The organism is Dendrosporobacter sp. 1207_IL3150 (assembly GCF_036763085.1).
GTDB lineage: Bacteria > Bacillota > Negativicutes > DSM-1736 > Dendrosporobacteraceae > JBAIYU01.
In genome coordinates, this window is sequence record NZ_JBAIYU010000030.1 from 57,672 (window position 1) to 115,342 (window position 57,671).

At 38.9% G+C, this 57,671-nt stretch carries 50 protein-coding genes, 1 pseudogene, 1 riboswitch and 2 other annotated features (2 of these 54 cut by a window edge); of the genes and pseudogenes, 39 read left to right on the forward strand and 12 right to left on the reverse strand.

All coding sequences use genetic code 11. The annotated features are described in order from the left end of the window. The 5 genes from V6C17_RS13510 to purB all read right to left on the reverse strand — a co-directional run. Window positions 1–2,785, reverse strand: the 5' portion of a protein-coding gene (locus tag V6C17_RS13510) for an acyl-CoA dehydratase activase-related protein (RefSeq protein ID WP_333523094.1). 1,466 nt of this gene lie to the left of the window's left edge; the window shows 2,785 of its 4,251 coding nt (coding positions 1–2,785); it begins with the start codon at window positions 2,783–2,785; its stop codon lies beyond the left edge, outside the window. 388 nt (window positions 2,786–3,173) lie between these two features. Then, window positions 3,174–4,574 (reverse strand): vWA domain-containing protein, encoded by a 1,401-nt coding sequence (locus tag V6C17_RS13515; protein ID WP_333523095.1) that lies wholly within the window; start codon window positions 4,572–4,574, stop codon window positions 3,174–3,176. Window positions 4,575–4,579: 5 nt separating this feature from the next. Continuing rightward, window positions 4,580–5,707, reverse strand: a complete 1,128-nt coding sequence (locus V6C17_RS13520; protein WP_333523096.1) for an ATP-binding protein — start codon at window positions 5,705–5,707, stop codon at window positions 4,580–4,582. A gap of 12 nt (window positions 5,708–5,719) precedes the next feature. Then, window positions 5,720–6,529 (reverse strand): hypothetical protein, encoded by an 810-nt coding sequence (locus V6C17_RS13525; RefSeq protein ID WP_333523097.1) that lies wholly within the window; start codon window positions 6,527–6,529, stop codon window positions 5,720–5,722. 215 nt (window positions 6,530–6,744) lie between these two features. Beyond that, window positions 6,745–8,103 (reverse strand): adenylosuccinate lyase, encoded by a 1,359-nt coding sequence (purB, locus tag V6C17_RS13530; protein WP_333523098.1) that lies wholly within the window; start codon window positions 8,101–8,103, stop codon window positions 6,745–6,747. Window positions 8,104–8,455: 352 nt separating this feature from the next. On the opposite strand from purB, the gene V6C17_RS13535 reads away from it, so the two are divergent. Continuing rightward, window positions 8,456–8,764 (forward strand): zinc-ribbon domain containing protein, encoded by a 309-nt coding sequence (locus tag V6C17_RS13535; RefSeq protein WP_333523099.1) that lies wholly within the window; start codon window positions 8,456–8,458, stop codon window positions 8,762–8,764. Between the two features lie 149 nt (window positions 8,765–8,913). On the opposite strand, the gene V6C17_RS13540 is transcribed toward V6C17_RS13535, so the two are convergent. After that, window positions 8,914–9,930 carry an alpha-hydroxy-acid oxidizing protein gene (locus V6C17_RS13540; RefSeq protein WP_333523100.1) on the reverse strand — a complete coding sequence of 339 codons (1,017 nt, stop codon included), beginning with the start codon at window positions 9,928–9,930 and terminating at the stop codon, window positions 8,914–8,916. A 397-nt stretch (window positions 9,931–10,327) separates the two neighbouring features. On the opposite strand from V6C17_RS13540, the gene V6C17_RS13545 reads away from it, so the two are divergent. Next, a complete protein-coding gene (locus V6C17_RS13545; RefSeq protein WP_333523101.1) occupies window positions 10,328–11,260 on the forward strand; it encodes a cation diffusion facilitator family transporter in 933 nt (310 codons plus the stop codon). Window positions 11,261–11,437: 177 nt separating this feature from the next. Further along, window positions 11,438–11,647 carry a hypothetical protein gene (locus V6C17_RS13550; protein ID WP_333523102.1) on the forward strand — a complete coding sequence of 70 codons (210 nt, stop codon included), beginning with the start codon at window positions 11,438–11,440 and terminating at the stop codon, window positions 11,645–11,647. Between the two features lie 262 nt (window positions 11,648–11,909). Here the strand turns inward: V6C17_RS13550 and V6C17_RS13555 are convergent, their stop codons facing one another. Further along, window positions 11,910–12,908, reverse strand: a complete 999-nt coding sequence (locus tag V6C17_RS13555) for an N-acetylglucosamine kinase (RefSeq protein WP_333523103.1) — start codon at window positions 12,906–12,908, stop codon at window positions 11,910–11,912. A 121-nt stretch (window positions 12,909–13,029) separates the two neighbouring features. Between V6C17_RS13555 and V6C17_RS13560 the strand changes: the two genes are divergently transcribed. Genes V6C17_RS13560 through nagA form a run of 5 tightly spaced genes read left to right on the forward strand, consistent with a single transcriptional unit; the run spans window position 13,030 to window position 18,160 of the window. Then, window positions 13,030–14,391 (forward strand): PTS transporter subunit EIIC, encoded by a 1,362-nt coding sequence (locus tag V6C17_RS13560; protein WP_333523104.1) that lies wholly within the window; start codon window positions 13,030–13,032, stop codon window positions 14,389–14,391. A gap of 1 nt (window position 14,392) precedes the next feature. Beyond that, complete coding sequence (locus V6C17_RS13565) at window positions 14,393–15,484, forward strand: DUF871 domain-containing protein (RefSeq protein WP_333523105.1); 1,092 nt, start codon at window positions 14,393–14,395, stop codon at window positions 15,482–15,484. Then, window positions 15,474–16,385: an N-acetylmuramic acid 6-phosphate etherase gene (gene murQ, locus V6C17_RS13570; RefSeq protein WP_333523106.1), complete on the forward strand. Its 912-nt coding sequence runs from the start codon at window positions 15,474–15,476 to the stop codon at window positions 16,383–16,385. Before V6C17_RS13565 ends, murQ begins: the two co-directional genes overlap by 11 nt. A 26-nt stretch (window positions 16,386–16,411) precedes the next feature. Further along, window positions 16,412–16,939 carry a PTS sugar transporter subunit IIA gene (locus V6C17_RS13575; protein ID WP_333523107.1) on the forward strand — a complete coding sequence of 176 codons (528 nt, stop codon included), beginning with the start codon at window positions 16,412–16,414 and terminating at the stop codon, window positions 16,937–16,939. A 42-nt stretch (window positions 16,940–16,981) separates the two neighbouring features. Further along, complete coding sequence (nagA, locus tag V6C17_RS13580) at window positions 16,982–18,160, forward strand: N-acetylglucosamine-6-phosphate deacetylase (protein ID WP_333523108.1); 1,179 nt, start codon at window positions 16,982–16,984, stop codon at window positions 18,158–18,160. A 219-nt stretch (window positions 18,161–18,379) separates the two neighbouring features. Here the strand turns inward: nagA and V6C17_RS13585 are convergent, their stop codons facing one another. After that, a complete protein-coding gene (locus tag V6C17_RS13585) occupies window positions 18,380–18,742 on the reverse strand; it encodes a hypothetical protein (RefSeq protein WP_333523109.1) in 363 nt (120 codons plus the stop codon). 259 nt (window positions 18,743–19,001) lie between these two features. On the opposite strand from V6C17_RS13585, the gene V6C17_RS13590 reads away from it, so the two are divergent. From V6C17_RS13590 to V6C17_RS13605, 4 genes and pseudogenes are all read left to right on the forward strand, one after another. After that, complete coding sequence (locus V6C17_RS13590; protein ID WP_333523110.1) at window positions 19,002–19,760, forward strand: HpcH/HpaI aldolase family protein; 759 nt, start codon at window positions 19,002–19,004, stop codon at window positions 19,758–19,760. Window positions 19,761–20,018: 258 nt separating this feature from the next. Beyond that, window positions 20,019–20,243, forward strand: a binding site (T-box leader). Between the two features lie 64 nt (window positions 20,244–20,307). Continuing rightward, window positions 20,308–21,954: pseudogene (locus V6C17_RS13595) on the forward strand (2-isopropylmalate synthase); the annotation flags it as partial. 108 nt (window positions 21,955–22,062) lie between these two features. Further along, window positions 22,063–22,302 (forward strand): helix-turn-helix domain-containing protein, encoded by a 240-nt coding sequence (locus V6C17_RS13600; protein WP_333523207.1) that lies wholly within the window; start codon window positions 22,063–22,065, stop codon window positions 22,300–22,302. A gap of 241 nt (window positions 22,303–22,543) precedes the next feature. Next, window positions 22,544–22,849 carry a hypothetical protein gene (locus V6C17_RS13605; protein ID WP_333523111.1) on the forward strand — a complete coding sequence of 102 codons (306 nt, stop codon included), beginning with the start codon at window positions 22,544–22,546 and terminating at the stop codon, window positions 22,847–22,849. Between the two features lie 189 nt (window positions 22,850–23,038). On the opposite strand, the gene V6C17_RS13610 is transcribed toward V6C17_RS13605, so the two are convergent. Further along, window positions 23,039–23,617, reverse strand: coding sequence for a DUF6143 family protein (locus V6C17_RS13610; protein WP_333523112.1), 579 nt, complete (start codon window positions 23,615–23,617; stop codon window positions 23,039–23,041). Between the two features lie 188 nt (window positions 23,618–23,805). Further along, entirely contained in the window at window positions 23,806–25,440 is a 1,635-nt protein-coding gene (locus V6C17_RS13615; protein ID WP_333523113.1) for a hypothetical protein, read from the reverse strand. A gap of 372 nt (window positions 25,441–25,812) precedes the next feature. Here V6C17_RS13615 and V6C17_RS13620 point away from each other — a divergent pair, with 372 nt between their 5' ends. From V6C17_RS13620 to V6C17_RS13645, 6 genes are all read left to right on the forward strand, one after another. Next, complete coding sequence (locus V6C17_RS13620) at window positions 25,813–26,715, forward strand: hypothetical protein (protein ID WP_333523114.1); 903 nt, start codon at window positions 25,813–25,815, stop codon at window positions 26,713–26,715. 156 nt (window positions 26,716–26,871) lie between these two features. After that, entirely contained in the window at window positions 26,872–27,213 is a 342-nt protein-coding gene (locus tag V6C17_RS13625) for a hypothetical protein (RefSeq protein ID WP_333523115.1), read from the forward strand. 165 nt (window positions 27,214–27,378) lie between these two features. Beyond that, window positions 27,379–27,648, forward strand: a binding site (T-box leader). A gap of 60 nt (window positions 27,649–27,708) precedes the next feature. After that, window positions 27,709–28,284 (forward strand): tryptophan transporter, encoded by a 576-nt coding sequence (locus tag V6C17_RS13630; RefSeq protein WP_333523116.1) that lies wholly within the window; start codon window positions 27,709–27,711, stop codon window positions 28,282–28,284. Next, window positions 28,265–29,131, forward strand: coding sequence for an energy-coupling factor ABC transporter ATP-binding protein (locus V6C17_RS13635; protein ID WP_333523117.1), 867 nt, complete (start codon window positions 28,265–28,267; stop codon window positions 29,129–29,131). The genes V6C17_RS13630 and V6C17_RS13635 overlap by 20 nt, the downstream gene beginning before the upstream one ends. Beyond that, a complete protein-coding gene (locus tag V6C17_RS13640; protein WP_333523118.1) occupies window positions 29,124–29,945 on the forward strand; it encodes an energy-coupling factor ABC transporter ATP-binding protein in 822 nt (273 codons plus the stop codon). Before V6C17_RS13635 ends, V6C17_RS13640 begins: the two co-directional genes overlap by 8 nt. Next, window positions 29,938–30,600, forward strand: a complete 663-nt coding sequence (locus V6C17_RS13645) for an energy-coupling factor transporter transmembrane component T family protein (protein ID WP_333523119.1) — start codon at window positions 29,938–29,940, stop codon at window positions 30,598–30,600. The genes V6C17_RS13640 and V6C17_RS13645 overlap by 8 nt, the downstream gene beginning before the upstream one ends. Window positions 30,601–30,842: 242 nt before the next feature. Here V6C17_RS13645 and V6C17_RS13650 read toward each other — a convergent pair whose 3' ends face one another. Beyond that, complete coding sequence (locus V6C17_RS13650; protein ID WP_333523120.1) at window positions 30,843–31,358, reverse strand: hypothetical protein; 516 nt, start codon at window positions 31,356–31,358, stop codon at window positions 30,843–30,845. A 322-nt stretch (window positions 31,359–31,680) separates the two neighbouring features. Between V6C17_RS13650 and V6C17_RS13655 the strand changes: the two genes are divergently transcribed. The 18 genes from V6C17_RS13655 (at window position 31,681) to V6C17_RS13740 (ending at window position 54,020) form a co-directional block, all read left to right on the forward strand. Beyond that, window positions 31,681–32,022 (forward strand): zinc ribbon domain-containing protein YjdM, encoded by a 342-nt coding sequence (locus V6C17_RS13655; protein ID WP_333523121.1) that lies wholly within the window; start codon window positions 31,681–31,683, stop codon window positions 32,020–32,022. 373 nt (window positions 32,023–32,395) lie between these two features. Continuing rightward, window positions 32,396–33,877 carry an S-layer protein gene (locus V6C17_RS13660; RefSeq protein WP_333523122.1) on the forward strand — a complete coding sequence of 494 codons (1,482 nt, stop codon included), beginning with the start codon at window positions 32,396–32,398 and terminating at the stop codon, window positions 33,875–33,877. 20 nt (window positions 33,878–33,897) lie between these two features. Then, window positions 33,898–35,220, forward strand: coding sequence for a nucleotide sugar dehydrogenase (locus tag V6C17_RS13665; protein ID WP_333523208.1), 1,323 nt, complete (start codon window positions 33,898–33,900; stop codon window positions 35,218–35,220). Between the two features lie 19 nt (window positions 35,221–35,239). Beyond that, window positions 35,240–37,876, forward strand: a complete 2,637-nt coding sequence (locus V6C17_RS13670; protein WP_333523123.1) for a polysaccharide deacetylase family protein — start codon at window positions 35,240–35,242, stop codon at window positions 37,874–37,876. A 95-nt stretch (window positions 37,877–37,971) separates the two neighbouring features. Further along, window positions 37,972–39,810 carry a glycosyltransferase family 2 protein gene (locus tag V6C17_RS13675; protein ID WP_442891505.1) on the forward strand — a complete coding sequence of 613 codons (1,839 nt, stop codon included), beginning with the start codon at window positions 37,972–37,974 and terminating at the stop codon, window positions 39,808–39,810. Window positions 39,811–39,813: 3 nt separating this feature from the next. Beyond that, window positions 39,814–41,682: a glycoside hydrolase gene (locus V6C17_RS13680; RefSeq protein ID WP_333523124.1), complete on the forward strand. Its 1,869-nt coding sequence runs from the start codon at window positions 39,814–39,816 to the stop codon at window positions 41,680–41,682. 15 nt (window positions 41,683–41,697) lie between these two features. After that, on the forward strand, window positions 41,698–42,735 hold the full coding sequence (locus tag V6C17_RS13685; RefSeq protein ID WP_333523125.1) for a hypothetical protein: 1,038 nt from the start codon (window positions 41,698–41,700) through the stop codon (window positions 42,733–42,735). A gap of 166 nt (window positions 42,736–42,901) precedes the next feature. After that, window positions 42,902–43,480 carry a hypothetical protein gene (locus V6C17_RS13690; RefSeq protein WP_333523126.1) on the forward strand — a complete coding sequence of 193 codons (579 nt, stop codon included), beginning with the start codon at window positions 42,902–42,904 and terminating at the stop codon, window positions 43,478–43,480. Window positions 43,481–43,715: 235 nt separating this feature from the next. After that, the gene (locus V6C17_RS13695; RefSeq protein ID WP_333523127.1) at window positions 43,716–44,276 is read left to right on the forward strand and encodes a hypothetical protein; all 561 of its coding nucleotides are present in this window, start codon (window positions 43,716–43,718) and stop codon (window positions 44,274–44,276) included. A 202-nt stretch (window positions 44,277–44,478) separates the two neighbouring features. After that, complete coding sequence (locus V6C17_RS13700) at window positions 44,479–45,558, forward strand: FUSC family protein (RefSeq protein WP_333523128.1); 1,080 nt, start codon at window positions 44,479–44,481, stop codon at window positions 45,556–45,558. Between the two features lie 214 nt (window positions 45,559–45,772). Then, a riboswitch (purine riboswitch) is annotated at window positions 45,773–45,874 on the forward strand. Between the two features lie 202 nt (window positions 45,875–46,076). Further along, window positions 46,077–47,192 (forward strand): BMP family ABC transporter substrate-binding protein, encoded by a 1,116-nt coding sequence (locus tag V6C17_RS13705; RefSeq protein ID WP_333523129.1) that lies wholly within the window; start codon window positions 46,077–46,079, stop codon window positions 47,190–47,192. Window positions 47,193–47,324: 132 nt separating this feature from the next. After that, the gene (locus tag V6C17_RS13710) at window positions 47,325–48,842 is read left to right on the forward strand and encodes an ABC transporter ATP-binding protein (protein WP_333523130.1); all 1,518 of its coding nucleotides are present in this window, start codon (window positions 47,325–47,327) and stop codon (window positions 48,840–48,842) included. After that, window positions 48,832–49,914, forward strand: a complete 1,083-nt coding sequence (locus tag V6C17_RS13715; RefSeq protein ID WP_333523131.1) for an ABC transporter permease — start codon at window positions 48,832–48,834, stop codon at window positions 49,912–49,914. Before V6C17_RS13710 ends, V6C17_RS13715 begins: the two co-directional genes overlap by 11 nt. After that, window positions 49,914–50,846: an ABC transporter permease gene (locus tag V6C17_RS13720; protein ID WP_333523132.1), complete on the forward strand. Its 933-nt coding sequence runs from the start codon at window positions 49,914–49,916 to the stop codon at window positions 50,844–50,846. The genes V6C17_RS13715 and V6C17_RS13720 overlap by 1 nt, the downstream gene beginning before the upstream one ends. A 195-nt stretch (window positions 50,847–51,041) precedes the next feature. Next, on the forward strand, window positions 51,042–51,581 hold the full coding sequence (locus tag V6C17_RS13725) for a hypothetical protein (protein ID WP_333523133.1): 540 nt from the start codon (window positions 51,042–51,044) through the stop codon (window positions 51,579–51,581). A 39-nt stretch (window positions 51,582–51,620) separates the two neighbouring features. Continuing rightward, window positions 51,621–51,935 (forward strand): DMT family transporter, encoded by a 315-nt coding sequence (locus V6C17_RS13730; protein ID WP_333523134.1) that lies wholly within the window; start codon window positions 51,621–51,623, stop codon window positions 51,933–51,935. A gap of 94 nt (window positions 51,936–52,029) precedes the next feature. Then, window positions 52,030–53,490: an aminotransferase class I/II-fold pyridoxal phosphate-dependent enzyme gene (locus V6C17_RS13735; RefSeq protein ID WP_333523135.1), complete on the forward strand. Its 1,461-nt coding sequence runs from the start codon at window positions 52,030–52,032 to the stop codon at window positions 53,488–53,490. Between the two features lie 110 nt (window positions 53,491–53,600). Next, window positions 53,601–54,020: an EamA family transporter gene (locus tag V6C17_RS13740; protein WP_333523136.1), complete on the forward strand. Its 420-nt coding sequence runs from the start codon at window positions 53,601–53,603 to the stop codon at window positions 54,018–54,020. 23 nt (window positions 54,021–54,043) lie between these two features. On the opposite strand, the gene V6C17_RS13745 is transcribed toward V6C17_RS13740, so the two are convergent. Then, window positions 54,044–55,045, reverse strand: a complete 1,002-nt coding sequence (locus tag V6C17_RS13745; protein ID WP_333523137.1) for a methyl-accepting chemotaxis protein — start codon at window positions 55,043–55,045, stop codon at window positions 54,044–54,046. Window positions 55,046–55,358: 313 nt separating this feature from the next. Between V6C17_RS13745 and dapA the strand changes: the two genes are divergently transcribed. The 3 genes from dapA to V6C17_RS13760 all read left to right on the forward strand — a co-directional run. Next, complete coding sequence (gene dapA / locus V6C17_RS13750) at window positions 55,359–56,237, forward strand: 4-hydroxy-tetrahydrodipicolinate synthase (protein ID WP_333523138.1); 879 nt, start codon at window positions 55,359–55,361, stop codon at window positions 56,235–56,237. A 180-nt stretch (window positions 56,238–56,417) separates the two neighbouring features. Continuing rightward, window positions 56,418–57,245: a 4-hydroxy-tetrahydrodipicolinate reductase gene (gene dapB / locus V6C17_RS13755; protein WP_333523139.1), complete on the forward strand. Its 828-nt coding sequence runs from the start codon at window positions 56,418–56,420 to the stop codon at window positions 57,243–57,245. Window positions 57,246–57,563: 318 nt separating this feature from the next. Beyond that, window positions 57,564–57,671: the 5' end (the start) of a citrate/2-methylcitrate synthase gene (locus tag V6C17_RS13760; RefSeq protein WP_333523140.1), read on the forward strand. 1,002 nt of this gene lie beyond the right edge of the window; 108 of the gene's 1,110 nt are visible here — the first part of the coding sequence; its start codon is at window positions 57,564–57,566; its stop codon lies beyond the right edge, outside the window.

Below are 57,671 nucleotides of genomic sequence, written 5' to 3' on the forward strand. Positions count from 1 at the left end.
GAATTAATTCCACATTAGGATGATGAGTAACGAATTCGGCCGCCGCATACAGTCTGGAGTGATAAGTCCACTGATTAACAACCCGCAGTGGACTGCTTGTTTTGCTTAAATGGCGTACTCCATCTTCTGATAATACTGCTAATCCATAGGATTGAATTAGTTCAGGCAGCCCGTGATTAATCTCAGGATCAATATGATATGGCCTGCCAGCAAGGACTACACCTTTTATGTTGTGGTCAGCAATATAGTTAAGTGCCTCTTGGCTTTCAGCTTGTACGTCAGCTTTGTAACGCTCTAGTTCGGCATAAGCTTCATCGACAGCTGATATAACCTCTCTTCGGGAAATGTTTTCTGACCCTAGTTCCTGGGTAAGACGCTTAATCAAGCGATCGCGATTATTTAACGGCAAGAAGGGGTGAAGGAATAATATTTCTTTATCACGCAGCATGTCCATATTAGCTTTGATATTTTGTGGGTAAGAGGTGACAATTGGGCAGTTATAACAGTTATCAGCCATAACATCTTCTTGCAGGGTATTAGGAATACAGGGGTAGAAAATTTTCTTTACTCCCTTTTTTATTAAATCTCTGATGTGGCCATGCACAAGTTTAGCAGGATAGCAAATTGACTCAGAAGGTATAGTTTCCATGCCTTGTTCATAAAGCTGGCGAGAAGAACGTCCTGACAAAACGACTTGATAGTTGAGTTTGGTGAAAAAGGTGAACCAGAAAGGGTAATCCTCGTACATGTTTAGTACTCTCGGAATACCAATCACGCCCCTGTGGGCGAGTGCATCCGGCAACGGATGATATTGAAACAAGCGCTTGTATTTATAAGCATAAAGATTGGGAAGCTTACTGATATGCGTTGTTTTGCCAATACCCTGTTCGCAGCGATTACCAAAATGATGCTGCTGGCTATTAGAAAAGTGTTGTGTGGTAATTAAGCACTTATTACCGCACAATTGACAACGAGCGCTTGTTGTGTGGCTAGAAAAATTATCCAGATCAGTCAGTGATAACAGGGTTGTTGTTATGCCCGTTGTCGTGTAGCTTTCTTTTGCGATAAGAGCGGCACCGAAAGCACCCATAAGGCCGGCAATATCAGGACGCACAACTTCTCGACCAATAATTTGTTCAAGAACCCGCAAGACAGCATCATTATAAAAGGTACCGCCTTGGACAACAACTTGGTCGCCTAACTCATTGGTATTTTTCACACGAATTACCTTAAACAGAGCATTTTTTACGATAGAAACCGAGATTCCGGCTGAGATGTCACTAAGCTCAGCACCTTCTTTTTGTACTTGTTTTACTTTTGAGTTCATAAAAACAGTACAACGGCTGCCTAGATCGGCTGGCTTTTGGGATTTCAAACCAAGCTGAGAAAAGTCTTTAATGCTCATATTCACAGCTTGAGCGAAATTTTCAATGAATGAACCGCAACCTGCTGAACAAGCCTCGTTAAGTGTAATAGAATTGATTATGCCATTTTTTATAAAAAAACTTTTCATATCTTGTCCGCCGATGTCTAAGACAAAGGTAACATTAGGTGAGAAGTGTTTAGCAGCCTTAAGATGGGCTACTGTCTCAACTTCGCCAATATCAACCTGCAGGGCAGTTTTGATGAATTGCTCACCATACCCGGTAACAGCTGAATGAACGATCTTAGTTCTATCATTCAGACGTTGGAATAGATCTTTAAGCGCTGCAACGACCGTTTCTAAAGGATTGCCTTGATTACTGGCATAATAAGAATACAAAAGCGATGTATCCTCACCGATAAGTGTTAACTTAGTTGTAGTCGATCCGGCATCTATGCCTAAATAAGCATTGCCAGCATATTCCTCAAGGTTTGACCGTTTAACAGCATATCGTTTATGTCTATTGATAAATTGCTGATACTCTTTTTCGTCCTTGAATAGAGGGGCAAGTGATTGAGTGTTTTCTGCGCGCAACTCAAATGCCTTGAGAACTTTTTCCTGCAAAAGCTCATAAGGAAGAGTTAATTCCCGTGGAGCCAATGCTGCACCCATAGCAACAAAATATGGAGAACATTCTGGCGCTAGTATATTGTCGTCGGTAAGACCCAAAGTTACGGTGAAACGCCGCAGCAGTTCAGGCAAAAAGTATAACGGGCCGCCGAGAAAAGCTACTTTGCCTCTGATGGCTCGGCCTTGAGCAAGACTGCTGATGGTTTGGTTAACAACAGCTTGCAAAACAGAGGCGGCAATATCTTCCTTGGAAACCCCTTCGTTCATTAGTGCCTGAACATCTGTTTTGGCAAAAACACCGCAACGAGAAGCAATTGGGTGAATCGTAGTATAGCTTTTAGCTAGTTCATTTAGACCCAAGGGATCCGTATGCAATAATGCAGCCATATGGTCAATAAATGCGCCAGTGCCACCCGCACAAACACCGTTCATACGCTGCTCGACAGTACCATCGAAGTAGGTAATTTTAGCATCCTCGCCGCCAAGCTCAATGGCTGTATTAGTAGCAGGAATAACTTGTCTAATCGCAATAGTTGCGGCAATTACTTCTTGTGTAAATGGAAGGGCAAGTGCTTGAGAAACTCCCATTCCCGAGGAGCCTGTAAGCATAATCGATAGCACTTGTTGCTGTAGAAACGGCTGGGCTGCTAATACAACTTCTTTAAAAGCATTTGTTATATTGGAATAATGCCTAGCGTAGTGTTGAAATACAATGCTATTTTCTTCATTAAGAACAACCATTTTTATTGTAGTTGATCCGATATCGATACCAACACGCAGAGTGTTATTCATTTATGCCCCTCCTGATATTCACAATAGTTTGAATATTAACAACGAACCTAAGGTTCAAAAAACAAGCAATTTAAATTTGTTTAAAGTATCAAGGGACGATACGATAAAATGTTAATAATTTTAAAATAAGCCATCATTTTGTTCAGACTTTTACAAACAAAATGATGGCTTATAGGACATTAAAGAATAATTAATATAACAATTATGCTAATCTTAAAATAAGCTAAATTTCTCTTAAATTATACATGAGGATCAGCCAAATATACAATTGAAAATTTTACCCTTAAAGGGTTTAGATCGTCATTGAATAGTAACTATAAAGCCACCTTCAAATTGCTATTCCAAATTTTGAAGGTGGCTTTCACTGTATGTAAAAATCATATGAGAATTAAATATTGAGTTTCTCCTGGTTTTGCATGGAATAACCACCTTTTTCAACATCACTAACATCTAATATATTATCTGTTATCTCAATATTATTAAGCTTTTTGACTGCACCATAGGCTTCTTTTACTGAAAGTTTATCTCCTCTCCCAGAAATAACCCATAACGTTTTATACCCCTTAGGTATTGTGAGAAGCTTATCTTCACCTTTGCCATCGGTAAAATATACTAATAAATTAATCTTCTTCTTATTCGCATATTCGAAGACAGGGGTGAACCTAGTGCTGCCTCTTATATCGAGTCTAGCTTTTATATCCTTTGCAGATTTTACTTTATACTCGCGTCTGATTTCACTATTGCATTCTACAATCGTAATTTCGTGGTTGTAGTTTTTCACTATATTGAGCACTTCTTTAATGGCTTGAATAAATTCTTCATCACTAATGCTTCCACTTATGTCAAGGGCAACAATAATTTTTGCTTTATGACTCCTAAGTTGACCTCTTAAATCTAATCGATCCGGCTGTCTTCGATTTCTTCGGGTTATCGTTTTCTTTTGAGTGCTTTCAACAGAGCCCATTAACCTCTTAAGATACAAATTCCAAGGTAATTCTCCGTTGCTATCTTTAAGTGATGATAGCAAGCTTTCTAAGTAATCTGGAATAGTGCCTTTTTGCGAAGCGTGGATAATTTTATCGGTAAATTCTTTAAGCGTTTGTTCATCCAGCTCACTGGAATCTTCCCAAATATCGTGGGTTTTTTCAGGATTATAAGCAGTTTCTATTTTTTCATCAGTGCTGTCATCTTCTTTTTCTTCTGCAACTTCTAATAAGTCTAGAGCAGTTTGAATCTTTTCGGCGTAATATTCAAAAGGCTCAAATGGCAAGAGTTTCAGAGAATAATGCAAATTTACCCAGTCGAGGGTAGCAGCATATGGCGGCAGGTGGTCTAAGTGGGTGTTTACTACGATATCCATTGCGAGATTAGTTGCTAAGGGGCTATAGCTATGCTTTAATTCTTTTGCTCTGATTAAATGCATAGAGACGATATGAAGTATTTCATGCTTAATCGTACTTTCCATTTGCTTCATATTAAGAGTCAGAAAAGCGGCGGGATTAAAATATACAACATATTTCGCTCCCTTAAAGTTTACAGCAGTAGGACTGCTAATATCGAAGCGTATTTCTCTTGACATTTGAAACAAAAAATACCCATAGAAATTGTCTTTGTCTTCCATAAGACTAAGGTTAACTTTGTCTATTAGGCTAAAAAATTCCTTTTTAAAATCATCAGGGACCTGTATTTGAGCACTGTCGTCGTTGCGTTTTACTTTTAAAAAATCATGAATTATTTCATAGGTTTTTCCGTAAAGTCTTTCTACACAGGTTTCAAAGTAAGTTTCCATCAGCATCACCTGATTGAACGATAAGATTCAAAATAGGCTTGGACAAAGCTATCATTTTCTATGGCATATTTGTATACTTCGTTGTAGCTGTTTTTTATGTCCTTCATGATTCCGATCATTAGATCGACAGGATACAGTTTCAAAAAATCCATCAGTCTATTAATAATATTACTGGTGTCAGGATCGCTAGATTTAATAGTCACGTCTAAGTGTTTTAAGATGTTCTTTGCTGCTAGATAAAGTCTTGTGTGACTTTCATTCTTTATCTTTTCGCCGATCGATTCATGCAGAAAATTTCCCGAAAACACATCTTCATAAGAGATTAGCGGGCTATAGTCAGATTCTACAAAGTTAACAAACTCTTCGGCAATGAGTTTTCCTACATTTCCTCTAATGACATTTAAAAATACTGATCTAGGAACGGAGTCTTTTTTTTGTTTATAAATTTTATAAATGCTAGAGATTCTTTCATAGCTTCTTGGAGTTGCATTTATATCGTTTTCGTTTATTTTATGCAGATATTCGGGGAATGTGGAAATAAACTCGATAACCTTTTGCTCAACTCCCGCAGTTAATGCCCAATCTAACCACTGAATATAATCAGGTGCCATGTGTAACCACACAAAGCGGTTTTCTTGAGCAACATCCATATCTACAACTTGGTAATCAAAATCTGAACCATATTTACTTGAAGGATTCATAGCAGCTATGATCTTTACACTTTCATGTAATTTGTAGCCATTAATCTCTCTATTTAATATCAAATTCATAAGCTCCTGTTGTACAGTATGTTCACAACGATTTATCTCATCTATAAATAAAAGAACTGTTTTCCCTTGAGCTATTTCTTCATCAATTTCCCTTAGTTTATTATGAACGGCATATACGGTAGCTTTCTTTTCAACTTTATCCCCATTGTGATTAACTCTTGTATAGCATTCTATAGTTGGCAGACCGCCTATTTCGCCTTCTTTAAGGAGATTCCCATCAATAACAATTAAACTCCAACTATTTTCATGGGCAATTTCCTTGGCTAAAGCTGTTTTTCCGATTCCAGTTTCCCCAACTATTAAAGGTACTTCTCCAGTAGCTAGTACTAACTCTACACTTTTTAATGTATCAATAAAATTCATTATATCTCCCACCTATATCATCTTAAGCTTTTCATCTACAGCTATTTTTTTTGCCTTCTTACTTCCGTATTTATAAATAAACAGTATCTTGTCCATTGATATCATGTCACTATTTTTATCTATAGTACTACAATTAAAAAAATTTCGAACATACTTTTCTTCAACATCTTCAGCTGATAATGCTTCTTTTAAAACTTGTTCTAATTCATATTTAGATATTGATATTTCTTTTGGAACGTATTTAATCACTAAAATATTTATTTTCAAAAATTCAAGAATTTTATCTTTATCTAAATTATTTATCAGCCGAATAGCTCTCTCATCATTCTTGATAGCAATAAGCTCTGCGTTATGTGTAGGTGAATTAATATATCTTAATGCATCATAACTTATTTTAACTGCCTCTTCTTGGACACGCTCAAAAGGTTCTTTTATAAACTTTATTGAATCGTAATTTTTTCTTACTGCTAATAACTGTAATTCCTCACTTGGATTATTAACATATTTGATAGCCCATCCGGCTTGATTTATAGCTAATTTAATTAGCTTAGTAGTTGGGTTTTTAATATACTCTAGGTTATTCCATCCAGCATTTATAGCTTTTAACATCATATCTTCTGTAGGATTATTTATAAATTCAATCGAGCGAGCGTTATTAGCTATAGCCAATTGTTGCATCTCTCTAGTCGGGTTTTTTATATATTTTAACGCCATCCCATTTTTTTCAACAGCCACTAACTTAATCTCGTCTGTAGGATTATCTATATATGCGATCGCATTAGGATTGCTCTTTACCATTTCGATAAGCTTTGACTTTTCCATATGTTGTTCTCCTTTCATAATTATTTTTATAGTACGAGCGAGTATTATTTCAGATGGTATAAATAGGATAATTATACCACTTAATAAAAAAGGGAGCTATATCCCAGAAGCTTATTGTCATTGCAATCACGAGAACGGTATGACAAGAAACCCGGCCATTTAGTAATGGCCGGGTTTTATCGCAGGTTAATTATACTGTATTCGGTCGATCTCGCTTACTTTATATGTTTTACCAAAGAAGCGGCTATACCGACGTACTGTGACGGTGTCAAGGCCAGAAGGCGTTTTTTGTCTTCTTCTGGTAATGCCACACTTTCAATAAAGGACTTGATTTCCTCTTCACCGATGCCTTTACCACGAGTAATTGCTTTCAATTTATCATAAGAATTAGCATGACCATGTTTACGCATTACTGTTTGTACGGCTTCGGATAGGACTTCCCAGGCATTAGTTAAATCATGAGCAAGGGCAGTTTCGTTAACAACCGTTTTTCTAAGTCCTTTTAAGGTATAGGTAATGGCAAGATGGGAATGGGCAATGCCTGTCCCAATGTTACGTAGGGCTGAAGAATCACTGAGATCTCGCTGTAGTCGAGATATAGGCAGCTTGTTAGCTAGATGGTCAAGTACTGCGTTACTTAATCCGAGATTTGCCTCTGAATTTTCAAAGTCGATTGGGTTTACCTTATGTGGCATGGTTGAAGATCCAACTTCACCAGCAATAGCTTTTTGTTTAAAATAGCCACGCGAAATATAAAGCCACATGTCACGGTCAAAATCAAGAAGAATATTGTTAAACCTGGCAAGACCGTGGAAGGTTTCAGCGACATAATCATGGGACTCGATTTGGGTTGTCAAAGGGTTGTGGGTTAATCCCAAACTTTCAACAAAAGAACGCGAAACATCTTCCCAGTTTATTTCTGGATAGGCAATGCTGTGCGCATTATAGTTGCCGACTGCACCGTTGAATTTGCCCAGATACTCCTGTGATCTGATTTGCTTTAATTGACGGTTCCAGCGGTAGGCAAAAACAGCTAATTCTTTGCCTACTGTTGAAGGAGAAGCCGTCTGGCCATGAGTATAAGAGAGCATAGGCCGAGCTTTTTCCTTTTCAGCTATTTCTGAAACTGCCGTTACAAGACTTTCGGCTGCTGGCAGCCAGACATCCTTGATTCCGTCTTTAAGCATTAGGGCATAGGCAAGATTATTAATATCCTCTGATGTACAAGCAAAATGAATAAACTCTAATACATCAGACAATGACATTGATCCAAGACTTTCGCGCAGGAAATATTCGACTGCTTTTACATCATGATTTGTGGTACGTTCAATTTCCTTAATCCGCAATGCGGTTGCTTCGTCAAATTGGTTGACAAGATTGCGCAAAAATGCGGTTTCCTCCGGAGTAAATGCGCGGATTTCGGCAAAACCCGGGTGATCCGACATCGTAATCAGCCATTCTACCTCTACATGAATACGGTATTTTATTAAAGCCCATTCCGAAAAATAGTCCCCAAAAGGCTGGGTAATTGCGCCGTACCGCCCCTCAAGGGGTGTAAGTGATTTAATACTCAAATCGATCTCACCATTCTCTCAAAAATTAATGCATATATTATACCAAAATATATGCGTATTATACTACATTACAGGGATAAAACACCATAACCTGAAGAATTTTCTTTTAAATATCGGATAGTATTACGTAACGGCGAGAAAATGTCTCTAACATTGAATTAATGCAGTATGAGGCGTTTTAATCTCGATTAAATATTTTTAGCACATCTTACAAAGATGCTATGATGGTTAGAAAATCCATACTTTGCTAGGCATTAGAACGACTGTTTTCGGCCACAATATTATCGTATCTATTCTTAATGGCTGAGTTGAGGTTAATCTTGCTTGCCAAACTCTAGGAGGTAATTTGACTATGGCTGAAGACAAAAAGTTAACTTGTCGCGACTGTAATTCTCCGTTTGTTTTTACTGCATCGGAACAAGATTTTTATGCTGAAAAAGGTTTCACTAACGAACCGGGGCGTTGCCCCGAATGCAGGGCAGCGCGCAAGCAGAATGATAATCGAGGGAACAATAACCGAGGGGGAGGTCGCCCGCAGCGAGAAATGCATGCGGTAACCTGCTCTGAATGCGGCAAAGAGACAGAAGTTCCTTTCCGCCCGAGCGGTGATCGTCCTGTATACTGTAGAGACTGCTTTAGCCAAAATAATTCGCGCTATTAATTTTTGAGTGAAATGTGATTCAGAAATGAGGAAAAGCATGCATTTCTGATGTTGAAAAAGGGGACTGAAAGCAAATTTTTGCTCACAGTCCCCTTTGTTGATTTGAATAGCTCTGGTGCTGCTTTATTGCTTATTTTAAATAGCAACTGCTATATCCGTACCATATCCCTTGTAATTTCACTCAGGCTAAATGCGCTGCACATCGCCATGGTATCCTTTAATTCTTCAGCGAGTTTTTCAATATAAATTCTTACGCCTTCCTTTTCGCCGCCATAAACAGCAGTAACGAACGGACGGCAGATCAGAACACCGTCGGCGCCCAGGGCAAGTGCCTTGAAGATATCTGTGCCAGACCTGATACCGCCGTCAACCAAAATTTTCATCTGGCTTCCAACAGCTTCTGAGATCTCTGGAAGCACTTCCGCGGTTGACGGGCATTGATCCAGCACCCTGCCGCCATGATTGGAGACAACGATGGCTGAGGCGCCTGCTTCTTTTGCTTTCAGCGCGCCCTTTGTGCTCATGACTCCTTTCACGATAAAGGGAATACCAGCAATTTCAGCAATGCGGCGAAGCTCATCGACTGATTTGCTGCCCGCCGGAGGAGTCATGTTTTTTAAGAAAGGCAATCCGGCCGCATCGATATCCATGGCAACGGCAAAAGCGCCTGACTTACGTACCAGATCCAGTTTTTCGAGAATGATACCCATATTCCATGGCTTAACAGTAGGCACACCGCAGCCATTAACCTTAGCAATGGCCGCAGTTGCGCCCTCCATGACTTTTGGATCTACACCGTCACCGGTAAATGCAGCAATTCCATTTTCCCTGCAGGCGGAAACTAGAATATCATTATAAAGCGTATCATTAAGTCGATCACCATAGTGCATATTTACCGCACCAACCGGTGCTGCGAAAAACGGATATTTAAAGGTTTGGCCAAATAAATCTAGAGTGGTGTCTACCGGTTTATTCTCGCAAATAGTATCCATATTTACGCGGATTTCCTGCCACTTCTGATAGTTGCGGATAGCATTGTCCCCAACACCTTTTGCACCTGGCCCTGGGATGCTGTTTCTACAGGCAATCCCATTACAGATAGGGCATGCTTTGCAATAATTGCCGATACAGGTGCGTGCATTTTCTAGTAATTCTTTGTAGTTCATAGTATTCGCTCCTTTTTCTTTATATTGAAGTATTTAAAATATGTGTTAAAAAATCATTTGTATAGATATTCTAGTGATGACATAATCCAGTCATATATCAGTTGGAATATAAATAAGCTATATTTCATTTCGATGATGTAACTGTCAAAATCCTGCCTTTCGGCAATTTAAATCGCCAGTGCATAGTAAGATCCTGCCAGAACTATATGATCCTGAAGGAGTTTTGCGACGATATCGGAATTATACTAAATATAATGTTACGCAACTCAAATGACCGCTAGGTTTGAGGAGAAGGCGGAGAAGGAATGTTTCTATTTCGCTAGTAGTAACACTTAAAGAGGAAAAACTAAACGCTAAATAAGTGATGATGTCACGTAGGCTAGGAGGAATACTAAAGATGAACAGTCAACATCAACAGCATAACCATGAACATATCTCACATAGTCATGGTATATCTTCTCGCGGTAGCAATAAAAAAGGACTGACTATAGCCCTGCTAACAACTGCGGTTATTATGGTAGTAGAATTTTTTGGAGGACTGATAACCAACAGTTTGGCTTTGCTTTCCGACTCAGGTCACATGCTGAGTGATGTAAGCTCGTTGGCTCTCAGTCTTATAGCGATGTGGTTTGCTTCCAAACCTCCTTCACCCCAGAAAACATATGGCTTTTATCGTTTTGAAATTCTAGCCGCATTGCTCAATGGGTTAACTCTGTTTGCTATTGCTGGGATTATTATTTGGGAAGCATATCAACGATTGTTTGCTCCTCCTAATGTTAGTAGCGGGACTATGATAGCAATTGCAGCGATAGGGTTAGCAGCTAATTTGTTTAGTGCTTGGATGTTAATCAGAAAAAGCGACGTATCAGGTAATGTAAATGTTCGGAGTGCTTACCTGCACATTCTTGGGGATGCATTAGGTTCTATTGGTGCAATCATTGCAGGACTACTCATGTCTGCTTTTGCGTGGTATATAGCTGATCCTATTATTAGTGTTATTGTAGCACTTTTAATATTAAAGAGTGCGTGGGGGATTATTGATGAGAGTATCCATATTCTTATGGAAGGAACGCCGCCTACAGTTAAAGCTGATGAGGTTAAGCAGGCATTACTTGCAATCCAAGGTGTGAAAAATATTCATGATATACATATTTGGACTGTTACTTCGGGCATTGATTCGCTTACCTGCCATTTGGTGATCGACAACGAACAGAATAGTCAGGATATTCTTCGGCAGGCTATTTTGACCGTTGAAAAAGACTTTAACATTCAACATACTACTATTCAAATAGAGACAAGTGATTTGCAGCACCCCGAGAGTATCATTTAAGTTGGCATAGCAAAAGCTTGTCCAAGTGCGGCTTTTTTGACAGAAAAAATAATACACACTTATGAAATTTAAATTAATAGATATTCTGTGGTATCAGACAGCAAATTTTGAAAGACGTGCAGGATTCTAATGACTTTTACCGAATAATTATTATTAAAACGACAAAGGGGTGTTCGTATGACAAATCAACAACTTCATGAACTAGCAATGTTAGTTTTAAGCAAAACAGAATTTAATGCAAAAAATAATCCTGAAGAATTGGCGGCGGAAATGTTTCAGCATTATAATAAAGTAATTAGTACACTTACAGCATTAAATGGCGACGATGAGGATGTATGCATAATCAGTGATTTTGGTACACCATCTGCAGCTTGCTCTAAAAAGTAAAGAGTTGTTAACGAGTTTTTACATATGATCTTTATAAAATAGCAATAACCGTTTAAGCAGCGGTTATTGCTATTTTTCTGTGCAGATAAAACTTTGTAAGTCCATTGGGGTTATTAGGTGATAAGTCGATATCTATTTGGTGACGGTACCGAAAACTAGCTTGCACATTCTAGTCTCTAAATTATAAAATACAGATATATAGTAAAACTCTACATAATACGCCTGTAGATTATTTTGTCTTTATTTAAAAGACAAGATGAGTTTAAGATTCTTGAGAACTAATAAATGATGCTAGCTCTATTGAAAGTTTATGTAATAGCATATCATTGTTAACTCCTATTAGAATAAGGCCGTGTCTAAGGGCTGCGCATATAGGTTGGCAGTTATAATCAACTACCTGTAACCCTGGACATGAGGCAGCTAGTGTTTTTACAAGCTGACGGTGGACAAGTGAATTTTTTAGGACACCGCCAGAGAGAATAAATTTAGACTCCATGTGAGCAAGGTTGAGTTTTTTTATTACTGTGAATGCCATGTTTTCGAGTTCTTGACAAGCATATTTAATAATCTTTTCCGCCGGGTGGTCACCGTCTTCGGCTAGTCTTACTATGATTGGTGTTAAAGCGGCAACCTGAGCTACAGAAAACTGAGAACTATAAATCCAATTGATCAATTCATCTTCGTCAGCCAAAGACAATGCATGTAAAATAGCATTTGAAATACCAGAGCGTTTCTCCCGGCCATCGTAGCTTTTTAGAACATGATCAATTGCGGCTTTACCAATGGAATAACCGCTGCCTTCATCACCAACTCTATAGCCCCAGCCGCCGACGCGAGTCACAAGGCCTTCCTTGGTGATGCCCCACGCTATGGAGCCAGTACCTGCTGCGATTAATACTCCGTTATTTTGTCCCACGGTGCCCTTTAATGTCAGGAGGGCATCATTGCATAGATAGATGGTATCAGCCATTATATTTGCGGCTGACAATGCTTGATTTATGATCAAAGTAAGGGTAGCTTCGTCTTTTTTTGTGTCCAGGCCAGCTAGGCCCAGTACCACACAGTTGATGTGCAAAGCCTGGTTTTTAACTAGGGTGGTTATTAACTTAAGTAAATTTTCGGTGGCCTTCTCGACACCAATGCTATGATAATTGCACGAACTGCCTTGGGCGTAAGCCATGATATGTCCGTTCATATTGCAAAGTGCTGCTCGACATCCTGTTCCGCCACCATCTATAGCTAAAACTGCTGCTTGCTTCATGCAATTGCCACCCTCTGACTAAATTTTTCTTCTATCATAATACTAGTAAAGTTAAGTTGCAAGGTATAGAGTATCCAATCTTATTACTATAACAGATGACATCGCAATGGAGTGTGAAAGAGTGACAAAAGAACAAGAGCTAGCCAATCATATTCATCGAATTGTTGGTGGCAAGGAAAATATCAGTGCCTCAACTTACTGTATGACTCGCCTGCGGCTTACTATAGTAGATATGTCTAAAATCGAGTTGTCAGCCTTGAAAAGTCTTAGCGGAGTGCTCGGAGTCGTCGAAGCATCAGACCAGCTGCAAATTATCCTTGGTCCCGGTGTTGTTGGGAAGGTAGCAGCAGAAGTAACAGCCTTAACAGGATTGCAGATGGGAGAAGTCCAAGATTTAAAAACTCAAATTAAGGATAAAAACCGCACACCACTTAAAATGTTTCTGGGCAAACTGGCTGCTATTTTTGTTCCTCTGATTCCAGCAATCGTTGGTTCCGGCATGGTCACAGGCCTAACCAATGTGGCCATTCAATTAGGCGTTGACCCGCAAGGCAATTTTGTTACTATTTTGAATGTTATTGGCTGGGGTTTCTTTTCTTACCTTGGTATCTTTGTAGGTATAAATACAGCGAAGGAGTTTTCGGGAACGCCAGCGATCGGCGGACTGGCAGGTATATTAATTATCAATCCTGCTATTGCCACTATAACAATAAATGGAATGTCCCTCGTTCCTGGCCGTGGTGGTATATTTGGTGTAATACTTGTTGCATGGTTTATGACGATAGTAGAAAAACAAGTACGCCGATTTGTGCCTAATGCCCTTGATATTGTGATTACACCACTTATTACATTGCTTTTTGGCGGTTTCGCCTGTTTCTATGTATTGCAGCCTGTCGGCGGTGTGTTATCTGATGGCATTATCAATTTATTTAAATTTTTGCTTGAAATGGGTGGAGCATTTGCAGGCTTTATTCTTGCTGGTACTTTTCTGCCTGTTGTAATGTCTGGTCTCCACCAGGGGTTAGTACCTGTCCACATGGAGTTTTTAAATATGTTAAAGGCCAATCCTCTCATGCCCATCTTAGCTATGGCTGGTGCCGGGCAAGTAGGAGCTGCCGTAGCAGTATACTTTAAAACGAAAAATAGCCATTTGAAAGAAATCATTAAAGGTGCGCTGCCTGTTGGTATTCTTGGCATTGGAGAACCGTTGATTTTTGGTGTTACTCTGCCCTTAGGCCGTCCTTTTATTACTGCCTGTGTTGGAGCTGCTTTTGGTGGGGCTTTTCAAGCAGCTATGAATGTGAATTCAATTGCTATGGGGCTATCTGGCATTCCGTTGGCCTTTCTGATTAAACCTGGCCAGATAGCATATTATTTAACGGGGATTTTGATTGCTTATGCCGCGGGTTTTATTACGACCTGGGTCGTAGGTTTTGATGATCTCAGAGAAGAACATGAGCAACCGGTTAAGGGGGGAGAATAATATGTGGGAAAAAGGAATATCAGCCTTTGTGGGCATGGGCAATTCCCTTGAAACCATTTGCCGTTACCTGGAACTTGCCCGGTTATATGGCTACAGTCGCCTTTTCACATCATTGCATATCCCTGAAGCCAATTCGGATGAGATGGTAAGCGATTTCCATGAATTTGTAGCTCATGCTGTGGAATTAGGTTATTCGATTACTGCAGATATCTCACCGCGGGCTTGTGAAATGCTTGGTGCTGATCTGTCAGACTTTTCCGCGCTGAAAAAGCTAGGCTTATCGGCAATACGTCTTGATGACGGTTTTTCTCCTGAACAAATTGCTGAATTGAGTGTAACGTGCGGAATGGATATCGAAATCAATGCTAGTACCATCACTCCAATCACTTTGCAGCAAATCTATAATGCCAAAGCTGATGTAACTCGGCTGCGGGCTTGTCATAACTATTATCCTCGTCCTGAAACTGGATTGGCTTTCAATCTCTTTGCTGAGCGTTGTCAGCTCTTGCGAGATTATAAGATACCTGTGCTTGCTTTTGTTCCGTCACGGAGTTATCCGCGTGGGCCGATTTTCGCTGGTCTGCCTACTTTGGAAAAGCATCGATCTATTTCCCCACAGCTAGCTGCCAAAGAGTTATTGGCGTCGCAGTTTGTTGACGGAGTACTTTTTGGTGATCCACTGGTATCAGAAGAGGAATTGGCTTCTGTGGCTTGTCTTGATGCTAGCTGCATTGAATTGCAGGTCGTAGTTGAGGAAGATGCCTCGGCTATCGAACGAGAAATTTTATTTGCTGTCCATACCAATCGTACTGACCCTGGGGAGTGGGTTATTCGCTCACAAGAGGCCCGTGGTATGTGCCATACTGCTATACCCGTACGTACAAGCAGACCACGCCAGCTTGGTGGTGTAACCATCGATAATCAGGATTACCTTCGCTATATGGGGGAAATGCAGGTGATGCGAGCTTCTTTACCAGCCGATCCGCGGGTCAATGTGGTGGCACATATTATTCCTGAAGAACTTTTTCTAGTAGATTATATAAAGCCGGGTGGGAGCTTTCGCTTTAAGGAGGTTACAGCCCATGAATCTTGATAAACTATTAACGGAAGCCCGTAATCCTGACACCATTAACATCGATAATCGATCCAGCCTGGAAATTGTAGAATTGATTAACCAGGAAGACCAAAAAGTTGCTTTATCCATTCAAAAGATTTTGCCGGATATTGCGAAAGCGGTTGAGTATATTGTTGCTGCAATTCAGTCGGGCGGGCGTCTCTTTTATCTTGGAGCCGGGACAAGCGGTCGGATTGGAATTCTTGATGCATCGGAGTGTCCGCCTACTTACGGTACTGATTCTGAGCTTGTTCAGGGTCTCATTGCAGGAGGAACAGAGGCTGTTTTCCGGGCAGTGGAAGGGGCGGAGGATTCAGATGCTTTAGCTGCCGAAGATTTAAAAAGCAAAAAACTCAACTCATCAGATATCGTGATTGGTATTGCTGCCAGCGGCCGCACTCCCTACGTAATAGGTGGCTTATGCTATGCAAAGTCAATAGGATGCCGGACAATAGCCTTAACTTGCAGTCCTGATTCCGAGATGAGCAGAATAGCTGACCACAGCCTAACTGTATTAACTGGCCCTGAAGTCATTATGGGATCGACCCGGATGAAAGCAGGTACAGCCCAAAAAATGGTGCTAAATATGTTGACAACAGCCACAATGGTTGGACTAGGGAAAGTATATAGCAACTTGATGGTCGATGTACAGACAACTAACCTAAAGTTAAAAGAGCGTGCCAAGAGAATTGTTTCCCTGGCGACTGGAACTAGTAATAGCCAAGCCGAAGAAGCTTTGATCGCCGCCAAGGGCTCAGCAAAAATAGCTATTGTTATGATATTGGCGGGGTCTACGGCGGAAGAAGCAGCAGAATTGTTACAAGCCGGTAACGGTTTTGTGGCAAAGGCCTTGGCAATTAGAGAATCACAAAACAGCTAAATTGTAACTACAGAGAGAAGGATAATATGTTTAATAAAATTTCTTCATGGTTTTCGAGTAATAAATCGTCGGATTCAGCTGCTGCTAGTATGGATGTAGTTGTTTACGCCCCTCTAGACGGGCGAACTATATCTCTTGAAAAGGTTCCGGACCCTGCTTTCGCTCAAAAAATGCTTGGTGATGGGATGGCTATTGAACCAATCTCGACAAAAGTACTAGCCCCTTTTGATGGAAAGGTCATTGGTGCCTTTCCTACTAATCATGCTATTGGTCTTTGCTCCGCGACAGGTCTTGAGTGCCTAATTCATGTTGGTATTGATACCGTAACGCTAAATGGCCATGGATTTCGCCTCTTGGTCAAGGAAGGACAGATAGTGAAGCAAGGAAATCCGCTGATAGAAGTAGATTTGGATGTGTTGCGTTCGTCAGGTAAAGCGCTTAGTACTCCCGTTGTTATAACCAATGGTGAAAGCTGGAAAATCAAACAGCGATCGGAAGAACAAACAGTTTCAGCCGGGAAAGAGATATTATTCATTGCTCAGCCTGTTGACTAAAATTAGCCTGGTAAATGGGTAAACTTGTCGGAGGCGATAAAAGTGAAACAGTTGATCCATAATGGTACAATCGTTTTTCCTGATCACGTTAAGGCCAATTGTGATATGAAGATTGTCGATGGAGTTATTGATGCCCTTGGCTCTAATTTAACCGCAGATAATAATTTGAAAAGCTGTGATTTTTCAGGTGATATTATTATCCCCGGCCTCATTGATACCCATGTTCATGGTGCTGGAGGCTGTGACATCATGGATGGTACTGCCGAAAGTTTAGTCACCCTGAGACAGGCTCTACTGCAAGAAGGAACCACTGCTTTTCTCGGTACGACCTTATCTAGTCCGGTAGATCAATTACTTACCGTGCTAGATACCATTGATGCCGGGCGCAAAGATAAAATCCATTTTGGTCAGGCTGAACTTTTAGGTGTTCATTTAGAAGGTCCATTCTTAACAGCTGAATATAAAGGGGCTCATGTTGGTAAGTATATTCCGCCGTCGCTTCCAGGTGGGGACATTGCGATACTGACTCGATTAGTGAAATCCTTTCCTAACCTCATCAAGATCCTCACGTTTGCCATTGATCGTCTGGATGCAGCGGATTTGGCGGCATTTTGCCAAAGTCATGGTATTATTCCTTCAGCTGGCCATACTGCTGCAGACTATATGGCAATGTCTCGTGCAGCGGAAGCTGGGATACAGCGAATCACCCATGCCTTTAATACCATGCCTGGTATTCATCATCGAAAGCCAGGGCCTATGACGGAGGGATTGCTGAATAATGATATCGAACTAGAACTCATAGCCGATGGTATTCATATTCATCCTGCTATTCTAGAAATGGCTTTTCGTCTAAAACCACAGGATAAAGTTACCCTTGTATCCGATGGCACGCGCTCAGTCGGGATGCCGGAAGGTGAATATGAGCTGGGTGGGCTGATGACGACTGTAAAGAATGGTATAGCGCTCTTAGCGGACGGTACCATTGCCGGCAGTGCTTTTCCACTATTGCAGGGTATTCGGACGATGGTCCAGGTACTCAATCGCCCATTACATGAGGCTGTTCGTTTTGCATCGCTCAATCCGGCCCGATCCTTAGGAATTTCACACCGAATGGGCAGCTTAGAGCCAGGAAAAGAGGCAACCTTCGTGCGGCTAAGTTCAGAACTTATGGTAAAGCAGGTATGGGTTAAGGGAGAATTGGTAGTAGATAGAATTGGGTAAAGATAAAAATACAAATTTATCGGTAAGAAAGCGAACTTCAAGATATAGTTTAATCGGCAAGAAAATGCGAAAGACCAAAACCTTTGCTTCAAGGCGATAGGCTTTGGTCTTTTGGCTAATTGTGTTCTAAGATCAAATGCACCTTCGTGTAAGATTACTTTTAAATAGGTATAGATGCAATATGTTTTTAGAAAAATTAGATACTAGTAGTATAAGTTGTTATAAAGGTGTAACAGGAGCAATGATTTGGATACTATTCAGATTTATGGCTATGATTCCAGTAAGGGTTATGAATGTTGGGTTAGCACCACTTGTACCGGGGGCTAGTACTGTTACGCCTGCTGTCCCGAGATCAATCAGAAGAAAGTCGGGCGAGCTATCAAGCTCGATATTTGCGGGCGGACAAGGAAAAGGATTAATCTGAAGACGGTCATCAATTTCTGCTACTAGTGAGCCTGTTAATACATAAGGGATGCCACCTGTACCGTTGTTTGCAGTAGCTCCATTATTAAGAACAACACGTACTTGTATTCCTGGAAGAAGTTTTAAACCATAAAGGAACTTCTTAAAGCTATCCGACATTATAGGCCAACTCCTTTGAATTTTTATGACACGGTACTGTATTATATTAAGTTGTTAAGTAAAGTGTGAGCATTTGCTATTAAGCAGTTAACAAAGTTTGGTTGATAAATTCCTGAAGATTATGTAACTAGCAGGAGTTTTGTTTTATTTACGCAATTTTAAATATGCATATAAAAATTTGATTTTTGAATTGTGAATTTAAATGTTATTTTTATATGGGAATAAATCAGCATAAAATCAATTTGCGAGGGATAAGTGAATGTATAAAAATCTACTAAAAGACAAGCTTTATAGGGGTGAGCCGGTAGCGGGTTGTATGATTCAAGGTTTTCATCCAGCTTTAGTAGAGATATGTGGTCTTGCTGGATTTGATTTTGTTTTTATTGATGCTGAGCATGGGGCGCTTTCGCCAAGTGAATGCGAGGAACTTGTTAGAGCGGCCGAGGTCCGTAATACCGTACCATTAATTAGGGTGCCAAATTGTCAGCCGGATACCATCCTACGCTTTATGGATATCGGGGCAATGGGAGTTATACTGCCTGGAGTCTCAACAAAACAAGAAACTGAAAGGGCAGTTGGGGCAGTAAAATATTATCCGCAGGGCTGCCGAGGACTTAATGCGGTAAGGGCATCTGACTATGGAATGTCCAGGTCTCTTTCAGAGTATGTAATCGAAGCTAATAAAGAAACAGTTGTTATTGCTATAATTGAAAACAGTATTGCTATAGAGAATTTGGCGGATATTCTCACAGTTGATGGACTTGACGGGGCTATACTAGGCACCACAGATCTGTCTCAATCTCTTGGGGTACCTGGACAAGGGAAACATCCGCGAGTACAAGAAGCATATCAAACTTTTATAAAGGAAGGTCGAAAATCAGGCAAAGCCTTAGGGACTGTAGTGCGACCAGGGGAAACTGTGAAAGAGTACCTTGATGTCGGGCTATCAATATTGATAACAAGTGCTTATTCTCTTTTTGGTAAAGAAGCTAAGCGTTTTGTTGGAGAATTTAAATAGATATAAAGCGACTGCCTACTAATTTGACTTAGTAGGCAGTTTTTAGATCAAAGCAAATGTTTATTAGGTGGTAAGGGTAGTAAAGATGGTCTAGCATGGTGATGAGAATAAAAAAGATCAATAAAAATGATTAAATTTATCACTGCGCCATATTAGAAATGTATGTTACTATTAGATAAATTAGCAACATAGATACTGAGATTAAGTTAAGTGTTAATTGATTAATTTAGCAAGTATCATTTAAAAATATTATTTATCTGAAAAGCTGTGAAAAGGAATAATAACTGCAACGTGATTTCAGAAAGCTGTTGGTTGATGCGAAACAGTGTGAGCAATGCAGTGAACTCACCTTGGAGCTTCTGGCTGAAATATAGTAGGTCATGACGGAATCCCTCGTTATCGGGATAGGCATTTAGAGTGCTGATGAGTGTATGTTTCATAAAATAGAGTGGTACCGCGGGAGCTTGGTCTTTCGTCTCTATAGTTCGTTTTTACGATGAGGAGATGAAAGACTTTTTTGCATATGCGGGTCAGAATGGAGGATATAATGAAACACTTCAATAAATATCAAAAAGCATATTTCATGCCGCCTGAGGTATCTTATGATTGGGTAAAAAAGGATCATATAGAAAAACCGCCAATTTGGTGCAGTGTTGACTTAAGAGACGGGAATCAGGCCCTTATCGAGCCAATGAGCTTAGAGGAAAAATTAGAGTTTTTTCAGCTGCTAGTGGACGTGGGCTTCAAAGAGATTGAGGTAGGTTTTCCGGCAGCATCAGATACGGAATATAACTTTATAAGAACCTTGATTGAGAAAAAATTGATTCCCGAAGATGTAACTATTCAGGTGTTAACCCAGGCCAGGGAGCATATCATTAAGAAAACATTCGACGCCGTTAAGGGAGCGCCGCATGCTGTAATTCATTTATATAACTCTACTTCTGTTGCTCAGCGTGAGCAGGTTTTTAGAAAGAGTAAGGAAGAAATTAAGCAAATTGCGGTCAATGGTGCCGAATTACTAAAGAAACTAGCAGCCGAGACAACTGGCAAGTTTTCATTTCAATACAGTCCGGAGAGCTTTCCGGGTACAGAAGTAGATTATGCACTAGAGATTTGTAATGCCGTACTCGATGTATGGAAACCTACTCCAGATAAAAGGGCAATCATTAACTTGCCGACAACAGTAGAAAACGCAATGCCTCATGTGTTTGCAAGTCAGGTTGAGTTTATGCATAAAAATTTAAAGTACAGGGATTCCGTTATTTTATGTCTTCACCCACATAATGATAGGGGCTCCGGCGTATGCGATGCAGAGCTTGGAATGCTTGCAGGTGCTGACAGAATTGAAGGAACGCTATTTGGAAACGGTGAGAGAACAGGGAATGTAGATATTATCACACTGGCAATGAACATGTTTTCTCATGGTGTTAACCCTCAGCTTGACTTCAGCAATATGCCTGAGATATGCCAAAAATACGAACGATTAACTAGAATGCAGGTTCATGCTCGTCAGCCTTATGCAGGTGAACTTGTATTTACGGCCTTTTCTGGATCGCATCAAGATGCGATTTCAAAAGGGATGAATTACAGGAATGAAACGCAAAGCGAAATATGGTCTGTCCCGTATCTTCCAATTGATCCTAAAGATGTCGGGCGGGAATACGAATCTGATGTCATTAGAATTAATAGTCAGTCTGGAAAAGGCGGTATAAGTTATATCCTTAAGCAAAACTATGGGATGACTATTCCTGTTAAGATGCAAGAGGAAGTAGGTTACACTGTTAAAGGGATTTCTGATAAGGAACATAAGGAATTATCACCACAGTGGGTATATCAAATTTTTGAAGATAAATATGTCAATAATAACCCGTGTTTTCAAATTGTAGATTGCAGCTTTAAGCAAATTGACGGCATAATGGCACAAGTTACAATATGCCATTCCGGTAAGATTAGAACGATAGTTGGAAGTGGAAATGGGCGCTTGGATGCTGTTAGTAACGCAATTAAACAATATTTTGGAATTAGCTATGAATTAGCTTTCTATGAAGAGCATGCGATGTCTAGTGGATCGTCATCAAAAGCCGTATCCTATATTGGCGTTAGCAGTGACCGCAAAGTATACTGGGGAGTTGGAATTGATAATGATATTATAAAATCTTCGATTGATGCTCTTGTGGTTGCTATCAATAAACTAGATGAAATTCAGGAAGATAGCAAATGTAGGAATGAAAGAATAAACGAAGTGATGAACTATATTCAAACGAATTATCTTACTGTCACTTTGGAGGAATTGTCGGCAAAAATGCATTTGTCTTCCCCATATTTATCTAAATATATAAAAGAGAAAACAGGTGGTACATTTGGGGAACTTGTCAGGAATATTCGGATGAACAAGGCATGTATTCTCTTAAAGAGTGGAAGTATGACCGTCGAAAACATTGCGGACAGCGTAGGATACCCAAACGTTGAACATTTTAATAGATTATTTAGAAAAAAATTTGGGATGACGCCTGTTCAGTTTCGTAATAAGAAACAAGCGTAAATGCGTCAAAAAGCTCAACCTTATTTCAAGTAGAGGTTGAGCTTTTTTTGTTTGCTCTTTTAGGAATGCCTAATACATGAGCGATTTAGATAATTAGGATTTTGTTGATTTTATATTTACATGTTAAGCTTTTTTACTAAAATGAGCAATTTTTTTATAATTTTATTTAGAGAAATAAGTGAAATTTATCACAACCTATGGTATAATTAGGATATAGAATAATATTTGGGGGGAGATTATTATGAGAAAATTTGCAATTGCAATTACAGCGTGCAACATTCTTTTCTTCTTTATTGCACCAATGTTTTTTTCACTAGTCGGAGCGAATAATTCATTTATGAAATATTTCTTTACAGTTGCTTTATACTCATTAGGCATAGGAATTTTTCCATTTATTCTTCACACTCTAATTATTGGAATGAATACCGTAATTGCTTGGAGCATGTATAAAGTAGAGCATCAAGCTAAACCTCTCTTGATTTTGTCTTTAGTCGGCTTTTCATTAAATACTCTAGTATTCTTTATTGTTGGCAAAGCATTGCAATAACACAAAGAACAATCGCTATAATATAAGCAACTAAATAGCCAGCCTCTTATGTTGTATAGTTAAAATATAACATAAGAGGCTGGCTATTTCTTTTGTAATTTTGTTTTAGATCTACCGGCATGGGTGCCAAAAAATAATACTATGAAAAATGCTCGACTTTGAGATATGCAAGGGTTGGCGTTGTGCGGACTATACAGAACAAATAGGTTCTTCCCACCAACCGAAGGCAATTCGCCCGGCGGTCTCTAACTCTGGTGACTCCGGATTAGATAAGAAAATAAGAAAAGAACCGCCAGGCGGAAAGATAAATTTTCCTTGCTCATCATCAACAATCGTGCTTTCTGGCTGACCGCGGCGGACAAAAGCTTTAATTCCGCCCACTGGTTCACCCTCAACGTTTGAGGCATACTGAAGCATTACTTTCGGATTACGAAGGGGACATAGAGCTAGATTGGAGGTCGTAACCAATGAGGATATTTTGGGATTACCAGGAGGATCGGTATTAAACCAGATTTGAGCTCGAAATGTTGATTCTGACACATCACTTACTGTCCAGACAGTTACGTGCAGGTTCACACCAGAATTAACTGGATTGTATAGTGCAGCCCAGGCGCTATTACCTTGGCCAAAGACTAGGTTATCAGCGTAGCCTACGAAATATTTACCTTCTAGGGATTTGGCTAGGTTAATTGGTACATCGACTATATATTTAAGTGATGATTTAGAAATTGATGGGGTCGGGCATTTAGGATAGCTGTGTTTGGCCATAAAATAAACTCCCCCTTGATTTACCCTGTTGTATACTATGTAAAGTATAAAAGGAAGGTGAGAATACAATAAAGAATAGCAAAAAGGCCTATCAACTTTTTAAATTAGTCTGATAAGCCTTTTACTTAGAGTTTAATAGCCTTGACATGAAATAGTATATAAAGCAATGGATTTTGCCGAAATATGTGTTAACGGAATAGCTTTTCAATTACTTTTTCTGTGACCCTATCTTTTACTTTTTCTTTCACTTGAGCGCGTGTTGTAGGCAGGTTGCGTTCATTAAGCTCATCCATCATATGCTGACTTAACTGTTCAGGGTAAAAGGTTCCTAGATCTGTTTTGATAGCTAAATTGCTGACCTCGGCTTCTGCCAAGCCTTTTTTTATAAATGTGCCTGTAAGACTTCGAAATGATATTCCGTATGCGCTGCCATTATTAATAGTGAAATTTCCTTGTACTGTAGCTGCTTCAGCCGAACCAATTGCCGTTCCGGAGAGAGATAAGGGACCTTTAACATCTTTTACTGTTAACTGTGATGAATCTAGGCCATTTCCTGAGACTGCTAAGTTGTATTGTTCAGTATCAGGATCAATATCGCCGCTGGCCGCAACAGAGCCGCCAATTGTGGAGCCTTTAGCGGAGATCAGTTTTAGCATTTCTGGGGTATATGAGAAAGAGCCATTGATATGATTGATTACCATACTGCCAAATTGCATACTTCCTAAGGAAAAGTTGCCGTTCATTACTGGTGAAAAGACGGAGCCTGTCACTTTGCCTTGCACCGAGAGATTCCCTTCAGTTTGTAAGTTTGGCACAAGAGTGGATGGATCGCCGGCAGGCATCTGGATGTCAAAATCTAATGTTTTTTGGCCTGTGGGTGCGGTTAATACTTGTCCTGAAACTGCTAGATTCTGGCCTTTATATAGGGCTTCTCCATTGCTAAATATCATCGCGCTGCCTTGTTTTTCAAATTTAGCACTACCTTGATTAAGCACTAGCGTTCCTACAGTATTGACACCGGAAAACCGCCCAGTTAACGTTTTGACTATTAAGCCATCTAACATATCATTACTAATTTCTATCTTTAACTCATCAAGTTTACCGTCAGTTATCTTTATAGGGTCATCACCTGCTGTTAACCCTAATTTAGTAAGCTCCATTCCTTCTCCCGACAGTACAATGTCCGAGCTTCCGTTGGTTTGCTGTTGACCTTCAATTTTAAGGATAGCCTGGTCTACTTTGCCGCTTGCAGTAAGGCTAATATTATTTTCTTGTTTAAAATCAAGTGTACCAGCCAACTGCTCGACGGTTTTTTCGAAAAACGCTGTTTTCAGATGTAGTTTGCCGTTTTCAATTTTCACCAACCCAGAGAATATAGATTTATTTTGTGATTCTTTTTTAAACAAATCATCCCAATTTGAGCGATTATCATGATAGTTAGCCCATAATTCAGGGTTGTCTAAGGTGATAGCTTTTATCAAATGGGGTCCTAGCTGCCCTGTGATCAAATCACCCCAATTGTAACTGATTTTTGCCCTATGTATCTTAGCTAGTAGTGTTCCGGTCTTATCCAGCACTTGAACCTCTCTAGCTTCTACATTACCGAGGATCGACAAATCAATTCCACCGACTATAATCTGACCATTGACAGATGCGTTTGCTCGTGCAAGCAGTGATTGCTCCGCTGCTTGCCGTACCTTACTAGCAGCAAACTGAAATGCAATTGCTCCTGCTAAAAAAAATATAGCAAAAAGAAGCAAGCCTATTTTTTTCTTATCCCACTTTGGTTGTGGTGTTAGTGTTACTATTTTTTGTTCGCTCACATTCACGCCTCCAGCTTTTTGCAGTAGGTTGATAAAGATTAACTTATATTATCATAATATTCACTCTAGGCTTATTATAGTTTGTAATCAATGGACTAGACAAGCACAATATAATATTCATTGATATCCTTTATATACCAGTCGCATAAATAGCATGTTTGCTAGCTTTAACTCGAAAGAGTCAATGACATTGGTAAATACAAAACTATGACCATATAAATTTAGTAGGATTTATTCCGATAGCCCTCCAGAATTTCTTAGTAACATTTCAGTTGTTTTCCCTATTTCCGAATCCCACAAATTAGGTAATAATTAATTATAGGGCCTTAATTTATATGAAAGTTGTTGGTGAGTAGGAAGAGGAGGGTAATTATGTTAAAACGTTATACTATGTTGCTGGTAATTCTAAGCTTAAGTATTTTCACGTGCAGTGCTTTTGCCAAGAAGGCACCCCAATACTCGGAGCAGCTGCCTAAGTATGAGTACACACTAAGAGACACAGTCGAGGTTAAAGGCCGCCAAGGTATTACAACTGATGGTGATTTTTACTACGTAAGTGCAAGTAAAGCTCTATACAAGTATGACAGAAACTGGAACCTTGTTGCTTCTAACACAAACCCATTTGAAGGCTATCCGCTACCTTCTAACCACTTCGGCGATATTGACGTCTACAATGGCGAAATCTACACTGGTGCAGAAAACTTCATTGACGGGGTTGGCAAGGACATCCAAATTGCTGTTCATGATGCCAAGACTTTAAAACTGAAACGCACATTCAATTTTGAACCAGCCAGCGGTCAGTTAGAAGTTTCCGGTATTACTGTTGACCCAGTAAAAAGAAGTGTATGGATGTGCTCTTGGGTTGGCGAAGAGAGCGGCCGTTATCTGTATGAATATAGCTTAGATACCGGCAAATTCCTGCGCAAAGTACACCTAAAACCAGCTCCTCAATATGTCCAAGGTATTTACTATTACAAAGGCTCAATCTATATGACAGCTGATGATGGTATCGCTGATGACAAATCACCTGATACCCTTTATCGTGCAGACATAACCGACCTTCCTTACGCAGATGTCCATAAAGAAAGAAGCTTCTATGATGTTAAGAGAGAAGGAGAAATTGAGGGACTTAACATTGATCCTAAGACTGGCGACATGTTAGTTCTCTTCAACCGAGGATCTCGCATCGTTCTTGGTATGGTGAAGGGCTTCTATCCTGGCTATACTAAAGAAATTTCTGAGGTATACCGCTTTAAAATGACTCCTCGCAAGTAAACTATTAATTTATAGTATCATAATAGGCAACAAGAACCTCGGCTGATTGGTGAGGTTCTTGTTGTTTACACATTATAAAAGTAATATTTATTTTTCTCCAAACCGTTGAAAACGATTATCATTAATGATAAAATGTATCTATTATTGAGAACTATAATGAAGGATGTGCCAAAAATGTGTACAGCATGTGGTGATATTACGTATAAAATATTTTCTGTTGAAATTGACACTAAAGATCCAGTTAGCACAAATATGAAGTTATATGAAGAGATAGCGAACAGATTGTTTCAGAACAAAGTAATCTCAAATATTAATATTGGGAATAATAGAGCTTACATAATTGAAGAGAGGCAAGTATTCGGATTTGATATGCATTTAGGCAATAAAAATAATCCGCAGACTGTTTCTCTTGTGAATGTTGAAAAGGCGCTTAATGGTGTCTTAGAGAGTTTTAAAGATTATAAAGAAATGAAGATAAGTCTTTCAAGTAGCTGTTAATGTGTACTGTCTCAATATTAATTGAGACAGTTTTTCGTTTCTTGATAAAAGTCAATTATATAAAACGATAGAGTAGTCAATCAGAAGTGCTGTACTCTAATAGGTTACAAAAACAATTGACTTTTGTACTTAAATAATATTATACTGTTTACAAATGCATAGGTAATATCTTTGATGAACAGGAAGAGTACACATATTAAGAGGGTTTCAGCGAGCCAATGTTGGTGGAAGATTGGCACCGATCGGTGTGTGGAATGGGCCTGGGAGATGCAGTCCGAGCCAGAAATCTGGGGTAGGTGCTGCCGGAGGCTTCCGCCGTTATATAGGAAGGAGGTATCGGACATAGCTGTCCCGTACCTTAACATGAGCGGGCTATATTTTTTATAGTCAATCAGGGTGGTATCGCGTGAGTCGTTTTGACCTCTCGTCCCTACATTAGTAGTGGCGAGGGGTTTTTTGCATTTTCAAACATAATAATTTTAAGGAGGAAATGGTATGGAACAGAAACAAGAAGTGGTCTACTATCAAGCTAAGGGAGGAAAATACCGCTGGGTAGCAGTGACTGCTTTATTGCTGGCAATTGGTGCTATCTTAAAAATGGTAACACCTGGTGTAGCGGGGATAACACCCAACTGGACCATTGCCATGTACTGCATTGCTATAAATCTTATTCGTCCAAGTTTGGGGCAGTCAGCGGGAATTGGTCTGGTTGCTGGAGCTGTTAATATTCCTTTTTCAAAATCGGCATTTCCTTATGGTAATTTAGCGAGTGAACTTGTTGGAGCAGTAGTTTGCGCTGTCATTGTCAACGCTGCATTCGAAATTAAACTGGGTCAGATGAACATACGTCCTGCGGTAACTGGTTTTTTAAGTACTATTTGCAGCGGTCTAGTTTTTACGGGAATTCTTAAAATAGTACTTTCCCTGCCATTAGAAGCCTACTTGTATGGTATGCTTCCCGTAGTCTTTATTACTGGTGCGATTAACACCGTGATTACACAACTGCTTTATCTTCCAGCACAAAGATTATTTGAGGCTAATGGAGGCCAGCATGTCAGAAATAGTAATTGATGATTTAAGTTACACCTACCCTAAGTCAGTCGAACAGGCATTAGAGGGTATATCCTTGACAATTGAGAGCGGATCATTTGCTGTATTAACTGGCTTTAACGGAAGCGGAAAAACTACGTTATGTATGGCAATTGCTGGAGCAGTTCCTCACTATTTTGGTGGTGCTATGGCAGGAAATGTAACTGTTGGCTCTCTAAAAACTACCGAATCTGGAATTTGTGATATTGCAAATACTGTAGGACTTGTCATGCAGGACTATGAAAGCCAGCTAGTAACCCTTACCGTTGAGGAAGAAGTCTCCTTTGGCCTTGAAAATAGAGGGGTTGAGTGCTCAGAAATCGCCAGACTAGTTAAGGAAGCTCTGCAAATGGTGGGGTTGTCCGGAAAAGAAAGACAGCATACAGCAGCATTATCAGGCGGACAAAAACAACGATTGGCGATTGCATCGGTTCTTGCTACTAAGCCTAGTATTCTTGTTCTTGATGATCCCACCTCCGCCCTTGATCCAGAAGGTGCTTGCGAACTATACGAACTTCTTTATCAACTTAATCAAGATCACGGGCTGACTATTGTGGTAGTAGAGCACGATCTATCGCTTGCCTTGCCATATGCTTCAAACTTTATACTTCTCGAAAATGGCAGGATAGAAAAAAAGGGAACTCCGGCCGAAGTCCTACAATATATGGGGATAAAACAGCAGTATGCTTGCGTTTTACCGGAACTGTGGAAGCTTAAATTGGGACTAGAAACTGATTCACTATGCTTTAGCGACTGGAGTACGAGTGAAGAAGCAGCTAATGAGTTGCTTCATTGCGTTCGTAGCAAGGAGGCTGAGAAAAGTGCTTGAGTTCAATGATGTGAGCTTTGCCTATCATAAAGGCTGTCCGGTGTTAACTAATCTTTCTTTGATAGTGCAGCCGGGAGAATATATAGCAGTGGCTGGCCGCAATGGCAGCGGCAAAACAACCTTGACACGTCTGATTATGTCATTATTAAAACCAGTAAAAGGGAAAATTACTTTTGAGAGTGTGGATACAAGGAATTACTCGCCTGCTGATATGGCCAGTTTCGTTGGGTATGTATTTCAAAATCCTTCTCGGCAAATGTTTCACGATACTGTTATCGAAGAAGCTGCTTTTGGACCTTTGCAAATTGGAATCCCGAAGGTCGATGCGATAAAGTATGCTAAAGAAGCGTTGGTTAAGGTAGGTCTTGATGGATTTGAGACGGCATATCCGGCTTCACTATCGAAAGGCCAAAAGAAACGGCTGGCTCTGGCTTCGGTTCTTTCAATGAAGCCACGCCTGCTAATCCTTGATGAGCCGACAAGCGGTCAGGATCAGCAAGATAAGAACGCATTTCTAGCGTTGCTTGATCAGCTGCATTCAGAAGGGCTGGCGATTATGATTATTACCCACGATATGAGTATTTTGGCAGAAAGGGCAGAGAGAACAATAGTTATGTGTGAGGGTGTTAAGGTATATGACGGCTTAGCACTTGAGCTATTCAGGACTTATCCAATTGAAAAATGGGGATTGAGAAAGCCTGTAGCTGTTGCAGTTTCTCATAGGTTGTCTAACTACGGGGTCCCTTTTGCCGCGACAATAGATAAATTAGTTTTAGAGTTGAAAGAAGTGGGAAGGAGCGGAATAAATGGGTAAGATAGCGCCGTTGACTAAGATAATATTTACAATGATGGTTTCGATATGGGCAGTTGCGCTTTCTTCACCGTTGTCATTGTCGCTAGTTGTAGCTGCCCAGCTCATCCTGATGGTAATAGGGCGGGTTGAAATCAAAACGTATAAGGCTACTGCCTTTTTAGCGTTATTCGCAGTTATCTTATTTGTTATTCAATATGTTTTTGTGCATGATATCGTACTCGCATTGATAACAGGCTTAAAAATGATGGCAATGGCTATGGTGTTTATTTTGGTCCTAGCAACAACTCGGGTTCAGGAGTTAACAGCCGCATTGGTTAGTCAATGCCGCATCCCTTATGAATATGCCTTTATGTTCACTAGCGCTTTAAGGTTTGTGCCTGATTTTCTAAACGAAAGTCAGACAATTCAAGAAGCCCAGGCTTGTAGGGGCTATAGTACAAAAGGTAATATTTTTAAACGGATAATAAATTATCTGTCCATTGTTAAGCCGCTAGTATTAAGGGCTATCAGTCGATCAGAAACAATGGCCCTTAGTATGGAGCTACGTGGATTTGGTGGGGAAAGATGCAGTTTCAGCTCTCAGGTAGCACTAGGCATAACTGACTATGCCGCTTTAACAGGCATGGCTGCAGTTACTGTCGGAGTATTGTTTTAGTAGAATACGATTTGAAAATATGTCCGGCACGATCTGAAGTTTGCTGGAGCCATAGACAGTATGGTATATAGCCAATCGGATACTATTAAGTTCAAATAATGAAGCTAGGCATGAACTCTTGTGAAAAGGAGTTCATGCCTAGCTTATATTCCGAAGAAGCCAACCTATATTTCCACAGGCATATATTTAGCAATATTAAAAAGCGTACATTAATAGCTAGTAAGGTACGCAACATCTACCTATTAAGGTTTAACTGGGGAATTTTCAACCGGATCGTACCGGATTTCCCACGTTAGAGTACCTTTTCTATTTGAATCTTTAAATAAACGTCTTTCATGAATACTATAGCCTACTACTGTAATCTCGACTGCTCTTCTGGATGGTGAAAATATCTTATTAGTAGTTCCGGGATATAGCTTTTCGACTTCGCCATTCTCCCAAACGATTTTTATAAAAGATTTTTCAGAGTTTTCTCCTGTCACCTGAAAATTAACAACAACTAAGTCCTGCGCAAAAAGACCTGCTATTGCCTGTTTAAGTTCAACTTTTCCTTCAAAAGGAACTCTTTCACCACGGATAATTCTTAAAGTTGGTAAGGGTGTGATAGTAACGGAATCAGAAGGAATATTTGCTTGAATGGATTTAGGCGAAGAATGCATCGTAGATTCTTTTGGGTCGACAAAGAAAACATAAAAACCTATTAACACTATAAACATAGTGAATGCACCAACAATATACGGCTTCCAATGTTTTAACATATCTTCACCAGCCTTAAAAAATTCCTGAGATCGCTACAAATGTAACGATCTTTATTATGTAGTTCCGAATTAGTTTGATTTAGGGCTATTCTACTAGAGTAATTATAATACGTCAAGCATAGCATCATACCACTAAACTCACTCAATAATTACTTGGAAAACTGTAGAAGAGTATCAAAAGGGATGGCTGTTTAGAGCTATCTTTTGGCAAATTTGAAGTGTTAGTACTTACAAAATGCTGCTTGACTTGGTGTTTTGTAAAACTGAGGGAACTGTGTTAGTATATTAGGGTTAAAAAAACCAATAGAATGGAGAATGAAACGTGTCTGATTTACCAAATTGCCCCAAATGTAATTCGGAATATACTTATGAAGATGGTAGTCTGCTGGTTTGTCCAGAATGTGCGCACGAATGGACGGCAGGTTCTGAAAGCGAAACAAATGAAGATAAAAAAGTTATAAGAGACGCAAATGGAAATGTATTAAATGATGGTGATTCCGTAACGGTAATTAAAGATCTTAAAGTTAAAGGAAGTTCATCAGTTGTAAAGATGGGAACAAAGGTTAAGAACATCCGGCTAATTGAGGGAGATCATGATATTGACTGTCAAATTGACGGTTTTGGAGCTATGAAGTTGAAATCTGAGTTCGTAAAAAAGATATAACTCAGGGTTCGGGAATTATTAAGCTAGCTATTAATTAAGTAAGCTAATGACAGTGATAGTTATAAGGATTTTGTATATATTTGAAAGTATAAATTTAACCATAACAAAACGGTCGTAATCCTATGATTTTTGGGATTATTGCCGGTTTTTTTTGTTTAATTAGCAAATAACCTATTTTTTTGTTGAATTTCCCAAAAAAATATAGGTTATTTGTCCTGGGACAGAAGGACTATGCCCCTTAAATATAGTAAATAAAGGATAAATTGTTTGTATTAATTTTCTAAAGATAATTTTTAATAGATAATTTTTAATTCCTTAGAACTCTAGGATAGTAAAGTCTGCCAGAAGATATCTGCATAGGCGGTGAGGTTAATTGAAAAAGCTTTCGATATTATCGTGCGCAATGGCAACGATTATTGGTATTACTGCAGGAAATCTCTTTATCGGGGAATTTAAGGGAACCATAGCTTATGCATCGGGCAAACCTACTAATCTTTCTGTTGTGTCAAACGAAGAAGCAGAAAAAGCAAAAGCTGAATTTGCATATGAGATGGCCCAAATTACTGCAAAAATTGTATCATCCTCTGAATTAGACATAGAAAAGTTTAAAGCAGAGTATGCATATGCAACCGCGAAGGTTACAGCCAAGGTTATGCCAATGATACCTATTGGCCAACAGGATAAATTTGCATATCAAATGTCAAAGATAACGACCAAAGTTGTCAGTGATCCCAATTTAAGTATTGAGAAAGCTAAAGCTAATTTTGCTTATGAAGTTGCTCAACTTACAACCAAAATTATATTTGATGCAGATGTAAATTCAGGCGATAGGGCTGTTCTTAATCCTGGGCGAATTGATCCAAATTCAGCAAATACTCAATCAGCAACTAAACCTCACGCTAGCTCAGTTGGAGCTAAAGTTCCAAAATCGGACAAACAAGGTTTAACACCAGATATATATGAAGAGATCATTGATGATTTGATGAATGTAGGTAACGGCCAAAACCAGCCTAAGAATAAGGTCAATCTTAATGGTAATATTCGCATTCATCACGCAGCGAACAATGGTGATGGCCGCTTAGGACAAGATTCATCGGGAATTCGTGTCTATCTTGGGGCGAATAGTGAAATAAACAAAGACTGGCAAGCCTATGCTCTCTTAGAAGGGCAAAAGCGCATATCGAATTATAATAATTTCTTTAAACTCTCACGTCTTTATGCAGCGGGGAAGGTAGGAAAATCAAGTGCAACTATAGGGTCGTTCGGATATCTGATGGCAGATGGTAATATTTACGACAGTGGTTATAAGGGCGCCCGATTTGACTTTACAGGCCCTCTTAAATATACGTTTAGCCATGGGCAAACCGATTATACCAAAGAGACATACGTAGCTACAGCGAAATATAGTGATTATGATTACGATTTAGAAGCAGGCGTCTATCATTATAAAAAAGACTCTGGTGCGAGTGAACAAAATACAATTTTGACTATAGGCGGTAATTATAATTTTAGTAATTTTGGTGTAGGTGCTATGTACTTGGATGCTAGCTTGAAAGACAGCAGGGGAGATAGTGATGGCTATGTCTTTAGTTTTAAGTATGGTGACCTAAAAACATATCGTCCTGGAACTTACGATATTTTTGCTAAATATTATAATCAGTCTAGTGAAACTTATATTGCACATGGAATGAATGGCCTAGGGGGACGTATGCAAGGATTTAAAGGCTATGGTTTAGGGATGAACTACACGTTAGCCCAAAACTTTACAGCTGGTATAGAGTACTATAATTTGTCAGACAAAATATCAAGGGAAAAAAGCCAATCCTGGTGGAGTCAACTGACTCATTACTTCTGAAAGTAGGTGATAAAATGAATCTGGAAGTATTTGAGGGGATAAAGACAAAAAGAAATTTTTTAGCAGTCATTGGCCTTGGCTATGTGGGTTTGCCACTAGCTGCTGCATTTTCAGATAAAGTCAAAACAATAGGATTTGATATTAACAAGGAAAAGATTAACGTTTACAAACAAGGCATCGATCCAACTAATGAAATTGGTAATGAAAAACTTAAAAATACAAAAATAGAGTTTACTGCGGATGCTGAAAGGTTAAAAGAGGCCAGAGTTCTTATTGTCACTGTGCCCACACCCATTAATGGCGATAAGACACCAGATTTGGCTCCTGTTGTAAATGCTAGTACGATTATCGGTCAAAATTTATCTATGGGCAGTATTGTCATTTTTGAGTCCACTGTTTACCCAGGGGTTACAGAAGAAATATGTGTACCTATTTTAGAAAAAGAGTCGACTTTAAAATGCGGCAAAGATTTCAAGATAGGATATTCTCCCGAAAGGATTAACCCAGGAGATAAAGTTCATAGGCTTGAGAACATTAAAAAGATTGTTTCTGGTATGGATGAGGAAACAGTTGAAAATATTGCCGCGATCTATCAACTAATTATTCATGCGGGTGTTTATAAAGCACCAAGCATTAAAGTGGCAGAGGCAGCAAAATTGGCTGAAAATGCCCAAAGGGACATCAACATTGCCTTTATGAATGAATTGTCAATGGTATTTGATCGCATAGGAATACGAACAAAAGATGTAATTGACGCCATGAATACAAAATGGAATGCATTGGGTTTTTATCCGGGGTTGGTCGGCGGTCATTGTATAGGGGTTGATCCATATTACTTTATTTATCAAGCTGAGATGCTTGGTTATCATTCACAGATTATCTCGGCAGGTAGAAAAATTAACGATAATATGGGGACTTATGTAACTGATAATTTTATAAAAAAAATGATCCAAAATGACAAGGATATAAAGCAGTCTAATATTTATATCATGGGAATTACCTTTAAAGAAGATTGCCCGGATATGCGTAATTCAAAAGCCGTAGATATTTGCAAAAGCCTTGCGTCGTATGGGATACAATTCAAAGTAGTAGATCCTGTGGTCGATAAACTTGATTTTAAAACAGAACTAGGTATGGAACTTGTAGAAATAAAAGATATTCGAGATGCTGACTGCCTTGTGTTTTTAGTAGCGCACAAGCAGTTCAAAGACTTGCAGCCAAAACAGTTAAAGAAGATGTTAAAACCGCAAATGCAGCACACAAAGCATATCATCATTGATATAAAGAATATATTTGACCAAGAAATCATAGAAGAAAGTGGATATATATATTGGAGCTTTTAATCATAAGGGGGTGAATGGCGTGAATCACAAGAGGATTATCTTATGTGTATTAGTGCTAAGTGTTATTATTAGTTCATTATACTTTAAAGATTTTTTTACTACGAAAACTGGCGGTGATTATCGTAATATTACTGATTTAGAAAGCGCTTATAATGCTGATACAGAAACTGCCCGATCTTTGGAGCAGTTAAAAAACAGTCAAGAAAAGGCATTAGTTATTTCTCGCAGTAATAGTGGTTTGCGTCATATTGCTATTACTTTTGACGGTTTAAGCGATCGTAATACTATTCAACAAATTTTAGATCTTTTACATAAGTATAATGCTAAAGCGACCTTTTTTGTGGATGGATTACAGTGTGCGGAAGATCCACAGACAGTTGTGAATATTAGAAATGCCGGTCACAAGATAGAAAACTATACACTTCTAGGCTTGAATAAAATGGAGAACCTGCCTGTAGAGCGATTAGTCAAAGATTTTTCCCGTGCGCAAAAAATCATTAAAGTGACTGCTGACAGGGATCCAAACCTTTTAAAATGTAATGATACAAAATATACCGATCAATTGCTGATTGCGGCTAGAGCTTGTGGATTTAATAGTGTGGTTAAAAACGATATTTTTCTAAATGTTGAAAAGATAAGTTCACTTATGTCGGCAGATGACTTTGTGAGAAGTATTAAACCAGGAACAATTGTTTCGATTAAACTAAAAACTGATGTCGAACCGATTGTAAAAGAAAAAGAGAAAACTGACTTAAGACCAGCAATAGACAAACAACCTGGGCTAAAAGAACTGCCAAAGTATACAGACTTACGAGAAAAGAAAACTGTCGATGCGGTAGAAAAATTTTTGAGTTCTCTAAAGAAAGCTAACTATACCACAACATATGTAGAAGAATTCGCAAAAACCAATCAGGAACAAAAGAAAACCACTATATTACAAAGCGTTTTAATCGATGGGGAATATCTGAAAAAAGCTGTAGCAACCATACACAATCAATTACGGAATATATTTACTATACCCACAGCTTACGCAGCAAATCTAGAAGATAACAAAGCGCAAGAAATTAAGACGGTTTTAACAACAGAGCCTGCACTTGCTTTTACATTTGGTGGCTTGTCTAACGAGATTGCTGTTGATGATGTACTCGGACGGTTAGATAAACTTGGCATTAAGTCGACTTTCTTTGTTGCCGAAATAGAAATGAAAAGATATCCTCAGACAATCAAAAGGATAATTGAAAAGGGACACGAAGTAGGCATTGCGATAAGGCCTAAAGATGGAGAAACATTTGAGGAAACTAGCAAAACTATAGTACGCTCCCAAAAAATACTTAACGAGCAGTTTGGGGTTAAGACGACATTAGTAAAACAATTGTCAGGGGTTGTTGCAGATACAACAAAAGAAGCAGTTGCGGCTTTAGGGTATAAGCTTATTGGTCAGTCAATTAATGTTGTTCAAAGTAAACATAAAGATTATGTATCTGCAGATCTAATTATGGAGGATATCTTTGGTAAACATGTCCTCTCTTTAGCTCGTGGGCAAATCGTATATTTTAGGATGGACTATTATACAAAGGATCTACTAGTTGGAGAATTAATGGAATCAATTAAATTAAGAAAAGTCGACAACATTGCCTATCGCACCTTTTATGATAATCCTGAAAACAATTCTAACAACGATTCACGCTACAGTATAAAGCCTGTAAGCAGCATTCTAAATAATAAAAAATTAGTTTATCAATATCCAATAGAGCCTCAAAATATTCCATTGAGCCTACGTAATGATCAGGGAGTGAATATTGATAAGAATAATTTTATGGCAGAAGCCTCTAAACGATATATTGGGAATAACGATGTTGACTATGAAGACCGGATGCTAGGCTTCTCTAAAATGGAAGCACGCCGCCTTGATAGAAAAGGATTTATTCACGCTCAAGAAAACGTTATTTTTCTTACTTTCGATGATTGGGGAACAGATGCAGCAATCAATAAGATACTATATGTTCTGCGTAAACATAATGTGCCAGGGGCATTCTTTATCATTACAAACAACGTATTAAATAATCCTAATTTACTTCGATCTATTGCTGTGCAAGGTCATGATATTGGTAGTCACTCAGATAAGCACAAGCCAATGGTTATTCGTGATCAAAAAAACGGGAAGCAAATTAGAACCCAAGATAGAGAGGAATATTTAAGTGATCTTCGCCTGTCATACCAGAAATTACGTGATGTAACAGGTGATGTCACGGTTTTAGGGAAACCATCTTTAACTCGATATTTTCGTCCACCAACACTAGCAATTAGCAAGATGGGCTTTGAAGCACTTTTCGAAACTGGATATGAATATATTATTTCAGGATCGTGCAGCACATACGATTATAAAGCCCAGAGTGTATCTGAGCTAGTGTACACCATGAAAGATGGCATTTATACAAGTGATGGAAAAATAAAACAGGGTGCCGTCTTGGTAATGCATATGGGAGATAGTTCAATATATACGGCAACAGCTTTGGATATGTTATTGACTGCGAATGCTGCTAGAAGTGACTCTGATCCCTCTAAATTCAAAGTAGGCAGGTTATCAGACTATCTAGTTGATGGTTATTCACAATCAGAGCGAAGAAAAACACTAAGGCTAAGTAGTCATGATTAAACTTGGTATTCTTAAGTTAATTAAAATAGCGAATTAATAAGACCAATTAAATACGCTGTAAAATCATTAGTATAAAAATGGCAGGTGAATGGAACGTGAATAAGTTATTTGATAATGAATTTAAAAGTGAAGAGGATGTTTTGCTTGTTCCTAAACCTGACCGACGGCTGCTTTCAAAAGTGCCAGATAAAGAAGGCGTACGTACAAATATAGACAGACGTCGTACAAAAGACACAAAAGATACTGATGATATTAGTCATTTAATCGAAATAGAGAATATGGGCAGGCGCTATCAGGTTGACTATGATGTCTCAATCCAATATCTATACAAAAACAAGAATGTAAAATGTCAGGGTAAAGGCGTTGATATATCGACTACCGGGTTGCTTCTTGAAGTTTCAGCGGAAGTTGGTGAAGAATTGGCACAAGCATCCAATATCATGCTGAAATTTGAAATAAAACCAGGGACTATGCCTGAAGGGTATGAGATGAAAGTCGATATTCCTGCCAAATTTATTCGTCACAATCAAAGCGCCAGTGGTCAAACTTTGTGTGGTCTAGAATTTAAAGAGACACTTGCACAATATGCAAATAAGAAGCAAGGCTGGTATATGCTTTCAGTAGCAGCTATTCTAATCTTCTTTATTGTTGCTTTTATTATGCTGCTGAGAGCGGAGAGTGTGCTGTATTTTAAATTTAACAAACTTTTATATGCATATAGTATTGTTGCTGCTACTTTTTTGCTGACAAGATATCTATTTGCGGCTTTTTATCGCCCTATTCCAATTGACAAAGATTTTACCCCAGGAGTTTCAATTATTATACCTTGTTTTAATGAGGAGCAATGGATACAAAGGACAATATCAGGATGTATTAACCAGGATTACCCGTTAGATAAATTAGAAGTTATTATTGTAGATGACTGTTCCAATGATAAATCGTATGAGAAAATAAAAGAGATTGTAGAAGAACTAAAGGTCAAAGAAAAGCGTTACGACGTCGAAACTAGACTTAAGTATTTTCGCCAAGATGTAAATTTAGGAAAGCGCGAGGCCATGGCAAAGGGGAGTTTAATGGCAAAGCATGAACTGGTGGTATTTGTTGACTCTGACAGCTTTTTAGATCCCTTTGCTATCCGCAATATTGTCCAGCCATTTAAAGATACAAAAATGGGCGGTGTTTCGGGCAGAACTGATGTCGCCAATACCTATACCAACGCCCTCACCAAACTTCAGGCCGTTCGATATTACATCGCTTTTCGGATTATGAAAGCTGCTGAAAGCTATTTTGATGCAGTAACCTGTCTGTCTGGTCCGCTATCGTGCTATAGAAAAGATTTAGTACTCAAATATATGGATGAATGGCTTAACCAAAGGTTTTGGGGACATAAGGCTACCTTTGGTGACGATCGAAGTATGACCAACTTTATATTAAGAGAGAACCGTACTGGATATCAGGATACTGCCATCTGTAATACAATTGTACCTAATACACATATGATTTTTTTGAAACAGCAAATGCGCTGGAAACGTTCCTGGCTAAGAGAATCGCTGATTGCGGCGCGGTTTATGTGGAAAAAAGAGCCATTTATGGCCTTATCATTCTATATGGGTGTACTCGTGCCGCTGTTAGCGCCAATAATAGTTCTTTATAACCTAATTTACATACCAATTGCGCATAGAGTTTTTCCACTTACATTTATCACGGGGATTTTCCTGATGGCATTGCTTATGAGTATGGCGCAGTTATTGCTTAGAAAGAGTTCCACCTGGATATACGGGTTATGGTTTTGCCTATATTATGAAGCTGTGCTATTATGGCAAATGCCAATAGCTTGGTTTACATTCTGGAAAACTACCTGGGGAACAAGGCTGACTCCAGCGGACTTACTCCAAATATTAAAAAAGAATCGTGAAAAGCAAATGAGGGCATAGACTATGAAGATATCAAATGAAGATTTCACTGCCCGAAAAGACAGAAAGAAATTCATACGAGTAGTTATTCAACTAGTAATAATCATTGCGGTTATGGCTATCGTTGTAAACGCGTTATTTACCCTGAAATCATATGAAGCTGCTACACAGCGGAACACAAAATACTCTGGGGACAAAGGGTTTATTGCCCTTTCATATTTCGGTGTTGAAAGAGAAGGCAATCAGCCTCTAATCGGGGTAGATCGGTTGCGTCAGCACCTGCAAGCACTTAAAGATTTAGGTTATGTAACAATTACTCAGCAAGATATTATAGACTACTATCAATCAGGGAAAGACCTGCCTGAAAAATCAGTGCTCCTGATGTTTGAAGACGGCAGGAGAGATACTGCTATATTTTCACAAAAAATATTAGAAGACTTAAACTTTAAAGCTACGATGTTGACTTACCCAGAGAAATTTGAAAAAAAAGATACTAAATTTCTAATGCCTAATGAATTGACAGCTTTAGAAAAAACTACTTTCTGGGAGCTGGGAACAAACGGCTACAGGCTTGCGTTTATTAATGTGTTTGATCGTTACGATAATTACCTAGGCGAATTGGAACCATTGGAACATGCTGAGGTTGCTCCTTATTTAAGTCGTAAGTATAATCATTATTTAATGGATTATATTCGTGATGAGTATGGTGTTCCAATAGAGAGCTACAATCGAATGAGAACGCGTATATCCTATGATTACGAAGCTGTTAGGGATATTTATACTAAGTCTATTGGGTATGTTCCTGGTATGTATATATTAATGCACTCCAATACGGGTAGTTTTGGGAATAATGATAAAGTAAGTGCTGTTAACGAATATTGGATAAACTCACTGTTTAAAATGAACTTCAATAGAGAAGGTTTTTGCCTTAATCAGCGCAACAGCAGTATTTATGATTTGACCAGGATGCAGCCACAGGCATATTGGTATACTAACCATTTGCTTATGAGGATTAAATATGACATAAATCAAGATCTGGAGTTTACAAAGGGCGACTTAGAAAAACAAAAATCATGGGAAATGCTTAAAGGGGCTTCTGAAATTCAAGAGGAAACAATCATTTTAACTTCACTGCCAAAAGAAAACGGTTTGATGAGATTAAAAAACAGTAATGACTTTGAAGATATAAAACTTTCAGTAAGGCTTAAAGGTAATAAACTCGGTTTGCAAAAGATATACCTACGAGCTGATGAAACCTTAAACAGATTTGTTTCAGTTTACATTTTTAATAATTTTCTATATGTAACTGAAAAAAATGGTGGAGCTGAAAGGGAGCTATTTAAGTTAAACCTGGATAAACATGATGGTAAAGAAAGTTTGTCGATCCCCGAAGATAAAAAAGCAGCTGAGATTCGCGAACTAGAGACATTCATAAAATATGCTGATTCTGTTGAGAAAGCAAAGATCTATACTGAACGATTAAAAAATAAGAATTTGGAAACTGTTCCAACGGTCACTCAAGGTGCAGAGGAATATGTGCCAGCACTCAGTGTACATGCAAAGGGTGATCGTAGGTTATCGATTTCTCTCAAAAATAATAAAGTAAGTGTTATGGTAGATGATAAGGAAGCCATAAGAGATGTACAAGTATTTGATGCCAAAAGGGGCTCTATTTATCTTGAGACTGCTTGGGGTGGCTACGGCTGGAGTCAGAGAAACTTAGCTGACGACGTATATGACGGTGTATTTGAAAAATTAATTATTACGGAAAACACTGGTTCTGATAAGGAAGAGATATTGTTTGACAGTAGAATGCAAGGTTTTGCGGCCGTCAAATTTAAAGCTAAGAAAATGTGGTATGCTCTAATAGACTTTTTTGTTGCCAACTTGTAATTTAAGGAGGATCAAATGCCGAACCTCATAGTGTATAAAATACTCAAAGCCGCCATAATTGCTGCAGTGTTTCTTATCTTGACAGGCTGCACCTATGATAGTCAATACCTTGTAAATGCAGTTGCGAAAGAGCCAATAAAAAAAACGGTATGGCTAGCCTATTGGGATCTTAACGCAGGTGAAAAAGATTTGCAGTTAACACCAAATAGTGTTGAGAAGCTTTCGTTTTTTGCAGCATATTTTGATAAAGATGACCGCGTTTTTGTTCCTATTGAACTTAGTAATAAAAAAAGTGAATTGAATAATAAAATAAATAAGTATGAAACCTATCTTACCTTTGTAAATGACAAGCAAAGTGCTAGCGGATCATGTGTAATGAAAGATATTGAAGTGCTCCGCAGAGTATTCGCTGATGATGTTACGATCGAAAAACATATCGACGATATAATAGCGCTTACTTTGCAGGGCGGGTATGATGGCATAGAAGTAGACTACGAGAGAATATGGAAAGATGAAAGTGTTGGGAAGTCTTTTATGAAATTTGCCGACAAGCTTTATAAAAGAGCAATAGATAACAATTTGAAGTTGAGAATTGTCTTAGAGCCGCGAGCACCATTCGCAAGCAATGACTTTCCCAAAGGGCCAGAATATGTAGTTATGCTTTATAATCTTAATGGATTACATAGCGATCCTGGCCCAAAAGCTAATAAGGAATTTATACAAAAGACGATAACAAAAATGAAAGCCTTGCCGGGCAGCAACTCAGTGGCATTTTCAACAGGCGGCTGCCTTTGGGGTAGTGATGGTAAAAAGCGATTTTTAACTGAGGCTGAGGCAAAACATTTGGCAGATAAAAAAGAGGCTGAAATAAAACGGGACGAGCAAAGCCAATGCATAGTTTTTGAATATGTAGAAGGTGGTATAACATACCAAGTGTGGTATGCAGATGTGAAAACTCTAAATTATTGGATATCAATTGCTAAAGTAGAAGGAGTAAATAATATCAGCCTTTGGCGCTTAGGTGGAAATATTGATATTAATAAAATAATCTAGCGCATTATTAGCTGATAATTGTGCCGAAGTTCTTAACCAAAGGCAGATGGTTAAGAACTTTTTGCTATATATTAATAACTATGGAAAAATAGGACTATTGGCCCTGGCTGACTGGTCAGTCCTAATGTTATTATAGTTGTAATAACACGTACAGGGGGTTTCAATTATGAAAATGCAGCGTCTTGCAGCAGCTATTCTTTTATCTTCGACTATTACGTTCATGGCTCCAGTTGTTAGTGCCGCGTCCGTAACAAATTCAACTGTTACTGCTTCGGTTGGTGATGTAACGATATCTTCTTCAGAGACTAAAATTTCTGGTGATAATATCAAATTTGCTCAGGTTTTATCAACCAACTATAATCGAAAAGTAACAGAACAGGAAGTAATACGATTAAAAGCTGACTTTGATTTTGGCTTTGGCGAAATCTCATTATTATATGCTACGGCTGTTTACTCTGGTCAGCCTGTTGACGAAATCGGTCGTCTTCGCTTGAAGAACATGGGCTGGGGAGAAATAGCAAAACTATATGGTGTAAAAGTTAAAGATTTAAAAAAGGGAAACTATGATGTTGTTCAAGCAGCTAGACACCAAGGTGTTGATATAACCTACATAGAAGTAGAGGATAATTCTACTGAGCACAATAAGCATGAGAAGCACGGCAATGCTGGAAATGATGACGGAAAAAAAGATAATAAGAAAAACGACAAGCATGAAAATAGTAAAGGTAATGGCCATCGAAAATAGTGTAAATCACAATAGTATTCTACTATAGTAAAGTAAATAGGATGTTTTAGCCCGTATAAGATATTTAATATTTTATACGGGCTTTTTTGCCGCTTCTTAGGAAGGTTTGATTCCTAATAGCTTGCTGTTTGAAATTTTAAAAATATTTAACAAATTAAGTAAACTTTATTTCCATTTAGTACCATACCATGTATAATAGTAAATGGATAAATTGGAAAATTAAGGAGATGAACATATGCGAAAAACCATGGCATTATTTATTTTCATATTTAGCTTGGTTATAATGAATGTAGCAGGAGCTTCGCCTAATGCAAAGCAAGTAGTTTTAGTTCCGTATATAAACTCGACGGAAGAAACAAAAGAATACATTGGAGAAGCTGTCAATGAAAAGCTTAAAGAACAGTTTTCAAACGAAAAATATCAGACAATCTCAGGGGAAAATATTCAAGCCTTATTAGTAAATAATGGTTTTGATGTATCTAACAATGTCTTACCGGAAAACGAATTAATGGCAGTTTTAGCCAAGGAAACGGGTGCGGATTATGTTATTGCAATGGAAATCGTTCACTTTATGAATTCAAGACATGTGAGTTATTTCTCGACGTCTGCAAAGAGTGAAGTAAAACTGAAATACAAAATTTATACAACAGCCACTAATAAAGTAACTACACTCCAAACAATGGGCAAAGGAAATAACAAAGTAACATCAATTGGTATACCAGGTATAGGTACGGCAATGAAACGTGGGATTGCGCAGGCAATGGATGAGGCTTTTGTTAAAATACAGCAGCTATAAAAAAACGCTTGGTACGAGTATGCGTTTTGAATGAAGAGAAGATAAAGCAGGAAACAACGATATTTTAAGAGAAGATACCCATAACCTTGTGGTAGGTTATGGGTATCTTCTTTTATGAATTGTGATAATCATAATTTTGCACTATTATTACAAATAATATGATGAGCGTTAGTCGCGTTTTATCGGCTGGGGAGATGAAAGTTTGAAAATTGGGGCACGAGTTATAAAAACCGGTATAGCAGTTGCAATTACAATGTTTCTTTGCGGGGTTCTTGGCCTAGAACCAGCTTTTTTTGGAGCTGTTTCTGCGGTAATTAATATGCAGCCGTCAATTTTTTTAACAATAAGGGCTGCGCGTGATCAAATTATGGTTCATATTTTAGGAATCGCAGCTGGGTTCTTTTTTGGCTACTTTATGGGAGTAAATCCTTTTTCAGCAGGTTTAATAGTAATTCTCCTTATACCTATATATAAGAAACTCAAATTACAGAGCGGTATAACAATGGGAATAGTTGCAGCATTGTTTGTACTAAGTTCAAGTACCGAAGAGTTTTTAGTGCATGCTCTTGCAAGATCAGGAGTAATCTTTATTGGACTTGGATCGGCTATGATCGTAAATGTATTACTCTGGCCGCCTAGGTATAACGAAAGGATTAAAGAAAAGCTAAGGCAAAGTAATGAGGCCTCTGTACTTTACTTCTGTAGAGCGGTACAAGAATATGTTGGGCAATCTGGAAGTGAGCTAAATATCGATCCAGAGCAAAGAACTAGGGTAAAGAAGCTTAATAAGGAAACTCGTCAGCTTTTAGAGTTACTAAGCAGAGAGCGGCGGGTAGTTGCAGAGAATTCAGAGCCAAGAGAATGGCTGTCTCTCGCGGAAAAATTAGCAGATTATAATGAGTCTATTGTGAAAAAAGGGGACCGTATTTTTGACCTTTTACCAGCTCGCGTGGAGCGTAGAGTTAAGGCCGGTCTTCCGCCGATTAGTGATGAGTTTAACGCTATATTAGAGATTTTAGAAAAAGGGTGTACAATAGTTATTCGGGTAAATGGAAAAATTAGATCAGTTATACTGGAGGGCGGCACCGCAATACCTGAAAAGATAAGTGAGGAATACTGGGAAAGCCTTACCAAAGCTATTGAGCAATGGCAGCCGAGACTTACGGGCAGTCATTATTTACATGGTTTACTTGAGGTAGCTGTAACTGCCAATGAAATCAAATGGGCAACACGACAAGCTAAGATACTCCTGTATGAAAGCGTAGAATCAGCTGAGGATTGAGTCAATCTTTCAAGGCATTTTAATTACTTCCGGCATTTTTCCATGAGCTTTGAATATATTGTACTAGCAATTATTTAGACGAGCATTTTTGCAAAAATCATTAGTGGGAAATCGTTATTATATAATTTAGCAAATATAACTAAACATCATAAATAAGGCGTGGACATTTTTCTTGTTGTACGATATACTCATTTTGAAAGGTAAATGAATAATTTACCAAATTACATAAATAGCTCGTATAATCCCAGTGATATGGTCTGGGAGTATCTACAAGGTTACCGTAAATTACCTTACTATGAGTGGAAGTGTACTTAGGTTAAATAGCTTTGTTTTCTCAACCTAGTGTACAGTCCCTGTTTTAGGGACCACCTATCGGAATAAACCCGGGCAGGTGAGCTTCGCTCTCAAAAGACTGAGTGTGAGCTTATCTTCGCTTGGGTCTTTTTATTTTTATTGGGGCTGCTCAGGACTTATCCTTCATATAGCGAGTGGCAAAATTAGATAGGAGGTAGGTAGAGTTGAGAATCAAAGGAAAACTAAAATCTGGAATGTTGCTGCTAGTAACCTTTTTGATTATGTCTGTACTTCTTACAGGCTGCGGCGGGCAAAAGGCAGACAATCAGGCGGCTAAAAATGACAAGGTAAAAGTAGCTTTTGTTTATGTAGGACCAGTTGGGGATGCAGGTTGGTCTTATGCGCATGACCAAGGACGCAAGTTCCTGGAAAAAGAAATGCCTAATATTGAAACGACATATGTAGAATCTGTTCCTGAAGGAGCAGACGCAGAGCGTGTACTCACTGAGCTTGCTATGAAAGGCAATAAAATAATCTTCGCGACAAGCTTTGGGTATATGGATTATGTACAAAAGGTAGCGCAAAAGTTCCCTGATGTAACCTTCTTACATTGTTCTGGTTTCAAGACAGCAAATAATGTTGGAACTTATTTCGGGCGAATTTATCAGGCTCGCTATCTATCTGGAATTGCAGCCGCTAAGCAGACTACTTCCAATACAATTGGCTATGTAGCGGCATTCCCAATTCCGGAAGTAGTAAGAGGTATTAATGCATTCACTCTGGGGGCTCAATCCGTTAATCCTAATGTAAAAGTAAAAGTAGTTTGGACTAACACTTGGTATAACCCAGCTACCGAAAAAGATGCAGCAAAGAGCCTCCTGGATGCAGGGGCTGATGTAATTGCGATGCATCAAGATACACCTGCTCCGATGCAAGCTGCTGAAGAGAAGGGTAAGTTTGCTGTTTCCTACAATACGGATATGCGTAATTTTGCTCCAAAAGCTGTATTAACAGGTCCAGTATGGAACTGGGGTCCTTATTATGTGAAAACTGTAAAATCTGTGTTGGATAAAACTTGGAAGTCTGAGCAATATTGGGGTCCAATGGGTGATAATATTGTTGACCTGAGTCCTTTTGGTCCAATGGTTGCCGAAGATACAAAGAGCCAAATTGCTAAGAAGAAAGATGATATAGTCAAAGGACAGTGGGACGTATTTACTGGTCCGATAAAAGACCAGCAAGGCAATGTAAAAGTACAGGCTGGGCAAAAGATGTCTGATAAAGATATGCTTGAATTTGCGTGGTTTGTCCAAGGTGTAGAAGGCACTATTTCTAAGTAAGGTTTAGGGGGTCGCGTAATGGCGGCCTCCCTATTATATTTCCTTGATAATTGTCAAAGTCTATTTTACGTAAATTAAAATAGACTTTGACAATTATCAAGTATTGAACTAGAGAAAGGCAGGAAGGTATAAATGAGCAGCATGCCTATGGTAGAAATGGTTAGCATTACAAAAAGGTTTCCGGGTGTTATTGCTAATGATTCCGTTAGTATTAAAGTAAATACAGGTGAAATTCATGCGCTGCTGGGTGAGAATGGCGCTGGCAAAAGTACGTTAATGAGTATTCTAACAGGACTGTATCGTCCAGATGAAGGCGAGATATATCTCAGGGGTTTAAAAACAGAGCTTAGTTCTCCAAAGGATGCTGCCAACAAAGGAATAGGTATGGTTCATCAGCACTTTAAGTTAGTTAAGTCCTTCACGGTTGCTGAGAATATAATGCTTGGATTAAAAGGTGAAGGGATGATAATCGACAGAACTTCCATCGAGAAGCGGATAAGGGAATTCTGCCAGCAATACGGAATGGCAGTCGACCCTGCCGCGAAGATTTGGCAGTTAACTGTTGGTGAACAGCAACGAGTCGAAATTATAAAGGCTTTGTTTAGGGGAGCAGAGATTTTAATATTAGACGAACCAACAGCAGTGCTGACTCCTCAGGAAGCGAAAGATTTATATAAGACACTAAGAATAATGACTAGACAAGGCAAGGCAGTTATTGTTATTTCCCATAAACTAAGTGAAGTATTAGAAGGAACAGATACTGTTACCGTTTTACGTGGAGGGAAATCTGTAGGAACAGTTAAGACAGAGCTAGCAGATGAACAGGAGCTAAGCCGTATGATGGTTGGACGGCATATAGCTGTTTCGCGCGATAAGTGCCTTATCGAAAAAGGCAAACAGATATTAAAGCTGCAAGGCATTTCATGCCTCAATAATCGTGGTCAGCTGGCAGTCCAAGGGATTAGCTTGGATATTCACGCTGGCGAAATCTTGGGGATTGCTGGTGTAGCGGGTAACGGACAAAGTGAGCTTGCTGAAGTAATTGCGGGGTTACGCAGTGTAGAAGAGGGAACGAAATATATCGATGGCGTTAATCATACTCAAAGTACAATTAGGGCATTGGTAGATGCAGGTGTTAGCTATATACCTGAAGATAGGATGGGTACAGGGCTAGTGCCAAGCTTAAATGCAGTAGACAATTATGTTTTAAAAAGCTATAAAAAGCATGGCTGGCTGATGGATTGGTCTAGAGTTAAGACACAAACCCAAGAAGTAGTAGAAAGATTTAGTATTAAATTAGCAAGCATTGCAAGTCCAGTCAAAATGATGTCAGGCGGGAATTTGCAGAAATTGTTATTGGCACGTGAAATTATGGCTGATCCTCGCTTAATTGTTGCAGTATATCCTATGCGTGGATTAGATGTGGGAGCAATGGAAGCGGTACGCAAGCTGCTATTAGCTCAGCGTGATGCTGGTAAAGCGGTGTTACTGATTTCGGAGGAATTAGAAGAGTTATTTGCATTATCTGATAGAATTGCAGTTTTGCATCGAGGAGAAATTATGGGCATCGTTGATTCCTGCACGGCAACAGCAGAAGAGGTAGGAATGATGATGGCTGGGAAAAGGATGTTAGAGAAAGATGCTATGTAATATTTCAAGTCTTCGTTTTGAAAAAAGAGAAGATGTGTCTACTACAATGATATTGCTTGTTCCGATACTTTCTGTTTTCTGTGGCTTATTATTTGCAGGTTTATTTATTGCCTTAACCGGCAAGAATCCTGTCGATGTATACATGCTCATGTTTGAGGGAGCTTTCGGTTCACAATATGGAATATCTGAAACGATCGTTAAAGCAATTCCACTTATATTATGCAGTCTTGCTGTAGCATTAGCTTTCCGTATGCAGCTTTGGAATATAGGGGCAGAGGGGCAGTTATATATGGGAGCCTTTGGTGCTACCTGGGCAGCACTATCATTTCCAGAATGGCCAGCATCACAGCTTCTGCCGTTCATGGTAATAATGGGTGCGCTTATGGGTGGTCTATGGGGTCTGCTGCCTGCTATACCAAGGGCGTATTTTAAAGTAAACGAGACAATTACTACCTTGCTAATGAATTACATAGCCATATTATGGGTAGATTATTTTGTTTATGGTCCTTGGAAGGACCCTAAAGGGTTGGGGTTCCCGATTACAGCACCATTTTCTTCGGGGGCTATTCTGCCCTCATTCGGGATAACGCGTATTCATTGGGGAATAATTTTTGCAATAGTGGCTGTGGTAATTCTTTATATAATCCAAAACTATACTAAGTGGGGTTTTGAGATTAGAGTAAGCGGTGAGAGTGCTGCTGCTGCAAAATATGCGGGCATGAATTATACTCGAAATATTTTGCTAGTTATGTTTATCAGTGGTAGTTTAGCTGGTATAGCGGGGATGACTGAGGTGTCTGGAATTACCCAGCGCCTGCAGCATGGAATCTCACCAGGCTACGGTTATTCAGCAATTATTATTGCTTGGCTTGCAAGACTGCATCCTGTAGTAATAGTATTTGTTTCCGTTATTTTTGGGGGTCTTTTGGTTGGTGGTTTCAGCATTCAAACAAGTGGTTTTCCTGCTGCAACTGTAGCTATGCTGCAGGGAGCAATTTTATTCTTTGTTGTAGGCGGCGAGATATTTACCCAGTATCGCATACGTCTGGATCGCAAGGGGAGGAGTTTATAATGGATCAATCAATATGGGTAGCTATTTTAGCTGCTGGAGTGATTGCGGGAACTCCAATTTTGCTGGCGGCGTTAGGCGAGATAATTACAGAACAATCTGGCGTACTAAATCTTGGTGTAGAAGGCATGATGCTGGTCGGGGCTGTAACAGGATTTATGGTTGCTATGAATACCAGCAGTCCTTGGATAGGGCTTTTAGCGGCGATTGTCGCCGGAGGGTTAATGGCCCTAATTCACGCATTTTTAACAATTACACTTCGAGCGAATCAAGTTGTAAGTGGACTTGCCTTGACCATTTTTGGTACAGGACTAAGCGGTTATATCGGAAAAGACTTAATAGGCCAGCCACTGGTCAGTACCTTCAAGCCAGCTGCTCTTCCATTTTTAAGTGAGGTCCCTATTATTGGGCCAATTCTTTTTAACCATGATCTGCTTGTATATATTAGTTACTTATTAGCGGCTGGTTTATGGTTTTTTCTATTCCATACGAAAAAGGGTTTAGAATTACGGGCAGTCGGAGAGAATCCAAGTGCTGCGGATGTAGCTGGTATTAACGTTTTTATGACTCGATATGTATTCGTTGTCTTGGGCGGCATGTTGGCGGGCATGGCTGGAGCTTATTTATCCTTGGCTTATGCGCCTTCATGGCTTGAAAATATGACAGCAGGACGCGGATGGATAGCAGTTGCTCTGGTTATATTCGCAACATGGCATCCTGTTAAGGCTTTTTTAGGAAGTTTTCTATTCGGCACAATTGATGTATTGGGTTTTCATATTCAAAATTTTGGTATTATGATTCCCTCATTTTTTCTTAAGATGCTACCATATATCATCACAATTATAGTCTTAATTGTTGTAACCAGAGAAACAAAAACACGGCGGGTTGCAACTCCTGAAGCGCTTGGTATACCGTACAATCGAGAAGAACGATAGACATTGCCGTCATAAAAAAAACCTCAGTTTTAGCTAAACTGAGGTTTTTTGTTCCCTAAAACTGCACATAACGAGTTTTTAATGGGAGTATATGGAGCGATTTAATGGTGAAAAATAACCGAGTAGACTTTTGAGCATATCAAATAACTAATATTATTAGCCCTAAACAACTTTTATAATTAGGAAAGGAAACTAATGAACCAGCAAGATAATTCAGTCAAAATTGAAAAGGCTGTAAAAAAGTTAATACCAGTGCATTTTCTATTAAACCGTTATGCAGTAACTTTATTTAATTTAGCAGTAATGACAATCTTAGGTCTGGCTTTGTGGGATTTGGTCCAATTACTACTAGAAAATTCAAAAGAAGTAGAAGACTTGGAAAAAATAATGGATGGATCAGGCTCGATAATTGTTGCATATGGCATTGTATTAGAGGAACGTGAATCAATAATGCAAATATTCGGGTACTACCCGAAGAACAAATACCCAAATGAAATTCTAACAGATGAAATATGTTATGACGCCGGTATTATTCTCTTAGTGCTTGGCCTGATTATTGAGGTTGTGGCACAATTCGAACAAATACCAAACACCATAATTGATACAAAAGGTCATGAACCTATCGTTTTCGGTATTGGAGCAATATTTCTTTTTATAACATTAATGCACTTTCTTGTTTTTTGTTATAAACTAATTACCCTTAAACATCAGCCTACTACAAACCAAAGTAATTAGCATGAATATAAAGCCGGTGGGTAAACGGAGGATTAATGGATGAGTTGGATATACTTGGCTGTTGCCGGAGCATTTGAGGTAGTATGGGTCCTTGGTATGAAATATACTGACGGTTTTACCCGTATAATTCCAACATTAATTACGATAATCGGAATGGTGGCTAGTGTTTATTTTCTCCATCTAGCCGAGCGGGAGATACCTGTAGGTACAGCCTATGCAGTATGGACAGGAATTGGTGTTATTGGATCAGTTATTGGCGGGATGTATCTTTTTGGCGAGTCGCGTGATTTTATCAGACTTTTATTTTTAGCTATGATATTAGGCGGTATAGTCGGCCTTAAGATAAGTACCTAAATGTAACTGAGGTTAACGATATTCTAAATATGTAACATAACTTTTATCCCCCCCATATTATAAACAGAGATGATTACGAATGGGGGAACTGCCAGTGAATTACAGTGATGTACCAATTATTGACGCTTTGGCTAACTACAATCGCGAAAAGGTTGTAAGATTTCACATGCCTGGGCATAAGGGTAATGAAATGGCAAAAGGGCAGTTGGCCGAACTCATTGGTTCAAAGGCTTATAGTATCGATGTAACTAATATTCCAGAAATGGATAATCTTCATCAGCCTCACGGTATCATAAAGCAGGCTGAGCAACTGGCTGCTGAGGCTTTTGGTGCGGACAAATCATATTTTTTAGTAAACGGCAGTTCTAGTGGATTGCAGGCACTAATAATGACTGTTTGCAACCCGGGCGATAAAATCATCGTTCCAAGAAATATACACCGCTCTGTACTAGGGGGAATCATACTAACTGGAGCCATTCCTGTCTATTATAAGCCGGCTTACGATATGGAATATTGTATTCCTTTAGGATGTATTTCAGACGAAATTGAACAGTGTCTTAAAACCCATGGGTCAGCGAAGGGGGTTCTAGTAGTTAACCCTACATATCATGGAGTCACATCAGATATAGTGAAACTTTCTGATTTAGCTCACCGATATGGCATGCCCTTAATAGTCGATGAAGCTCATGGTCCACACCTAAAGTTTCATAAAGATTTGCCACAGAGCGCAATAGAACAAGGGGCGGATGCAGTAGTACATGGAACGCATAAAATGCTAACCTCTTTTACACAGGCATCAATGCTTCATCTAAGGGGAAACTTGCTTGACCGCAATAGACTTGAAGCTGTGCTAAGAATCCTGCAGAGCACTAGTACGTCTTATTTGCTGTTAGCATCACTAGATTCTGCACGTGCAATGATTCAGGAAAATGGCGTTGAAATGATTACGCAGGCATTAGAGAATAGCGCGTATCTACGAACTGAAATTGCTAATATTCGTGGGTTAAAAACTATGGGTAAAGAGATTATTGGCAGAGATGGCGTCCATGGCCTGGATTTAACAAAAGTAACTGTATCTTTTCGAGAGCTAGGCATTAGTGGTTATTGCATAGAAAAAGTTTTGCGTGAGGAATTTAAGATACAAGTTGAAATGGCTGATCTTTTTAACATACTTCTCCTTGTTACTTACGGGAATAGAAATAGCGATACTATAGCAATATTAAAAGCACTTACTACTATTATTGATAGCTTAAGACTATGTGACGGTCTAAGTGTTCCGAAAAATGATGTGCTGATGTACCCTGAAAACCCTGAAATGGTTTTAACTCCAAGAGAGGCTTTCTTTGCCAAGGTTGAATTTTCACCGTTAGATAAAGTCGCCGGGAAGATAAGCGCAGAGATAATTACATGTTATCCGCCGGGTGTACCTGTGATTGGACCAGGTGAAAAGTATACACAAGATATTATAGATTATATTATTATGTTGCGCTCAATGGGTGCATCCTTTCAGGGATGCCAAGACCATACATTAGAGACTGTTTTAACTGTTCGTTAATTGAAAAACCGTACTAACCGAGCTGTATAAGCTAAGTTAGTACGGTTTTTCCGTCTATCGGGGATGCTTTTGGCATACAGATTAATATTGGGTTTTATAGAGGTGAACTTATGGCGATAATGTTTGCTGTCTTTGGGATGTTGTGCTGGGGAGTAGCGCCGATATTTGGGAAGTTTGGGCTGCAAGGAGTTCATCCAATAACAGCACTTTCCCTTAGAACTTTATTAGCGGCTACAATGGTGCTTGGATGGGTGGTTTGCTCACGCGGCTATACTGATTTTTTAAACGTACCTTTTTCGTTCTGGATATATATCATTATTGAAGCTATTCTTGCCACCCTGGTAGGTGATCTAGCCTATTTTTATGCTTTAAAATATGGTAATGTCAATCAGGTTAGCCTAGTAATGGCCTGCGCACCTATTGTTACAATGTTAGCAAGCTTTTTTATACTTGGCGAAAATGTTTCATATAAGCAAATACTTGGAGCATCACTAATAACTGCAGGTCTTGCATTGGTTTGCTCCGAGTGAGTCTTAGACTGTGGCTGTGGAAACTATATCGTCTCACTGACTATAGCAGACCAATTTTTCCCCTTATAAGCGTTATAACCGCGAGTATGAGCATAGCCATATATTTTTGTACTACCGCGGTTGTCTTTTTCTAAGGTATATCCATAGGTCTCACCTTTTAAAGCATGTTGGGCCGCTTTTAGGCTGTTTAATTTATCAGATAAAATCCCTTTTCTGCTGGGACACGCAATAACATAGCCATCCTTATTAATGATGGCTATATCTCCATTTTTACCAATACGAGCAGAATCTAAAATATCATATATGAAGTCCCAGTTAAAGCGAGATGAAAAGAAGCCTATAGTATTTCCAGCATCGTTACTTACTGGGCACGAATAAGCTACAGTATGTCTGTTCTCTATAGCAGAAAGATATAGGTCAGTTACAGATATCGCATTAGCTGCTTTGACTTCTTTAAACCAATGCCTGTCACCCATATTTTGCCCAATCAATTCTCTATGAACTCCAGCTGCAACTATGGTTCCTTCCAAATCTAATACATATAAATCAAAATAGACTTCGTAAATCTCTACAAGTGTCTTTAATAAGCTGTTTGCATTATTAATACTTTCTGAGTTATTTGAAATTAGAGCATTTTTTACTTGCGAGAATCCTGCCCACGCCTGTGCATCGCAATTGCGCTCAAACAGGTTTCGATCAATTTTGTCTATTGTATCATAAGCCACATCGGCTGTACGTATAGCCATAACTTCGTTTGCTTTAGATTGAATATTTTCAATAATTAAATTGCTTTCTTTTGTTGAAGCGAAGCTTCGTGTTGCTAACCTTTTTATCTCATCAGCTACTACCCCGAAGCCCCGACCCGCCTCACCAGCCCGTGCAGCTTCAATAGCCGAATTTAATGAAAGAAGGTTTGTTTGCTGGGCTATTTGCTGGATTGTACCAATTACTTTACCCATTTCGGTATTTGCGTTTTTTAGATCACTTAGCAAGACAGAAGCGTCAATAATATTATTAGTAGACATAATTTACCTCCTTAAAAACAGAGAGAGACCTACCTGTTATCAGATAGGCCTCTTTGCCATATGTTAATATATTATAGAATAATGTTTGGACAGTCAATAATATTTAATCCAAATGATCAATGAGGACTTACAAATTACAATTAGTACGACGTTGTCAAGTGTTGGTTATGTTGATTTTTCTTTCAATTACAGGTGAATATATAAAAAATTAAGATATATCGAAGATTCAAGAATTCCATTTTGGACGAATATAGGCTAAAATTATAGTATGACGTTCTTAATATTAAAATATGAATAAAAGGCGGCTAACCCAATGAGAAAATCATTATTTATCGGATCCGCAGTGGCTATTGTAACTCCCTTCCATAACGATGCTGTAAATTATCCAGCTCTAGCAGAATTAATCGAGTTTCAAATTAAAGGTGGTTCGGATGCTATCGTGGTCTGTGGGACTACAGGAGAAGCTTCCACTATGCCAGACGATGAGCATATTGACGTAATTAAGTTTGCGGTTGAAAAAATCAACAAGCGTGTACCAGTTATTGCGGGTACAGGCAGCAACGACACACGGCACGCAATAGAGCTAACAAAAGCAGCAGAAGCTGTTGGTGCAGATGGAATACTATCTGTAACACCATACTATAACAAAGCAACTCAAAAAGGCTTGTATGAGCACTTCAAAATTATTGCTAACAACGTCAATATACCGATCGTTTTGTATAATGTTCCTAGCAGAACCAACCTAAATATGAATCCTGAAACTATAAAAGCTTTGTCGGAAATAGATAATATAATAGCTGTTAAGGAATGTAATTTAGGTCAAGTCGGCGATGTAGTTAACTTGTGTGGTGAAGATTTTTCCGTGTATTCCGGTGACGACAATACAATACTCCCGGTACTGTCATTAGGCGGAAAAGGGGTAATTTCCACTATGGCAAATATAATTCCTCAAGATACCCATAATATAGTTACGAAATTTTTCCAAGGAGACATTAATGGTGCTATCAAAATGCAGCTTAATGCACTAAACCTTATTAAAGCATTATTTAGCGAAGTGAATCCAATTCCTATCAAGGCAGCAGTGAACCTGTTAGGCTATAAGGCGGGAGAATGCCGCATGCCGCTAACAGAACTTAGTGAAAGTAATCTTGCAATTCTTCGTGCCGAAATGAAGAATTATGGTTTAATATAATTACAAGAATGTTCGGTAAAAATAGCCTTAACCCAATTATAGGGTTAAGGCTATTTTTATGCTGTTTGCTTATTGTAGTACCTAAAATGGTAAAAATAGGATGGATTATAGCATTGACCAACATACAACCTTGATGTTAACATAAGGTTGTATGTTACCATTGTAAAGGAGTGATTAATCTTGAAGATCGCTTTAATTGGATTAGGAACTACTGGCCGTATTGTTGCTGAATACTTACTTAAAGAACAAGTACTTACAATGGTACTATGTAAAAAAAGTAGTAATAAAGCCGGTAAGGATCTAGGTGAAATTTTACATAGACCAGCTACAGGGATTATAGTTGAATCAATTGATAATCTTGAAGAAAAGTTGCTAAGAGAACGACCTGATGTTTTGATTGATTTCTCCCAACCAGTCTTTCTTAGAGAAAATTTAGCTTTGCTGGCACGATGCAAAGTTAACGTAGTAACCGCTGTTACTGGTTATAGCGAGATGGACGTAAAGCGAATCAAGGCCGTTACAAGAAGTGGAAAACTTGGGGTTGTAATGGCTCCTAATATAACTTATGGCGTGAATGTCCTCCTAGCTATAGCTGGTATAGTGGCCGAATTACAGGTTGATTGTGATTTTGAAATCATTGAAGAGAATCACAAAAATAAAAAAGACAGCCCGTCTGGAACAGCAAAGAAAATTGCTGCAGCTGTTTTAACTTCATTATCAGACAGTGGTGGATGCGTTGATGCAATTCCTATTCATTCTATTCGTTCGGGAGATACAATCGGTAAACATAAAATTTTAGTGACCGGACAATATGATCAAATTGAAATTTCCCACACCGCGTTTTCTCGTGAGGCGTACGCTGAGGGAGCCCATAAGGCTGCTCTATTTATAAAAGGCAAGAAAGGCATTTATGAAATGAAAGATGTCTTCGGATTGGGTATGAGCAAATGTAAATCAGTTATCAATAAGATAAATAAATTGAATTCTGGCCAGTGTTGCTGTGGATAACTGAAAAAATGCCAAGACTTTCCTGATAATAGTCAGCGAATGTCTTGGCTTAATTTTTCTATTCTTCAAACAAAATGGCTAATAGGATGGAAGACAGTAAAAGCAGAGTAGCAATGAGGTGTTTAAAATCGGCTAGATACTATTGTCCGACGATAGAGTACTAATGTTTATTTTTCGGGTTATTATAATGTATACATGTGGACAATATTATTTCCCAATAGCTATACTTGTGTAAAATTTATGCTTGATATTATCAAAATACAATATTATAATTAGCAACACAAGTTTGTTTATGAAGAATAAGTGAGGTGTAGTTCTGTGGCTGGTTTAAATGGTGTATTTGCATGTGAAACATCTATTTCCTCAATTGAAAATGGGGTATTAAGATATTATGGTTGTTCCATTGATGATTTAGCAAAGAATGCT

Bases quoted from the DNA above. Each gene is read 5' to 3' on its own strand.
- murQ (WP_333523106.1), top strand. From the start codon at position 15,474: ATGAATCTTGATAAACTATTAACGGAAGCCCGTAATCCTGACACCATT.
- V6C17_RS13685 (WP_333523125.1), top strand. From the start codon at position 41,698: ATGCCGAACCTCATAGTGTATAAAATACTCAAAGCCGCCATAATTGCT.
- V6C17_RS13515 (WP_333523095.1), bottom strand. From the start codon at position 4,574: ATGGAAACTTACTTTGAAACCTGTGTAGAAAGACTTTACGGAAAAACC.
- dapA (WP_333523138.1), top strand. From the start codon at position 55,359: ATGAGAAAATCATTATTTATCGGATCCGCAGTGGCTATTGTAACTCCC.
- V6C17_RS13525 (WP_333523097.1), bottom strand. From the start codon at position 6,529: ATGGAAAAGTCAAAGCTTATCGAAATGGTAAAGAGCAATCCTAATGCG.
- V6C17_RS13585 (WP_333523109.1), bottom strand. From the start codon at position 18,742: ATGTCGGATAGCTTTAAGAAGTTCCTTTATGGTTTAAAACTTCTTCCA.
- V6C17_RS13680 (WP_333523124.1), top strand. From the start codon at position 39,814: ATGAAGATATCAAATGAAGATTTCACTGCCCGAAAAGACAGAAAGAAA.
- V6C17_RS13630 (WP_333523116.1), top strand. From the start codon at position 27,709: ATGGAACAGAAACAAGAAGTGGTCTACTATCAAGCTAAGGGAGGAAAA.
- V6C17_RS13575 (WP_333523107.1), top strand. From the start codon at position 16,412: ATGTTTAATAAAATTTCTTCATGGTTTTCGAGTAATAAATCGTCGGAT.
- V6C17_RS13695 (WP_333523127.1), top strand. From the start codon at position 43,716: ATGCGAAAAACCATGGCATTATTTATTTTCATATTTAGCTTGGTTATA.
- V6C17_RS13715 (WP_333523131.1), top strand. From the start codon at position 48,832: ATGCTATGTAATATTTCAAGTCTTCGTTTTGAAAAAAGAGAAGATGTG.
- V6C17_RS13745 (WP_333523137.1), bottom strand. From the start codon at position 55,045: ATGTCTACTAATAATATTATTGACGCTTCTGTCTTGCTAAGTGATCTA.
- V6C17_RS13565 (WP_333523105.1), top strand. From the start codon at position 14,393: ATGTGGGAAAAAGGAATATCAGCCTTTGTGGGCATGGGCAATTCCCTT.
- V6C17_RS13590 (WP_333523110.1), top strand. From the start codon at position 19,002: ATGTATAAAAATCTACTAAAAGACAAGCTTTATAGGGGTGAGCCGGTA.
- V6C17_RS13710 (WP_333523130.1), top strand. From the start codon at position 47,325: ATGAGCAGCATGCCTATGGTAGAAATGGTTAGCATTACAAAAAGGTTT.
- V6C17_RS13625 (WP_333523115.1), top strand. From the start codon at position 26,872: ATGAAGGATGTGCCAAAAATGTGTACAGCATGTGGTGATATTACGTAT.
- V6C17_RS13555 (WP_333523103.1), bottom strand. From the start codon at position 12,908: ATGAAGCAAGCAGCAGTTTTAGCTATAGATGGTGGCGGAACAGGATGT.
- V6C17_RS13600 (WP_333523207.1), top strand. From the start codon at position 22,063: ATGCATTTGTCTTCCCCATATTTATCTAAATATATAAAAGAGAAAACA.
- V6C17_RS13550 (WP_333523102.1), top strand. From the start codon at position 11,438: ATGACAAATCAACAACTTCATGAACTAGCAATGTTAGTTTTAAGCAAA.
- V6C17_RS13650 (WP_333523120.1), bottom strand. From the start codon at position 31,358: ATGTTAAAACATTGGAAGCCGTATATTGTTGGTGCATTCACTATGTTT.
- V6C17_RS13545 (WP_333523101.1), top strand. From the start codon at position 10,328: ATGAACAGTCAACATCAACAGCATAACCATGAACATATCTCACATAGT.
- V6C17_RS13610 (WP_333523112.1), bottom strand. From the start codon at position 23,617: ATGGCCAAACACAGCTATCCTAAATGCCCGACCCCATCAATTTCTAAA.
- V6C17_RS13535 (WP_333523099.1), top strand. From the start codon at position 8,456: ATGGCTGAAGACAAAAAGTTAACTTGTCGCGACTGTAATTCTCCGTTT.
- V6C17_RS13540 (WP_333523100.1), bottom strand. From the start codon at position 9,930: ATGAACTACAAAGAATTACTAGAAAATGCACGCACCTGTATCGGCAAT.
- V6C17_RS13605 (WP_333523111.1), top strand. From the start codon at position 22,544: ATGAGAAAATTTGCAATTGCAATTACAGCGTGCAACATTCTTTTCTTC.
- V6C17_RS13635 (WP_333523117.1), top strand. From the start codon at position 28,265: ATGTCAGAAATAGTAATTGATGATTTAAGTTACACCTACCCTAAGTCA.
- V6C17_RS13690 (WP_333523126.1), top strand. From the start codon at position 42,902: ATGAAAATGCAGCGTCTTGCAGCAGCTATTCTTTTATCTTCGACTATT.
- V6C17_RS13730 (WP_333523134.1), top strand. From the start codon at position 51,621: ATGAGTTGGATATACTTGGCTGTTGCCGGAGCATTTGAGGTAGTATGG.
- V6C17_RS13720 (WP_333523132.1), top strand. From the start codon at position 49,914: ATGGATCAATCAATATGGGTAGCTATTTTAGCTGCTGGAGTGATTGCG.
- V6C17_RS13520 (WP_333523096.1), bottom strand. From the start codon at position 5,707: ATGAATTTTATTGATACATTAAAAAGTGTAGAGTTAGTACTAGCTACT.
- V6C17_RS13645 (WP_333523119.1), top strand. From the start codon at position 29,938: ATGGGTAAGATAGCGCCGTTGACTAAGATAATATTTACAATGATGGTT.
- V6C17_RS13740 (WP_333523136.1), top strand. From the start codon at position 53,601: ATGGCGATAATGTTTGCTGTCTTTGGGATGTTGTGCTGGGGAGTAGCG.
- V6C17_RS13620 (WP_333523114.1), top strand. From the start codon at position 25,813: ATGTTAAAACGTTATACTATGTTGCTGGTAATTCTAAGCTTAAGTATT.
- V6C17_RS13725 (WP_333523133.1), top strand. From the start codon at position 51,042: ATGAACCAGCAAGATAATTCAGTCAAAATTGAAAAGGCTGTAAAAAAG.